This window comes from Bradyrhizobium zhengyangense (genome assembly GCF_022012435.1).
Taxonomy (GTDB): domain Bacteria; phylum Pseudomonadota; class Alphaproteobacteria; order Rhizobiales; family Xanthobacteraceae; genus Bradyrhizobium; species Bradyrhizobium zhengyangense.
On record NZ_JAKLUA010000026.1, the window covers coordinates 1 to 50,443 of the forward strand.

The following is a 50,443-nucleotide window of genomic DNA, read 5'->3' on the forward strand; positions in this document are numbered from 1 at the left end:
ATGCGTCAGTACTGGATGCCGACCCGCTACGCTCGCACAGGCTGATCACTGCAGACGTGGGAGCTCATACCGGTTACCATTGGGTTGACAGTCTACACATAGTGTGTATAAATACACACTATGAAAAGCCGGGAAATTATCTCGATCCTTCAAGGGGATGGATGGTTTGAGGTGGGCCGGAAAGGCAGCCATGTGCAGTTCAAACATCCATTCAAGAAGGGTCGCGTAATTGTTCCGCACCCCGAACGGGATGTCCCACTCGGGACACTGAAGAGTATTGAAAAGCAGTCAGGTCTCAAACTGAGGTAAGCGCCATGCGTAACTATATTGGTCTTATCCATAAGGATGCCGACAGCGATTTCGGCGTCTCATTTCCAGACTTCCCCGGAGTGATCACGGCAGGCAAAAGCCTTGATGACGCTCGTGCTATGGCAGAGGAAGCCCTCACCCTTCATATCGAGGGTCTTGCTGAAGATGGAGAAGCCATTCCGGAGCCCTCTACTCTAGAGGATGTTATGGCAGATCCTGATCATCGAACTGGGGTAGCTATTTTGGTGTCGGTCAAACCCGAACAACCAAAGGCTATACGTGTGAATGTCACCCTTCCTGAGGACGTTCTGAATCAGATCGACAAATATGCTGAAGCGCACGGCTTTACGAGATCGGGCCTCCTAACTCAGGCCGCGAAGAGACTCATAGGAGAAGCAGCCTAAATCAAGGCTCTGAGTTCATTCGAAAAAGACCGCAATACGATCAGACGGACGCATTGCGGAATGGGCACCGCTATGTGGGCCGATGCGATGTTGACGCTGTTCAAAGCGACATGCCGAGACGCAGGTTGAATTCTGCCGATCGGCACGAGCGTGGTCCCCGGCACTGTTACGTTGCACCCCCGGACTCCTCGGCACTCCGAGCCTGCGCGCCTTGATCTGCGTCGACAGCACCGTGAGCCACGTTCGATGGAACGAGGCGTGGGATTGCAGTTTGATGGCGAAAGCATTTGGACGAGGTGAATTCCGGCTCCGGCAGCAATTCGGTTGCGGGGGCCGATTTCGTTGTCAGACGGCCAGCCGTAGGCTCAACGGATAGCCAATACCGAATAAAGGCCGGCGGCGTGGACAGTGGTCGGCCAGTTGCGACGGATGCGAAGAAGGCCGCGGTTGAACATGACGCGAGCATCCATGGCCGTGGACCACCTGGACGATCCGCTTAGCTCTCGCGGCATAGTTTGCCTGCCCATAGTTCCAAATTTGCCAGTTCTAAATTTTTCATCCGCCAATACCGGCATAAGAGAACGGATTTATTTCGATGAAGCAGCCGGAGCGCCTCTTCGATTCTGAGCCGCAGCCATCTTCCGGAATTCGCTCTATGGCCCCTTGGGGCCGACCGAGATCTTGTCAGGACCGACCTCGGGACTGACGTTTGCGAGAACCGGCTCTTCGCCGAACGGGCGGTTGATGATGGCAAGCGCCTCCGAGGCGGCGTACGCGGTTGCGCGCGTAGCCGGTCCGCTCCCGTAGGATGCCCACCTCTTCCAGCTGCGCGATGCCCTGGTTGATCTGGGCGGTAGAGATGTCGAGAAGTTCGCGGAGCCGTTTCGCCGTCACGACCGGATAGTTGTGAAGCTCGTCCAGCGCCCGAAGAGCCGCAGAAACCCTTACGGAATTTCCGGCGACCCCTCCAGCGTTCGGACAACTCCGACAGCGCCTGCCGGGTGCGGATGAGCTCTTCAACGGTGGCGGTCACGGCGTCGGCCATGAACGTGATGATCGGCTCCCAGTCGAGCCGCTGCTGGGCGTTCTTGAGGGATGCGTAGTACGTGCCCTTCTTGCTTTCGATGTAGGGAGAAAGGTACAGCGGTACACGCTTCTCCGCCGCCATCATGAGCGGGAGGAGGAGACGACCCACGCGACCGTTGCCGGCGCGAAAGGGGTGTACCGCTTCGAAATGGGCGTGCGCAATGGCCATGCGCGTGATGAACCCTTGAGTCATCTGCTGCATGCCCTCGTTCCGGAGGTAGTCGACCGCCTGAGCGAGGCAATCTGGCACGTCGGGTGGGGGTGGAGGATTTATACTTGAATATGCGATGTCTTTGTTCCCGCCGATCCAGACTACGCGCGTTCGGAAGTCGCCGGGATCGTCCTGATAATCCGGGTCGTCCTTCATCACGCGCGATGGAGATCCTTGATCGATCAATAGTGAAGACGCCGTAGCCAAGCTCGGTGGCCCGCGGGACAAACCTATCGAGGGCGACGGCGTAGCTGCAGACCTGGCGTGCCTCGTTGCGGGCGCCGTCATCGCCCGTCTCTTCGACGGAAAGCAGTTCGTCGAGAGTGCTCTGGGTGCCTTCGATCGACGAGGAACTGACCGCCTCGCGCCTGGTAAGGATGGCGTTGACCGTCCCGAATGCCGCTTGTGCCGCTTCCAGGGCTTTCGCTGCACCGGGGGCGAATACGCCGTCCTCTGGAGGTGCCGGTGGAACGATCCCGTAGTGGGAATCGTAGGGTGGCGGAAGCCGTTTTAGGGTTTCCCGGATGGTGCGGCTGAGATCGCTACGCTTCATGGAACCCAAACTAAGAGGCTAATTTTGCTAGTTATATTTTGGGTTGTTGCAAAAAACCATAACACACCGCGATCGCTGAGGCTTTATTTTGGTTCGCAAGGAAGCAATTCCCTCGTGTTTATGAGTTCCGGCCTTTGCAAAGCGGGTTGATGGATCTGAGGCTCTCAAAGTCTCTTTCGTTATCGGTCCACGATGGATCCGTTCGCCTCTCGGCTATGGCAGCGATGATCGTCTAGGCAGCTAGGTTTTTCGCAGTTTCTTGCGCGGGCGGGAACGCCGCAGGGCCTGGGCCGGGCGGCCTAGTCAAGAGCCGGCCCGGCGAAGGCCGCGCGCAAGCGAAATTCGTCCGCGCTTCATCGATAATTTTACTTATCATGATGGCTGCTTGATAACAATACTGATCGGTCAGCTTGAGACATGTCGGCGTTTCGATATATAATACAGATCGAATGACTTATTTGATCAGGATAATATATTGTGACTTACCAAAGTGAAGAGCTCATCAAAGCCGCCTCCGCTCAGCGCGCAAAGGCGGGCATGAGCCAACGCGCGCTGGCGGCCCGCGCGGGTATGACCCAGGCGCACATCTCGCAAATCGAGACCAGTCGCCTCGAACCGGGCCTGTCGAGCTTCATGCAGATGGCGCGGGCGCTCGACCTGGAGCTCGTCCTTGTGCCGAAGAAACTTCTTCCCGCGATAGAGGGCTTACTGCGATCAAACGCTGCCGAATTCTCGTCCGAACAAGGATCGTCGGATGTCTTCAGCAAGGCCGAACGCATCGTCTCTGGTCAAAGGAAACGCTATGGCAGTTCAGCCACCCTCGACCGCATCGCCGAATATTTTCGCTTTCTGAAACAGGTCCATCTTTCAAAAACCGACCTGGCACTTGTCTCAGATATCGTCGAGAGCCTGCGTCCCTATAGCGTCGAACCTATACCCAGGGCTCTGCTGGAAGATTCTGCAGGCGCGTTACAGGGTGTACGCAACAGGGTCGCTCATCCCGAAGAAGCCCCTCGCCCCGCCTACGCTCTCGACGATGAGGACGACGATGCCTGACGTATCCGTTCTAAATGTCCACCTGCACGATACCCCGATCGCGACTCTCACACTCGTGCAGGGCGATCGTTCGCTGCTCGCCTTCAATCAGACCTACATCGATGACGCCCACCGTTCCACCTTGAGCCTGTCTTTCAAGGACTCGTTCGGGAATCTGCTCACCTCGTTCAAACCGTATCAACAAGTTCTCGCGCCATTCTTCTCCAATCTTCTGCCGGAAGGGCCGCTTCGTCGCTATCTTGCGGAACGGGCGGGCGTGAAGGAACGGCGCGAGTTCTTCCTCCTGTGGATGCTGGGCCGAGACCTTCCGGGTGCCCTGTCGGTCCACCCGGCCGATGGAGACGCGCTGCCCCCCCAGGTCGAGGAGAATCTTACGCCCGATAAACGGCAGAACATGATGCGCTTCTCGCTTGCGGGCGTGCAGCTGAAGTTCTCCGCGCTCAAGAATGATCCCAAGAAGGGCGGACTCACTATTCCGGTCGAAGGTGTCGGCGGTTCATGGATCGTCAAGCTACCGTCACATCAGTATATCGGCGTGCCTGAGAACGAATACTCCATGATGACCCTGGCGAAGGACATCGGCATGGATGTGCCCGAGCTTCAACTGATCGACGTCGAGGCAATCAAAGGTCTTCCGGACGGAATCGGCGAACTCGAGGGGCGGGCGTTTGCCGTGAAGCGGTTCGACCGCACGGCTGATGCTCCGGTCCACATGGAGGATTTCGCTCAGGTATTCGGCGTCTTTCCGGATGAAAAATACGACAAGGCGAATTACCGAAGCATCGCGCGTGTCCTCGGCATTGAGACTGGTGAGGCCGACCTCGCCGAGTTCGTCCGACGACTCGTATTCAGCACACTGATCGGCAACGCCGACATGCACCTGAAGAACTGGTCATTGATCTACCCTGATGGGCGGACACCCGTCCTGTCGCCCGCCTACGATCTGCTCTCGACTATTGCGTACATCCCGGACGACAAGATGGCGTTGAACTATTCGCGCACGAAGAAGATGGCCGAATTCTCAAAGGACGAGCTGGCGCATCTGGCTGCCAAGGCGAAGATGTCGGAGACGCTTGCGCTCGAAACGGCTGCGGAAACGGTGCAGCGCTTCAAGAAACTTTGGAAGGAGCGCAAGACAGAACTCCCGCTGCAACGACAAGTCATCGAAGTCATCGATGCACATACCGAGACGATCCCGATCTACAAGGAGCTCTAAGGCTTGAATAGCCGGGGTTTCTGACAGAATAGAGTGAGAGACGCTTCCTTCCCACTGGTTATTTGAATTCGATGAAGTCCCTGCGCGCGGACTGTGGGGTCAGGCGAGCCTCGCCCGGCGCTGGATATGAAATTCTTGAGTTGCGAGTAGACCGTCATTGACGGTTTCTATCAGATCTATGCGTCGATCCCAGCGAAGTTGCCTCCATCGCGTTACGCACCTACGCCGCAACGTTAGTCGCATTGATGGCGGAGCGGGAGCGAATGCATGCACTGTCCTCAATGCACAAAGAGGAGGTAGCTGCGATCAGCGTTGCGCCGATTGCTCGTCTCGTCGGTCCAGCCGACGGCACGGCGATAGCTGCCCATCACCCCGGCCTCCTTGACGGTGACAAGATCGACCCGCTCTGTCTCATCGGCAAAAGGGGAGACGTAGAGCGCGTCCTCAGGACAATAGAGCTCGCAGAGGAAGCAGGTCTGGCAATCGCTCTGCCGCGCGATCACCGGAAGCCCGTCCGTTTTGTCGAATACGTTGGTCGGACATACCGCGACACAAATGTCGCAAGAGGTGCAGCGCTCGCTATCGATGACCTCGATCATTCCGCAGCCTCCGCGTAAGCCGCCTCGGCATGGGGCCGGACGGCGGTCCAGACTTCGTCAAGGCCGCCCGATGTCAGGTAGTGGCGCTGCCGATGGTCCTGCTCGGGGAAATCGTCACGACGATGCATGCCGCGGCTTTCCTGACGCGCCAGTGCGCTGCGGTACATCCATCGCGCTGTGGCCAGCATCGCCGCGCTTTCACGCGTGCGGAGCAATTCGGCCGCGCCGGCAGCGCCTGCTTCCGAGACATCGCGCCAGGCGGCATCGAGGCGCGCCAGCGCACCACCGAGCCGTGAGGCCTCGCGGAAATAATTCAGCTCATAGGGGAAGACCTCGTCCTGGACGGCTCGCGCCAGCGCGGCCGGCTCGAATGCGCGCCGCGACCGGCTCCGGAGGCCGACCGTTCCAGCCGAGGACAGCTCTCGACCGTCAGCGGCTTGCCGCGCGTAGTCCGCGGCGCCCTGCCCGGCCAGCGTCCCCGACGTCATCGCCCAGGCGGCGTTGTGGCTGCCGCCGCCGGTGAAGCCACCGCAGATCAATTCGCGCGTCGCCGCATCTCCGGCGGCATAGAGCCCGGGGACGGTGGTTGCGCAGGTCTCGTCGACGATGCGAAGGCCGCCGGTGCCACGCACGGTGCCTTCCAGTCGCAGCGTAACCGGAAAACGATCCTTGAACGGATCGATTCCGGTGCGGTCGAAGGGCAGGAAGAAATTCGGTTGCGAGGCCCGCATGTGCAGCTGGACGTCCGCGTCGGCCTTGTCGAGCCGCGCATAGACCGGCCCCCCGAAGCAGGGCTCGGGCAATCGCGGAACGACCGCCTTTGGATGCAGCACCAGCTGCCGTCTTCATAGGTGAAGTTGGCCCAGCCATAGAACAGCGTCTTGGTGACCGAGCCGAACGCCGGCGAGATCGCGTAGGGATTGGAAAACTCCATGCTGCTGAATTCGGCGCCGGCTTCGGCGGCCATGAGATAGCCGTCACCGGTGAGCACGTTCGAACCTAGCGTCTTGCTCAGAAACGCACAGCCGCCGGTCGCAATCACCACCGCTTTGGCGCGCACGGTCCAGCGATCCTGCTTCTGGCGACGCAGGCCGCTCGCGCCCGCAACCGCCCCGGCCTCGTCGAGCAATAATTCCAGCGCCGGGCTGTGATCGAGGACGGTGACGCCGGCCTGCTTGGTCCGCTTGCGCATCAAGCGCATATATTCGGGGCCTTGCAGCGAGTTGCGCTGCGACTTGCCGTGGTCATCCACGGGATAGGGATAGCCCCATTCGGCGAGGCGATTGCTCTGCTGAAAAGTGAGATCGAGCGTGCGGACCATCCAGCGGCGGTCCTGAAGATATCCGCCGAGCTTCTCGCGGCTCGCCATCGACGCCTCGCGGTCAGTCGGCGTGGGATCGACGTACCAGACGCCGGTTCCCGCCGCCGCGGTCGAGCCCGAGGTGCCGCAAAAGCCCTTATCGGCGAGAACAACACGCGCGCCGCGTTCGGCCGCGCTTACCGCTGCCCAGGTGCCCGCGGGCCCGCCACCCAGCACCAGCACGTCTGCATCATATTCGACCGATCCTGAAGGTGCGGACCTACGCTCGGCGCGATGGATTTGGTTGGTCATTGAACACGTCCCCAAGTTCGAACCATTACAATTGGCGCGCTCACGCCGAAACCGGCGCCTTCCAGCGCATGAAGCGCCGCTCGATCACCTCGAGCACAGCGTTGAACGCCAGCCCGATCACAGTGATGCCCAGGATGCCGAAATACATCTGCGGGATCAGGAAGCTGTACTGGCTGTTGATGATGAGATAGCCGAGCCCCGCCTTCGCCCCGACCATCTCGGAGGCGACCAGCACCAGCATGGCAGAGGCGCTGGCGAGGCGAATGCCGACGAAGATGGTCGGAAGCGCTGCCGGAAGAATGACCTTGCGGAACAATTGCTGCGGGCTCGCGCCCATGGTGCGCGCCGACTTGATCAGGAGCGGATCGACCTGCTTGACGGCGGCGATCGTGTTGAGCAGCAGCGGCCAGGCGCAACTGTAGATTACCATCGTGATCTTCGACATCTCGCCGATGCCGAGCAGCAGGATGAAGACCGGCAGCAGCGCCAGCGGCGCGGTGTTACGGCAGATTTCGATGAACTGGTTCAGGAGATTGCCGAGCCGCGCGTACCAGCCGACGAGAAGGCCAAGCGGAACGATCAAGGCAACCGAGATCAGAAACCCGCTCAAGGCACGCAGCAGGCTTGCTGACACGTCGTCATAGAGCTCGCCGCTCTGTGCGAGCTGCCAGCCGGCGGCAATCACCTCGGAGAACGGCGGCAGGAATACCGGATCGACCACCCCAAGTCGCGGGGCAACCTCCCACACCGACAGCAGCACGATGAGCAGCAGCGAGCGATGCCCCAATGCGCCGAGCGCGCGCAGGGCAGCATGAAGCCGGCCGGCGATCCGTGGGGATGCGCGATCTCCGCCTGACAACGCGTTCGGACGCCCATGCGCGAGCTCCAGCAGCGTCAGCGTTTCAAGGCTAGACATGCGCGATCTCCTTCACGTCACTGTTGCCGCGACGGACATCGGCGGGGCGGCTCGATTGTCCCTGCTGCGCCTTCTGCACCTCTTCCCGGAGCAGGCTCCATATCTCGTGCCTGACCTGACCGAACTCCGGCAGCGAACGCACGTCCTCATCTTCGCTGCGCAGCGAGGCCGGAATGTCGAAGATTTGCTTGATCCGGCCCGGGCGCGAGGTCATCACGGCCACGCGTTGGCCAAGCGCTACGGCCTCGTCTATGCCATGGGTGATAAAGACGATGGTCTTGCCGGTGGCGCGCCAGATCCGCAGCAGCTCGGTCTGGAGCGTCTCGCGCGTCTGGGCATCCAACGCGGCAAACGGCTCGTCCATCAGCAGCACCTCGGGATCGTAAGCAAGACTGCGGGCAATCGCGACGCGCTGCTTCATGCCGCCGGAGAGCTCGTGCGGATAGCGGCTGGCAAATCCGGACAGGCCAACGAGGTCGAGGAAATGCCGCGCGATCTCGCGTCGCTGCGCGGCCTTCAGCCCGGCGATGTCGAGCCCGAACTCGACATTCTCCAGGGCGGTGCGCCAGGGAAACAGCGCGTATTGCTGGAACACGATGCCGCGGTCGCGGCCGGGCCCTTTGATCTGCCGCCCGTCGAGCAGGATGCGGCCGCTGGTCGGCGTCGTCAGCCCACCCAACAGATCGAGCAGGGTCGATTTCCCGCAGCCGCTGGGACCGACCAGGGCCAGGAACTCACCAGTGCGAACATCGAGCGTGATGTCCTCGAGGGCGGTGAAACGGCCCAACGGGCCGCCTCCCTCGCCGCGCGTCACGAATTCCTTGCGGACGTGTTCGAAGCTGATTTTGATCGGGCTCGCTTGGGTCACTGGGCCTCCGCCGTCTTGCCGGGACGGAAATAGTTGAAGGCGTTGGTGTAGGTCTCGGAGGCCTTGACCTGGCCCGGCTTGAACAGACCGTCCTTCTCCAGCCAGTCGATCCACACCTGGATCTCGGCATCCGAGATCACCCCGCCTTTGCTCGCGACGCCCGTGCTCTTCCAGTATTTGATCGGCGTCGCGTCCTCATTACGTTTGCGCTCCGCGATGATGCGCCCGAAGCGCGCGCGCACCTCCTCGGGCGGCGTCGACTGCGCCCAAGCGATGGCGCGCGAAATGCCCTCGATCAGCTTGCGTGAGGCCTCCGGATTGTCCTTGATGAACTTGTCGCGCAGGACGTAGGAGCCGCCGGTGAAATTGCCGAACAGACCGGTGTCGTTGAACAGCGAGTGGATGCCGCCACGCTCCAGTGCCTTGTCGCGCAGCACGCCGCTAAGGGTGCTCACTTCGACCTGGCCCTGGCGTAAGGCCTGTTCACCGCTGACCGGCGGGATCGCGACCAGCGTCACCTGCTTGGCTTCCGCTGATGTCAAGCCGTTGCGGGCGAGATATTCGCGGAGCACAAATTCCAGATGGGCACCGAGCGTATTGACGGCGACCTTCTTGCCGATCAGGTCGCGCGCGGTCTTGATTGGGCTGTCGTCCCTGACGAAGTAGCCGTTATAGGTGTTGGCGTCCGAGCCGTAATAGCCGACCACGGCCTTGATGGGCGCCTTTGCCGCGATCAGCTTGAGGATCGCGCCGTAGAAAGCCCCGCCGATGTCGATATCCCCGGTCACCACGGTCTGGATGTCCTGTGGGCCGCTGATGGTGTTGCCGACCCATTTCAGCTTCAGGGGCGCCAGATAGCCGAGGTCGTCGGCGAGCTCGATGAAGGTCACCTGCCCCGCCCAGCCCTGATACCGGATCTCGCTCTTGTCGAGCGGCGGCTCGGCGAAGGCGGGAGCGGCAAGGCCCAATGCCAGCGCGCTGACAAGCAGCCGCCGTGCGGCGCTCCGTGCAGCACGATGCCGCGCTTGAAAAAATTGAAACAGAGAGTTCATGTGTCAAACCCGGTCAAGTGTTGGAGATCAAGCGGCCTTGGGCGCCTGCGCCTTCGGCGCCTTGACGCGCGTCACGCTGTGACGACCGTCGACGCTGACAGGCACTTCCCCATCGATGGTGGCGCGGCGGACGACGCGGTGCTGATCGCCATAATCGTTGACGGCGTAGTGCTGGGTTGCCCGGTTGTCCCAGATCGCGAGGTCACCGGCCTGCCAGGTCCAGCGTACGGTGTTCTCGGGCGCGGTGATGTGGGACTGGAAAAGCTCGAACAGCTTCTGGCCATCATATTTCGGCAAGCCGACGAAGCGCTGCACGAAGTTGCCGAGCACCAGGGTGCGTTCGCCGGTTTCGGGATGAACCCGCACGACCGGATGCTCCGTCTCATAGATCGTGCCGGTAAAAACCTCGTCGAAATGCTTGCGATCCGCTTCGCTCGCGGGCGTCTTCACCGCGTAGTCGTAAGCGTTGCTGTGGACCGCCCAGAGCTCGTCGGCAAGCTTGCGCAGCGGCGCCGGCAGGTCGAGATAGGCCGCCGCCGTGTTCGACCACACGGTATCGCCGCCGTATGGCGGGATCACAACGCCACGCAGCACCGAGATTTTCGGATAGGCATCGACGAAGGTGACGTCCGTGTGCCACTGGTCTGCACGACCGCCGCCACGACCTGAATCGAGCTCCAGGATCGATGAAGTGCCCTTGGTCGCACCGACCGTCGGATGCGGCACGAGCTTACCGAGCCTGATAGCAAAGCGCTCCTGCTCGGCATCGTCGAGATGCCCCTGGTTGCGGAAGAAGGTGACCTTGTGCTCCAGCAGCACATGATTGATGGCGCGAATGACGTCGTCGGACAAATCGCCTGATAATTTGACGTTCCGGATTTCGGCACCGAGCCGGGCCGCACGTTTGACGATATCGGCGCGCGGAATGACGTTGTCGATGGTGATCGGGTTGCTCATGATCGTATCTCTCATTGAATTCGTGGACAAAGCTCCGCCATACGCCGGTCATGCCGGCGGCGGCGGACAGTGACGGGTGGTTTCCTGGTTGGCCCTAGGGGATCACGTCGGCGGCTAGACAGTCGGCAGCAGGCGGATCCCGGCGGTACAGCTCTCCGCCATCGCCGCAGTGCGAAGCGATGCGCACAGCACCATTAGCCGGGCCACATTGCGAACGATGTTTGGATCGGATTGCCGCATGGTGAACGACCTCGCTTGGACGTTGCCGATGGTAAAAGCGATGGCGCTCCAGTCAATGAAACGAAACCAGCGTTGTTTTCGGCGCCGCGCAATGATCGCTTCGTTGGGACGGCGAGCACGGAAAGATTTGCGATCATGACGGCCCATGCGAGCGCCTCACATGCGCGAAGACGAGCAAAATCGAGCCAACGGACGCACGAAACGACGCGGTTCATTTGCCTTGATCACCAGCACGAACGCACTCATCTCCCGCTAGCGACGCGCTCGTATCGTTCATGCTCGCTTCGCCGACAACAACGCAAATTCATTACATCGACAGCTTTGCGAGCATCGACATAGAGTCAACTGCAACGCGCGCGGTGACGCCGCGATCCGGAGATAACCAACCATTGCGAGCCAGATGATGAGCAAACGCCAGCTTTCCCTCAACTTCTTCATCTATCCGGACGGTCATCACGAGGCCGCGTGGCGGCACAAGGCCTCGACGACGGACCGCATTCTCGACGTCACCTACTATCAGGAACTGGCGCAACGCGCCGAAGCGCACAAGTTCGACGCGGTCTTCTTCGCCGACGGGCCGGTGCTCTCGGATAACGTCCGCTACGCGCAGCGCTTCCGGCTCGAGCCGATCACGCTTCTCGCCGCGATCGCGTCGGCTACCACGCACATCGGCCTGATCGCGACCGCTTCAACCACCTACACCGAACCCTACAATCTCGCTCGGCTGTTCGCGTCGCTCGATCACCTCAGCCGCGGGCGTGCAGGATGGAACATCGTGACGACAAGCTCGCCACAGGCAGCGCAGAACTTCGGCCTGCCTGAGCATCCTCCGCATCACGAGCGGTACGAGCGGGCGCGCGAATATCTCGATGTCGTCACCGCGCTATGGGACAGCTGGGAGGACGATGCGCTCGTCAATGACCCCGTCTCCGGCATTTTCGCTGATACCAGCAAGATCCACGCGATCGACCATATAGGGAAATACTTCCGCGTGCGCGGCCCGCTCAACGTCTCACGGACGCCGCAGGGCCGGCCCGTCTATGTCCAGGCCGGCTCTTCCGAGGACGGACGCGCCTTCGCAGCGCGCTTTGCCGAGGCCATCTTCACGGCGCACCAGACGTTGGCGAGCGCGCAGGAGTTCTATGCCGACATCAAACGGCAGGCGCGTGCGTTCGATCGCAGCCCTGACCAGATCAAGATCCTGCCCGGCATCTCGCCGTTCATCGCCAGCACACAAGCGGAGGCCGACCGGCTTCAGGACGAGTTCAACGCGCTGATCCAGCCGGAGTTCTCGCTCGCCCAGCTCCGCCAGATGACCGGGCTCGACCTCGCCGGCTTTGATCTCGATGGCCCCTTCCCACGTCACCTGATCGATACCGACGGTGCGCATGGCGTTGCCAGCCGCTTCAAGCTGATCGTCGACATCATCGATCGCGAAAAGCCCACGATCCGCCAGCTGGTGCAGCGCCTCGCCGGTGCGCGCGGGCATTGGGTCATCGCCGGCCCCCCGGAAAAGATCGCCGACAACATCCAGACCTGGTTCGAGAACGGCGCAGCCGACGGTTTCAACGTCATGCCTCCGTGGCTGCCGGGCGGGTTCGACCTGTTCGCCGAACAGGTCGTGCCGATCTTGCGCAAGCGCGGCCTCTTCCGCCGTGATTATGCGGGCAGCAGTCTGCGCGATCACTACGGTTTGAGCCGCCCGGCCAGCCTGTTCTCGGGCGCCGTGCGGGCCATTGCGTGAGGGTGGAAAACCAGTCGGGCCGTGCGCACGTCGTCTCTTCAGCAAGGTGCGTTGCCGGTTTTGAACAGAATGTCCGCCTCAGAACCGTCCAGCCTGACCAATTCGCAGCGCCGAAACGCCAAGCCAGTCGTTGAAAGCAGCAAGAAAAAATGCCGTGATCGCAGCACGTCTGGCGATCCGTCGATAAGAACGCGGGCGCCAGTTTCGGACGCCTCGATTAGTATACAGTTGCGCCACCATCGCCCGTCCGCTGCCAGGAGGGTCATCCGATGTTCATGTTCAAAACGGACGAATCGGGTTCCTCTCTTGGTCGGGAGCATCAAGACTCCGCCTGACGGCGCCTTCAAACAAAATCATTGCAATTAGAAGTCGAAGAGCAGAAGGCCAGCGCACGTCTCTGCCCAGACCGAAACATCAAAGTAACTGTGGCTTGATCCGCGCCGGCTCCGATCTAGCGGTTCTCTATAAAAAGGTGAATGCAAACAGGCTTGCGCACAGGAGGACAAATCCCGCTCCAGTCAGGCCCAGGAAGCTTCCTGAGATGAGATCATGTTCGCGCATGAGTGCCTCAGCTGTCTCTGCCAGCTTCGAATCAGAGCAGGTTTGGAGCGGCTGTTGTTAGCCCGCTTGCTCGCACTTTTTCGGCTATTGCGCGTTGAAAATGCATTTTTTGGACACTGCTCGAGACGACTGAGGCGTGTTGCAGCAGCAGGCCTCGTTTAAGGCTTGGCATACGACTTAAGCTGCTTGGACGTTGGCCGTACAAGATGGTCCAGAACCTCCGTCCAGGTAGATGTGAGCGGCTTCATAATTGCGATAAGAGTTCGGGAGTATCCTTTCGACATGCGTGGGTCTCTGATTGTCCTTGCCATCTTTGCAATTATCTTGGCCGTGCGCGGACACCAGCGTGAGAGTGTCGCGTTGCGTCCGACGGAAGCCATGCCGCCTGTCAACGTACCTTAAGGCTTGGCGGGAGCAAGGAATGCGTTGGCAAGATGCTGATCATTTGGGGCGTTTATCTCGTCAGTCAGATTCGAAGAACTATCCGCCGGCGCCGGTCGAGGGCAGAGCGCGGTGAGCAGCGCTATCGGAAGCGTTGAGACAGCCCAATCCGCGGAAACGTTCCGCCGTGCCCGCGAGATGCGGCGAGAGCCGACACAACCATCTGTTTGACATGCGATGCGTTTTTTGGAGGTTGCCGTGACAAAGCTTAGAGTTCTACTTCCCGCCTGCATTACCATCCTGGCGGGCAGCACGTCGACTGCGCTCGCGTGGGGACAGCTCGGGCATTCCGTGATTGCTGAGCTCGCGCAGCGACATCTCACCCCGGCTGCCACGACCAAGCTCAAGGACCTGATCGGAGAGACCTCGTTGGCGTCGATCTCGAACTGGGCTGACGACTACAAGTTCACGGCAGAAGGGAAGAACACGTATCGCTGGCACTTCGTCGACATCGATGTCGCCCGCGCCACTTATGATTCCGCGCTGGACTGCAATGAGGCAAACAATCAGGGCACTTGCATCGTGCGGGGCCTGCCTGAGGCGATTGCGGTGTTAAAGGACACTTCGCGCAGTAAGGACGACAGGCTGCGTGCGCTCAAGCTGGTGGTTCATCTTGCGGGTGATCTTGAGCAACCGCTTCACGCAAGTGAACGGGATGGCGACCAGGGTGGTAACAAGTTGCACGTCATATTGCGTGCCAAACGCTCGGATGGAACGTCATACACGCGCGCATCGACGTTTCACAGCATGTGGGATGATTCTCTGATCGACCTTCAGGCCTATTCGTGGGGAAGCTATGCGGACGCAATCGACGGTGCATCGTTGCCGGCGGTTGAGCCCGCTCCCTATGATGAGGCACGCATCGCTGCTTGGGCCAATGACACCCATGCGCTCGGGATAAGGGCCTATCAGCTTCTGCCTCAAGGTGCGCCGGAGCAGAACGACGCTGGTCATCCCATTGAGCTCGGAGCGGAGTATGCCGCTGCCGTCAAATCAGATCTTGATGGCGAGCTGGCAAAGGGAGCTGCGCGATTGAAAGCCATCCTTGAGGATGCACTTGGAGATTCGTGATGTGAGGCGAGCGTTGACCAACAGACGCGTCCGATCACAACTTTGTTCATCTCTCGAAGGCAACGCGAAACGCCGCCGTTGATTTGATATTTCTGCGCCCTTATTTGCGTCCTAGAGGTGGCGTCGGCTGCTACAGCACCGCCAGCTCGTTTGATGAAACCAAGGCTGGAAATGCAGTCGACGACGAAGCATTTGGACGAGATGAGAGGACCGTCGGCTCCAGCTCTCGGGGACGGTTTCGTTGTTGCGCTATTTGGACGGCGGCCACAGCGGGCTATCCGCCCACTTCCGCGCAGCTGGATCGTGCAGGGGATCGCCTCCGCAGGCGAGGCAGACGTAGCCCGGCCGGCCGGGCGCCTCGTCGTCAGGCACGGCCGTCATCGGCTTGCCGCAGGTCGGGCACAGGGTTTCGGCTTGCGTAGAGCCTTGTGATCGGATTTCCCCCCGTGTCGCGCGGCGATCAGGATGGAAGGCGCTTCCTACCCAGATTGCCGCGCTACACCTCCGCTGTGAGCTTAGTTTCTCTGGCGCCGTGAGCTCAAGCAGATCCTTTAAATCCGTCCGACGCATCAGCAGGCCCTTGACGGAACGCGCATCCGGCAATGATATTCGGGTTATCAGTGATGTTGCGGGGGGGCGTCGTGGAAGAGTTCTATAGTGGCTTTGCGCAGCGGGCGCGCGATCTAGCAGAGAAAGCCGACCCATTCACCAAGCGGCGGCTTCTCGACCTCGCCCAGCGTTACGATCTGAAGAGCAGACCGGGATCGCCAGGCGTTCGGTCCCTCCCGCCGCCCCGCGCAACGCCGCCGACGGTGCTCTTCTCCGGCGCTGGCGAAGTGTGATCCAACCCTTCGAAGCGATTACCGCCCGCCCGAGACGGTTATCTTCTCCGGACTCTCATTACGCAGGTCCCCGAATTCTCTTGCTGAGATTATGGCAATTTTCTCATCATTTGTTGCAGAGAATAGCTTGTCAGCGCAATGATTAGCTTGCATAATCTCTGCAAGAGATGATGAGATTATGGCCTACATTCATGAACTGCCTGCTTGGCCCACATTCACTTGGGATATGCAGCGGATTGCAGACCGATTGGCGGCGGTCCGTCATAAGCAGGGCCGCCTGCTCGGCCGGATGGAGCGGCTCGGATTCCCCCTCAAAACTGAGGCTACTCTTCAGACCCTCACTGAAGAAGTGGTGAAGTCGAGTGAGATCGAGGGTGAGATCCTCGATCATGCGCAGGTTCGGTCCTCCATCGCTCGTCATCTTGGTATGGACATTGGGGGCCTTATCCCTGCCGACCGGTACGTCGAAGGCGTGGTCGAGATGATCCTCGACGCCACCGAACACTATGCCGAGGAGCTAACTGCCGAACGCCTCTTCGGCTGGCATGCCGCGCTCTTCCCCACTGGGCGCAGCGGTATGACCAAGATAGTCGTCGGCGCGTGGCGGACGGTCGAGACTGGACCCATGCAAGTTGTCTCGGGCCCGATGGGTCGCGAGCGCGTACACTATGAAGCTCCATCGGCCGAGCGTCTCGATGCGCAGATGCAGACCTTCTTGGAGTGGTTTAACCGTAATATCGTTAGCATCGATCCCGTGTTGAAGGCCGCTCTCGCTCATCTTTGGTTCGTGACCATCCATCCATTTGAAGACGGCAACGGTCGTATTGCGCGTGCGATCGCTGACCTTGCGCTGGCAAGATCAGAGCGGAGCCCGCAAAGGTTTTACAGTATGTCCGCGCAGATTCGGCGCGAGCGGAACGACTACTACTCAATTCTCGAGCGGATCCAGAAAGGAAACCTCGACATCACCGATTGGATGGCGTGGTTCCTGGATTGCTTAGATCGCGCCTTTGACAACGCGGATGCCATTCTCGGGAGAATTCTCCAGAAAGCGGACTTCTGGGATCGTCATGCGGCTCGCCAGCTCAATGAACGTCAACGAACTGTGCTTAATTGCCTGTTCGATGGATTTGAGGGCAAGCTAACGTCCTCAAAGTGGGCAAAGCTAACGAAGGTCTCCCAGGCGACGGCGGCAAGGGACATTGAGGAATTGATCGAACATGGCATCCTTAAGAAAGATGCCGCCGGGGGCAGAAGCACCAGCTACTCGCTCGTTGACACACACAGCTGATGGCGGAACGGGAAGGATGAGGAGGAAGAAGCATTTGAGAAGATCCTCTCAACGCAACTTAACCGCAACATCGACGTCGTTAATTCGTCGAGACAAGAACTCTCGTTGCTGAGGCTTCCTCAACACGGGTGATCGGCTCTATCAACCTGCTGATCGAGTAGGCCGGCTTGCCTGCTTACGCTGTGATGACCTATTGTGCAGATGTCCATCGATGTGCGGATGCCAAGCGCAAGTTCGTGTTCACGGCAATCTTGATCCTTCGCCGCCGCCGATCTCCTAGGGTGCTCGCCATTTACTGCGTTAACCTCGGACTCGTTCATCCTCGTCCTTAAGAGAGACTGTCGTTCTAGAACGCCGAAGTAGGGCAATTTGAAAGGCGTTGAATGCGATGATTGGCACCGAGACACGAACTGCAGCCGGCATTCTCACACTCACCGCTTTGCGCGGTATCGGCCCTGCTACGGCCGAGCGTCTCGCTGAACGATTCTCGCTTCTTGAAGCGATTTTGGGCGCCGAGCCTGCGAAGCTTCGATCGGTCGTTTCGGCCGCGGTGGCTGAATGCCTTCAGGAGCCCGCCGCCATTGTTAAAGCCAGCGAGAAGGCACAGCGAGTGCTCGACGAGGCGGATCGGCGTGGGGTGCGTGTTCTGTCGATCTTCGATACGGATTATCCAGTGGCTCTGCGCTCTCTTGCCGATCGCCCGCCCATCCTGTTTGTGAAGGGCCAGCTTCCGCCGCGCCGCAGCGTCGCTTGCATCGGCACGCGCGAGCCGTCCGAATTCGGCGAAATCGTCAGCGATAGGATCGTGGAGACACTGGTCGGCGCCAATTGGGCGATCGTGAGTGGCCTTGCGATCGGCGTCGATACGTTGAGCCACCAAAGCGCATTGCATCACGGCGGGCGGACCGTCGCTGTGATGGCGGGTGGTCTTGAGGGCATTTACCCGAAGCAGAATAGCAAGCTCGCCGAAGAGATTCTGGAAAAGGATGGCGCGCTGATCAGCGAGCAGCCTTTCGGCGTGCCGCCATCCCCGCGCAATCTTGTGCAGCGCGATCGCCTGCAAAGCGGGCTTTCGATAGCAACCTTTGTCATGCAGACAGACATCAAGGGCGGCTCGATGCACACGGTGCGCTTCACGATCCAACAGGACCGCGTGCTGTTTGCGCCAGTGCCGCAGGGCCGTCATGCCACAGAGCCTAAGAGCCAGGGCATCTTGGCCATGACGCAGTTGCCCGCGAGCCGCTTCGCCGAAGCTGTGCGGGCTGAAGGTGACTACCGACGCATACTCGCCGAGAGGTATGGCAACCGCCCGGTGGCTGTGCCGCTAGCCAGCAAGGAAGACTACGCCTCCATGCTTGGCTTATTGGAAAGCCGCTTGGCTGGTGGCGAAACCCAAACAGTCGCTCCGCCGTCGTCACCCACGCAGATGTCGATGCTCTAACGGCTGGGATGTTCCTGTTTGACCTCGACATGACGCTTTTCGATAGCTCGGCCATTGCGCAGCAACGTCGCTTTCAGATGTGGGACAATGTCCGGCAGAATATGCATCTGATCCGGCCGTTCCCCGCGCAAGGCCGCGCGGCGCCTCATGAGCTTCCCGCCCTTCTCAGGGCGGACGGACAGAGGATCGGCATCGTCACCTCTTCGCCTGAATGGTACGCGACTTCAGTCCTCCAGCAATTCCGCATCCCTTACGACGTGCTGGTCAGCTACGGCAATACCCAGAACCACAAACCCGACCCCGAGCCGATCCTGGAAGCGCTACGTCGTGTCGGCGTGGCTGCGACGACGGAAACGCTCTACATCGGTGATGATGTCGGTGACATCGAAGCCAGTTACCATGCCGGGGTGACTTCTGTTGCGGTCCGATGGGGGCCTACGTCAATCTTCGAGCTTTCCTCCAGTGCACCGGACGTCTTCATGTCGAAGGCATCCACCTTGCTGAGACGCGAACATTCCTGGCCGCGGCTATATTGGCGAAGCGTGAGCGCAGCCGTGTTGTCGCTGAAGAGTGATGATACCCACGCCAAGATTCTCGGTGAGGCCGTAGGTCGAGCCATCGCAACCCTCGACTGGGCACCGGACTATGTTGTGCCGGTTCCGATGAAGCCTTCTCAACAGCGCAATCGCTTTGAATTGCTGCTCAATGAGGCAGCAGATCATTTCGATGAGGACATCGAACTGGAGCTGAAGGGCCTGCGTGTCGTCAAGGAAATCGAGGGCTACAAGCAGATGAATTCGCTGGAGCGCGCCGAAGCAATCAAAGGCGCTTTCCATTCTAATTTCAGATGGAACAATAACAAGATCTTGCTGATCGACGATGTCTACACGACCGGGGAGACCACCGGGGAATGTGTCCGGACACTCGCCGCCAGCGGCGCCGGCGAAGTCAGGATCATGACGCTGGCGAAGGACCAGCGGGTATTTGCTCGCAAGACCTGCCCCGCCTGCGGTCGCTCTATGAAAATCCGGGAGAATCACACAACCCATTTCAAATTCTGGGGCTGCTCGGGTTATCCTCACCACTGCCAAAACACTGAAAACTTCTAGAGCATGATCCCGAGAAGTGTGCAGCGGTTTTCGGAGGCTCAAACAATAACCTAAAGCGCGACGAGGATTCATCTCATTCTCATCGCGCTTTAATGTGCGCGTGAGCGATTGATCCGCGCTCCAAGCCAGAAAACATGCCGAGCGAGCGCGGAACGAACGACGCCATCGACAACGACCGGCATTGAAGAAGAGGAAGACGGACGTGGATCTGAATGGCCAGCGGTTTGAGGCCCGTCCAATCAGACGTGCAGAGCTCACGCGAGATGAGAGTTGACGTTGACGAATAACCCGGCCGAACCGTTTCCACCCGTCTGCTCGTCGCTCACTCCGCTCGGGCGGTCTTGCGGGCACGCACAACATGATCCCGTGTAGAGAGTGCCAAACGGCGGCGGCTAAATCGCGTCAGGCGAGCCATTTTCCGGAGCGCCGCGCTCTGCCTGCTCCTGCAGCTCGCGTTCGGCTTGATGCCAGAATTCGAGTTCGCGCCCTTCCGGCCTGCCTGCTTTCTCCCAGAGCTCGTGGGCCTTGTTTTTGATCTGCTCTTCGGTCGGGAATGCCATGGCGGACTCCGCGGGGGCACGGTCCCGCCTTTGGGGGGCTTTGGGGGTATGCGGCAGGACCGTGGGGGCACAAGGGCCCTTTCATTGAACCGCCCAGAAGCCAGCATGTTCCAATAACCAGGGCGAGGCATGAGATGCGCCCGAGCAAAATTAGCGCGCTCCAACCTCAGAAGGCCGGAAGGCCTAGCTAAATTTCCCCTCAGCACGATCTTACCTTCACGAGCGTATGATGCGTTTAGATGCAGACGTGCGGGCCGCTGCCGGCCGCCTTGGCGACCGGCTCCATCCGCGTGCAGCCAAAGGCGTCGCTAGAACACCGGCTTGCTTGTTGTCATGCGCTGCGGCTCGCCAGCTACAATCGCATCGAGAAAAGCGCTGTTGATATTGGTGCCCTCGCTGACAGCAGGCGACTTTACTTCCATCGCCTCCAGGGCACGGGGCTCTGTTCGGTGACGCGCTATCTCGATCGATGCGCTCGATCAACTTCTGAGAAAAGGCTAGCTCAAGTATGCGATCATTCTTCTCGAGCGCTTGGCCTAATCGGATCCACCGTAGCTAAACCTGGTATATTTGCTTGAGATCCGGCATCTGTGCGAGGCCGTCTTTGCCGGTGGCCAGGATGTTCAACACGAACCTTGAAAGTCACAGCCACGCCCTTCCCTAGCGCCACATCGTCGGCGTCGAGCGAAGTGCCTCAAGCGCGACCTGCCTTAGGCGCTCCGCTGTTGTCTCACCCTTGGTTGCGGCTTCGATCAACTTGGAGGCGACATGGGCACGAAGGCCAGTTTCACTGCGGGAGATCTCCTGGCAGACCTCATCAAGCACGGCGCGGAGAAGGACACTCGTCGCTGGGTCCAACACGGGCGACTCCGAAAACGTGAAGGAAAATAAGGGCACGAGCAGGCACGTTGCAAATTTGATCTTTCGTCTGAAAGTAGGACAATATAAACTGTTAGCCCGGATGACGCACCCAGGCCGGGTGTCAACGAACACGGACGACATTGCGCAACTAGGGGCAAGAACGGACCCGGCTGTCCTGGCGGAATTCGGCGTTGAACTGGGATTTGTTGATGATTTTCACCGCAGCGGGATTGCAACAGGCCGATCCAGCTGTTCAGCACGCCCCCCAACGGTTGGATGTGAACCCATCCGCTAGGCAGGCGCGGCCGAGCGGGTGGTCCGGAACTCGCCGCGCGCAGACGAACAATGGATTCGATGTCCGACCGTTTTCCCTATTATGAGATTTTGCTCACTCGCCGTGGCCGCGGCTGGTTCTGGTCGCTCTCGACGGATGAAGGGATGCTGGTCATGGCAGGTTCAAAACGTAGCCGGCTGGCCGCCCGGTATGAGGCTAACAGGGCTTTGTTTTTGCTGCTCAGCGCGCCAGGCGGCGCGCGACATCCAGCTTCACCGCCGCGAGCTGGCGAGCGGCCAGGTGTGCGGCGTTAGCTGCTGCGGCGCCGTCCCGAAATCAACCAGATATGTTCGGAGAATGATGATGACGAAGCGCGGACCGAAGGAGCTATCTCAAGCCGGCATCGTTTTTCCAAAGAAACCTCGCCCGGCAAAAGCAAAAAAGCTGACGGCGACAATGAAGCGTCGTGCACTCAAGGTGCAAAAGGTCGAACGAGCTGCAACATCATCGCAGTGAGCGCGGCTGGGATCAGCACGCGCGCTGGAGCACCGCCCTGCCTCCTGGCGCGACGGAGATCGTGCTCGCTTATCACCGCGCGGTCAGCCTGCGAGCCTCCGTGGTATCGAGCAGGATGTTGTCGATCAGCCGGGTTGAGCCAACATAACCTGCGACACAAATCGCAGCAGGACGCGTCAGCTCGCTTGTAGCTGGCGTGAGCGTTTCGGCATCGACGATTTCCAGGTATTGCAGCTCGTCGATCTCTATAGTCTGCCTGGCGAGTGACAACAGCCGGATGGAATCGCGCTCGCCTGCCTGAAAGACAGCCTTTGCTGCGAAAAGGCCGCGGCTGATGGAAAGGGCGCTGCTGCGTTCAGGAGCGCTGAGATAGCGGTTCCGGCTGCTCATGGCGAGCCCGTCCGGATCGCGAACCGTCGGGACGGTGACGATTTCGATCGGGAGATTGAGATCGGTGACCATCCGCCGCACTACGGCACATTGCTGAAAGTCCTTTTGTCCGAAGAACGCCAGATCAGGCTGCACCATGTTGAACAGCTTGCAGACGACGGTCGTAACACCCCGAAAGTGGCCGGGCCTGAACGGGCCACAGAGGGGCTGTGCCGGTGCACCCGGTTCGACAAAGGTGTCGAACCCCGACCGATACACTTCCTCCGCCCCGGGAGCAAAGATAATATCGACGTCAGCCTCGCGGCACAGTCGTTCGTCTCGGGGGAAGTCCCGTGGATACACGCTGAGATCTTCCTTCGGGCCAAACTGGGCCGGGTTGACGAAGATGCTGACGACCGTGGTGTTGCAGCGTGCCCGGCTCGCTTTAACAAGCGCGAGATGACCATCGTGCAGGTATCCCATTGTGGGCACAAATCCGACGCGACCATTCGGTTTGTGACCAGCGAGGGCGCGGCGCAGCTCGCGGACGGTTTTTATGGTGCGCACGACGCTAAATTCCGTCCCGCTCGCCTGGCGTCCAGTTTGCGACGACCTCCGCCAGGGATTCCGGCAAACGGTAGGACTCCTGAGCGTCCGGAAATGTGCCCTCCCGGACATCGGTCGCCCAGCTTGCGAGGGCATCCTGCAAGACCTGAAATCCGTTCGAATAGGGGCGCACGAATTTCGGCCGGTGCCCCTCCGTCAATCCGACCACGTCGTGGAACACGAGTACCTGGCCCGAACATTTCGCTCCCGCGCCGATCCCAATGGTCGGAATCTTCAGGATCTCGGTCACACGCGCTGCAAGCTCGGCCGGAATGCCCTCGAGCACGAGCGCAAAGCATCCCGCTTGCTCTAACCGGTGCGCGTCCTCGAGCAGTTGCAATGCAGCCTCGCTCGTGCGACCCTGCACCCTGAAGCCGCCCATGACGTTGACGCTTTGCGGGGTGAGGCCGAGGTGTCCCATCACCGGGATTTCGCATTGGACCAGCGCGCGTATCATGTCGATGCGCTTGGCGCCCCCTTCCAGCTTGACGGCATCTGCTCCCCGTTGCAGGAAGCCACCTGCGTTGCGGATAGTTTCCTGCGGGCTGACATGGAAGCTGAGAAACGGCATATCAGCCACGAGCAGCGCACGAGGTCTTGTGCGCGCGACAGCCTCCAGATGATAGTTCATCATCGGCATGCTGACCGGAAGGGTATTGTCGTAGCCGAGACAGACATTGCCGACGCTGTCGCCCACGAGGAGGATATCGACGATGGAATCGGCAATCCGCGCTGTCACGGCGTCATAGGCGGTGGTCATCGTTATGCGCCGCCGTTCCTCCTTCCATTGTTGAAGGAGCGGAATCGTCACTCGCGCACTGGGCGCTTGAGATATGTGGCTCATCTGCGATCCCCGGTTGTGTTCAATCCGCATTCGTTGCAGCTGCGCTTCTTAGGGGAGACGACAGAAATGGGTCAATGGTCAATTTAAGAAAGAGAAAATGTCTCTCTGAATGGCAACATCAGCAGGCCGGAGGTTTTGATGATTGCGCGATCATGGTGTGAGTACTTCTTCGCGTAACCAAATCCCGCGGCGTTGAGCACGTGGAGGGGCGCAACTGTTCCGGTGATGGACGGCTTGCGGCGCGCGGCCGGGGACATTGCAGACGAGGTTAGGCAACAGAAACACGTCTATTGCACGCCGAACCAAAAATGCCGCGCGGGTCTTAGGGACGTCCGAAAGGCAGCAGCGTCCCTTGGGCGCCAATGGCTTGATCTCGGAAAAGGCGACACGGGAGTGGTCGTCAATGTAGACGGGCTGGGAGCGCCGGGTAATGCCGTCTCCGATCCCTCCAAAAACGCCACAGCGTTATGATGTCGATGTGAATGATCTCGCCTGGGCTTTCACGCTCATATCGGCCTTCCCCGCTCAGTCAGCTCCTCGCGATCCGGTTCAATTCTAAGCGACGAGGATGGCTGACGGCGGCCGTCGACACTTCGACCTGGTCGGCGATCTGCGTGCCGGTGTAGATGTCGGCGCAATGCGTCGAAGCCTGCACATGTGGCTGGCGGGACTTGGCGACGAAAGGGTCTGGAGGAGCGATTGCGCAACCAAGCAACACCTTCCGCGCGGAACCGCTTGACCTATTTTCAATCGTCTTCGGCAAGATGTTTCACAGGTCAGCCATCGGCTTGCGGCAGCCTACTCCTCCGCAGCATCGCCTATCGACCTTTGGGCATCAACGGCGCATTCTTGTGGGTGTTCATCCGGTCTCTCCCAGAACACTGCAGCTTCGGAAACTCAGCTTTCTCGGTTCAGAACGGATGGGCACTTCCTGAAAGATCACAGCTACGTTGAGCCGAATTATTAGCCAAACTTGAACAGTACGCCGTAACCACCTCGCGGATAGCTCCACTCGATGTCACCTCTCTCCTCGCAGATCACGCGGCAAGTGCCGCACTCGATGCAGCCGTCCACGGCGACTTCTATCTGGTGCTTGTCGTTAGCTACATAGCAGTGAGCCGGGCAGGTTGTCAGCATGCTCACGAGCTCCGAGGATGGCATCGTGTGTGGCCGCACCTTGATGTGAGGGTGCCCAGGATCAAGCAGGTAGCGGTTGTAGAATAGCCTGTCCTCGACGCGCGCGGATCGGTCGGTCGACATGGTTAGCCCTCATGGGGGTGTGAGAGAAGCGTTACCGCCAAGCGCGCGCGAGGCGAACGGCATCACCGAGCAGGCCGCTCCACGAACGGCTCTTGACGAAGGAGTTTAGTGATTGCTTTTCCTTTTCGGCCTTTGGTGTCCCGTCGACCCGCAAGAAATTCTGCATCGATTCCGAGACGAGCTCCGGATATGTCAGAAAAAAGTTCCGGGAGTAGGTGTGCATCAGCGCGGGCATGTCTTTGTACTTCCTTAGGTCCCTAATGACAAACGAATGGTCCAACATCGTCTTGTAAATTGACAGATTCGTCGCTGTCATTGGGGCGCCGCGCGACTTGACTTGGATGATCGCTTCGGCCGCGAGTCGCCCCGATGTCATTGCGAGGTTTGAGCCCTCGCGATGCATAGCGTTGTTGAGTTGAGCGGCGTCGCCTACGACGACCCAGCCCTCGCCATATAGCTGCGGAATGGCCTTGAAGCCACCCTCGGGAATGAGGTGAGCGGCATATTCCTTGACTTCCGATCCCTCGATCAGCGGAGCGACCGAAGGATGCCGCTTGAAGCGATCGAGCAGACCATACGGTGTTTCCCCGGTGCTTGTGAAGTGCGCGACCAGGCATCCGATGCCAAGGGAGATGCATTCCTTATTGGTGTAGATGAAGCCCATGCCTGTCATGCCGCGGGAGATGGTGCCCGCAGCCTCAATGACGAGCCCTTCATCGCCCTTAAGATTGAAGCGGGCCTCGATAACTTCGCGCGGTAGGAAGTGCATCTCCTTCACGGCGAGTGCGACCGTGTCCGGCGTAGGCCGCTTGCGTACGCCGGCCCGCGTGCCAAGAAGGCCGTTGACGCCTTCCGCGAGGACCACCGCGCCAGCATGGATCTCGCCATCGGCGCGGTCAGTCCGCACACCCACCACCTTGCCGTTAGCATCTTGCATTAGTTCGGTTGCCGTTGTCTCGCATAGCACCGTGGCGCCAGCTTCGCGAACTTTCTGCGAGAACCACCTATCGAACTGAGCGCGGATGATAGTATAGCGGTTCGGCCTTTCTTCGTTGAAGTCGTCGGAGCGGTAGTGCAGGCCGGTGTGAGAGCGGTCATCCATCATCCAGAAGCGCTGTTCGACCAGATGCCGCTCAAGCGGCGCGTCTTGTCGAAAGTTAGCGACAAGCGCCTCCAGCATATCGGCATAGAGGATCGCACCCTGCACGTTCTTCGACCCGGGATATTCGCCACGCTCGAGCTGAAGAACCTTCAGGCCGTGCTTGGCAAGCGTGAGCGCCGCTGCATTGCCGGCCATACCTGCCCCGACGACGATGATGTCAAATGTTTCCGCGGTCACGAGGTCTCTCCTTGTCCTATCCTGCGATCCGGTCGCGCGAATGCGGCGACAGCCGGGCGCGAAACGCCTCGGTCAGGATTGGCAGCAACCGGATCGCGTCCTCGACAATGCCTAAATGCGAGAACTCGAAGATAGGCGCGTTCCTTTCGGTGTTGATGGCGACGATAAGGTCGGCGCCGTCGACACCGACGCGGTGCTGAATGGCTCCGGAGATTCCGGCGGCGATGTAGAGCTTTGGCCTGATGGTTTTGCCGGTTTGGCCAATTTGCCGGTCGGATGTGACCCAACCCTTTTGCACCAGGGGGCGCGAGCAGCCAAACTCGGCACCTAGCACGTCGGCGAGCCGGCGCACGAGCCGGAAGTTTTCAGACGAACCAAGGCCGAGGCCTCCGGCAACGACAACATCGGCATAAGCGAGATTGGATCGTGCGGAATCGCGATCCGGTAGGAACGACAGCACCTTCGTTACGATATCGTCCTCGACAAGTCCAAGCGGGAGGGTGATGATGCGGCCGATCGGGCGCGCGCAGCGTTCTGGCACAGGCATCACGCGCGGCCGGACTGTAGCCATCTGCGGACGGTAGTTCAGCGTATAGATCGTGCATAGCAGCGAGCCGCCAAAGGTCGGACGCGTCGCGGCGAGGGAACCGTCGGCATCGACGTCGAGCTCTGTGCAATCGGCAGTCAGACCAGTGCGCAATGTCGTTGCGACTGAACCTGCTAGGTCGCGGCCTAGAGTGGTCGCGCCTAGGAGCAAGATCTCGGGCTTGTAGCTATTGACGAGCTTGGTGAGCGCCTTGATATAGGATTCGTTGCGATAGTCCTTGAGCAGATCATCGGCGACCATATAGACAAGGTCGGCTCCGTAGCAGAACGACTCGGTAGCGGCGGCCTGCGATGCCTCGCCCTCTTGCCCGATCACCACTGCGGCGAGATCAACTTTGAGCTTGTCAGCAAGCTTGCGGCCAACGCCCATTAGCTCCCAGGATACAGAGTGGACCTGGCCGCGTTCTTGCTCGATGAAGACCCACACATGTTTGTAGGTCTTGAAGCGGTCAGACAGCTGCTTCTTAGCCGCGGCGCGACTCGAAGGGGAAGCGCCGATTTCAGATGCGGTATTCATGTTGCGCCTTTCTTTAGCTCAATAGCCGCGCGCCAGTGCCGCGAGCTCGATCTCGAGGGCCGGCCGGCACCTGAAAATAGCGTTGATCAATGCCTCCGCGGGCTGCTCGTCAGGCTCTATCATCGTGGCCTTCTCGTTGCGGGCGGCTGGTGCGAAAACGCGCTTGACGACGGTGGGCGAGCCCCGCAAGCCGCATTGTGAAATGTCATCAACCCCCGCCTGTTGCGCGCTCCATTTCAGGATCGTCGCGCGGGCAGCGCGCAGCGCATCAGCCATCGCACCGCGGCGGATCTGGTTCGTCGCTTCGAGCATCGTGACCAGGCAGGGGAGCCGTGTCCGAAGCAACTGGACGCCACCCTCAGAGCGTCGCTCGACGTCGATGGTGCGGGCATGCAAGTCCAGTGCGCTGATCTTGCCAACATAGGTGAGCTGAAACAGGCCAAGCCGTTTTGCGATGCCAGGGCCGACCTGTGCGGTGTCTCCATCGATGGTCTGCTTTCCTGTGAAGACAATGTCAGGGGCGCCGAACTCGCTCGAGATCCTACGGATCGCTGTCGCCAAAGCGTAGGTTGTGGCTAGGGTGTCCGCGCCCGCGAAAAAGCGATCGGTCAGGAGCACCGCACGATCCGCGCCGAAGGTGAGCGCCTTGCGAAGACTGTCCTCGGCAGAAGGGGGGCCCATAGTCAACACCGTGACTTCGCCGCCGAACTGATCGCGTAGCTCAAGGGCAGCTTCCAATGCAAAGAGATCGTACGGGTTGATGATGGTCGGCACGCCCTGACGCATGATGGTATTTGTCACGGGATGCACGCGGATCTGTCCGGAGTCTGGAACCTGCTTGATGCAAACGAGCAAGTGCATGATCTTCTCCAAGACTAATCTCCCCAAAACAGTTCAGAGTGGAATGGCAATCACACCAACGAGAACGAGAACGTTTCAGTCGGCGGAGGTTTCGGGTGTAACCGCTAGGCGCCCGGAGGGCAGTACGCCGCTGCGACTAGGCGTAGCCAGTCCGACAGAGGGCAGTTCAATTTCGTTACCAATCTGCACTAGTACGGGTACAGGCTTGGTGTCGGGCGCGGCGTCCTTTAAGACCTTGAACACGCGCTGTTCAATCGGCGGTGACGTGACGAAATCTGAATATGCGCGCTCAAGCACGAGTTTGCACCGTTTAGCAACGCTGTCGTCCGCCAGATCGCTAAGGCTCTCCTTAGCAAGATATTCGCCCATGCGCCTGAGAATGTGCAGCCGCGCAACGTTGACCACTTTAGGATCGTAGTCGACGCCTAACAGAGCGAAGAACTCTTCGGCAGAAGCGGCTTTGCTGAGGCGCGCGATAATTCCATCAGACATTCAAGTTCCTTCATACTCTGCGGTCTCTACCGGCCGGGTCTGCTTCGCGGGTGCGCTGATATGCCGAGCGAGCGTTGCGCCTCAACGTCCGGCCCGGTGCGATCTAATTGGTGGCGATCTGCACGCCGCGAGTCCGCATCGGCGCGCTCACTCCGGGCGTCGGCAACAGTGGCCGATGCTGGTAGTCCGGAGCCGACCGTCGTCGGACGAGTTGGCTGGCACGACGGACCGGTGTTCGCGCAAGGCCGTCACTTCCCCATGAAGCTGTGGCGTTGTTGATGCTTGCGGAAATTAGCGCTGATGCGATCGGCACCGTCTTGCTTTCTGGAGGTTGGCGCTTGGTGTGCCATCGGTCGAGATGATGTTGTTGGTCGACGAGAGATCGGGACTGATCAAGGTCTGATGGTGTCGGGCGGGGTGCCGTCATCTGGGTCTTTCCATATTCATTCCAATCATCGAAGTGAGCAATGCACGTGCCACCTCAGCTACAGCTTGCGTTCGACCAGGCGGCTCTCACCGCTCTCTTCGCCAAAGCAACGACCAAAATCGGCGCATTGGGTGCAGACTGGCGCCCTGCACATACCTAAACTATCGCGTTCGCAGAGCACGCGATAGAAGAAGCGCTTCCAACGCATATTCCCGGTGTTCCGGCGGGCCAGTGGCGCGAAATGGCGCGTCAGGAGACGGGACAGCTCCGTACGCCCGCGCAGCCCGAGATCCTGCCAGAGGTGGTGAGGCTCCATTGCACGTCGCGCTACCATTGCCGCGAGCCAATGGCCGACGTCGCCGGCAGTCGAACGCTGCGCGAGCAGGAGCTCGCGCAGGACAGCGGTTTCGTCATGGACGTCGGAGGATGAGTTTGGTATCCATGTGAAGGCGCGGGCCGCGGCCGCCGGGAAAAAGCCGGCGAGCAGTTTTCTCAGGGCATGCTCTGGAATTCCAACGCGTTCTACGATCGAGCCGCCATCCAACGCGGCAGCGACCAGGATTGAGGCCAGTGCATGACGATCGAAATCATCGTCGGCGCTGATTTCGGCTTCCGCTGGGTTGCTGCCCGTGAGCAGTCGATAGAGCGCGATTCCGACCTGTTGCACAACGGCGCTCGGCTCAGCCGATCGAGAGTTCGACACTTCCATGTTACTCGCTTGCACCTCAGCCAAGAAATGCCCCGCCGCTATTGGAAAGACCGCTGGATAGCCGGCCCCATGAGACGAGGAGACCGGCAGGATCCTTATGGCGTCGCGGGCTGGGCCGCGGTTTTGCCGATCTGGCTCTCGTCTACCGCCTTCATGATCCCGTGTTCCATCAGCATATCCTCCAGCTCGTCCATGCTGATCGGGGTCGGAACAACGCCCTTCCCGCCGTTGTTGTGTATCTTGGATGCAAGGTTGCGATAATGATCCGCCTGCTTGGAGTCCGGCGCATACTCCAGCACCGTCATGCGGCGCAGCTCAGCATGCTGCACGATGTTGTCTCGCGGCACGAAGTAGATGAGCTGAGTTCCCAGCTTCTTCGCCAGCGCGTCCGCTAGCTCCAGCTCCTTGTCGGTCTGACGCTCGTTGCAGACAAGCCCCCCAAGACGGACGCCGCCTGAATGGGCGTATTTCAGAATGCCTTTGGAGATGTTATTGGCGGCGTACATGGCCATCATCTCGCCGGACATCACAATGTAGATTTCCTGCGCCTTGTTCTCGCGGATCGGCATTGCGAAGCCGCCGCAGACGACGTCGCCGAGCACGTCGTAGGATACGTAGTCGATGTCCTCATAGGCACCGTTGTGTTCTAGAAAATTGATGGAGGTGATGACCCCCCGCCCAGCACAACCGACGCCAGGCTCTGGACCACCGGACTCCACGCAGCGGATGTCCTTATATCCGATTTTCATGACGTCCTCGATCTCAAGGTCTTCGACGCTGCCGACACTGGCGGCGAGGCTGAGAATGGTGTCTTGCGCCTTAGCGTGCAGGATCAAGCGCGTAGAGTCCGCCTTAGGATCGCATCCCACGATAAGGATTCTGTGGCCCATCTCAGCAAGCGCTGCGAGCGTGTTCTGGGACGTAGTCGACTTTCCGATACCACCTTTGCCGTAAAATGCGATTTGCCTCAGTGACGACATGTTCATCTCCATTAAGCGGGTGCCAAAAGCACCGCGCAGTCTCGCGTCGCATTGAGCCACCGTCAGAAGCGGCGACCCGAGGATTCGGTAGGGAGAGTTTGGAGCCGCCAGCCGAGCTCTCAGCTCCCACCGTGTTGCTGTATGCGAAGTGCAACTGGTGTGCCGTTGGCTCCGCGCGGACTAAGGCGCTGAGTACGCTCGCAAAGTGGTTCGCCCGGAGCCGAAGTTGGAAGGGATGTCGCCTCTACGAAAGTCAGGCCAGTGTGAGGATCCAGACAAAGGAGCGCCGCCATGGTAAGATCACAGCGTATCTGCGCCGCCATAGGCGGGGGAAAGGTTGCTTCAGGTTGGGCGCTAGCGTTTAGACGCGTCGGTGCAGATCGGTATTGCGACAGTTAAGGAGCCATTGTCCAATGTCTGTGACGGACGAAAGTGGATCAGCTATGCCGCCCAGAGCCTGTCGCATGCGGGAATCGAGAGCGACAGCCTCGCCTCGGGCGGAGGCCGACTCTCCCGAAAGGGGCGTGGGCTGGCTGAACCCTGCTCGGCTGCTGTTCGGCGCCTTCTTGATGGAGCGCAGCGTTAAACCGATCGCCTAAGGCAGGAAGCGCGCTCCCGGCGCGAACATCTCGCTGTCGTCGACAAGTGCGACGAAGCCACGGATAAGCGATGAATACTGGCGCTAACGGCTGTTGCAATCATGCAGGTGCTTGAAGACGTTCGGGCAACCTGAACTGCAGGCGCCTCGCCAAAGCGCGATAAGAAGGAGCTTCTGGCGCGAGCAATGGACCGCACAGCGATGGTGCGGCTTCCTTAGGAAGACGCCTGTCACGTTATGGCTGGACTGGCCGCGGCAGGGAAACCCGAGAGCCGAGATAGAGCGAGCCGGGTCGGATGCGGCGGCGCCTAGTTACGCCAATGCTCTGGGATATTCTGGTCTTACCCCTGGCTGACGAGCGCTGAAGCGAGCGTCGATCGCGAGGCCTCAGGCCGGCCATTGGCCAGCGAAGAGCCGGAAGTGTGCACCGGCCGCCGTTGTCCTGCCGTGCAGAAGCACCGCCGTGTGTGCGATCTTCCATAAAAGCACGTTCTCACTGGAATAATCGTACGTAGATGCGTCGCTCGTGTGCCCTCTCATGTTTCGATGTGCATCCGGTGATGCCTTCGTGCCGCAAGCGCATGCGTACCGCCCGCTTTCTCGCCTGGGAGGCGACCGACCGCCACCCGCGGAATCAACGATTTGGATCGACAGGTCTGCATAGTGTCGGTCAGCAACATAATGCGCCTAGTTGGTCGGCGCGCGCCTAGACATCGTCGGTCGATTCTTGGAAAAGACGCGGTCGTGGTGCCGATCGACTGCCCCTTACGTGCCGGCGACTAACAATTGTCAATCCAGCGCGACTATCAGCACTCGTCCGGTAACTGGACGTGCCTGATGCCGTCGCGCGGCGCAACGCGATCAAGCTCCTTGCGCTTCATCCCGACGCGGCGACCGCTTTCGATGAAATCGACGCCATAAATGTAGAATCGCTGGAGGAAGGTGCCAATCGAGACGACATAGCCGATCTCGCCCTTCACAGCGAGAACCTCGCCGATCTCCTTGCCAGCATACGTCCCATCATTTCGAATGGTGCGCGTTGCCCGCACTTTCTCTCCATAGCTGAAAAACGGCTGGGCCGTTAGCTCGATAAAGTCGTCGTCGTTCACGTGGTCGCTCATACTCGCATTTCCTCGCTCCAGCGGAGGGGTGGCCGGCGGCCGCGCGCGTTTTGCACGAGGCTATCATGGCTTTCGCCCCGCACCATGAGCTCGCCAGCCACGGCACGAGCCGTAACGCTGAAATGGATGTCGGATGGCGGGCCGTCAAGTGCACTGCAGCGTGGCGTTAGGTAAGCATGCCGGGTAGCCATGCGTAAAATGCCTTGGGCCACGACCGGGTGGACATTGGCCTCGTCTTGATTATCCCTCCAGGGAGCTCCGGTGTTAGCCGGTACATGCTAGCATCTGAGTTTTCGCCGGCCTCGCCGGCAACGATCGGCTGCAGGCTGCCATTCTCGATCGGCTTTCGAACTCGCATCTTCGTCGCGCGATGCGGAGCGTTTCGCGACGGCACACCAAATTGCTCGGCCAGGCGTTGAGGGGATGCCCGCGGATCTGTTGACGAGATCGCCCAGCAGAGGTGACGCAAGACCAGAATGAGAGCCCTACTGCGATTGCGCAGCGACGATACGCGAATATGGCGGGTGGGCCTCGTCGAGGCGCTGGGCGAGGAAAAGGCGGTGCGGTGCTAGCAATGGTACACCTAAGCGCGACTGATCTGGTAGGCGCCCGCGCCATGGACCGCCAATTCAGACAACGATTGCGTCGACCTGGCGTTCCGGTCGAGAGCCTCGACGCCGCCATAACTCATCATAGTGTCTGTCCTCTCGAACACGTTCAGCAAAACCTTGGCGTCGATTGTATCGCTGGGGTCGAGCTCCAGTAGCTCCTGGATCTCGAGCCGCCGCTCGGCGACCCGGCCCGCCGGTCGGGGCTCAGCGGTTACGCTCGGGCGGCTGCCAGGCTGGGAGCAGTCGCCCGAGCAGAAAGCTGCCTCCAATGCCGCGGTCGCTGCGGGGCATTCTTGACGTCGATTGGCGCGTTGTCGGTATGACCATGAAGGTCATGCTGTTTCCCCTCTAGCAGGCGCTTGGTAGCGCGGTAGCGAGGTATCGATGACGCAGGTTCTGTCCACAGGACAAACGGCCACACATTGCGGCTCGTCGAAGTGCCCGATGCACTCAGTGCACTTCTTTGAATCGATTACGAAAGAGCCATCCCTCTCAAAGATTGCTGCATTCGGACATTCCAGCTCGCAGGCGGAGCAGCCCGTACATTGCGAAGAAACGATCTTGAATGGCATTGATGTCTCCTCAAGCTGCAGAAATAACCGTGGCGTTGCGACTGCCGGCCTGAATGCGCTGCACGTGTGCAATCTCGCCGCTGTTGACTTTCTTCAGATAGGCTGTGAACCACACGATCGCCGACTTGACGATGAAGTCATGGGCGAATTGATCGACTGGCGTGATGCCTGCCTTGATCAGGGCCTCCCTCGGGCAGGCGCCGATCTTAGCCACGAACACTGCGTGGCAATCATTGATTGCGCTGATAATCGAAGCCAAGCTGCCCTCCTCGCCGTAGCCGCCCTGGCAATAGACATCGACGCGGCGGTGGCCTACGAATTTCGCCCCTGCCTTCGAGAGCTCGTAAACCTGGAACTCCGCAGCGTGGCCAAAGTGCTCATTGATCAGACCAGAGCCCTTAGTCGCGACCGCAGCCAGCACCTTGATGTCGCTTGACACATCCGCCAGTCCGACAAGCGCGTCATGCCCTGCCACAATCATAGCGGCGCGCTCCTTCTCGACCTTGGCTCGGTAAGCCTTACGGGTGTCCATATCGTAGTTCAGCTCCATTGACATGATCCTCTCGATGGTGAACTCGGCGGTGCGGCTCTCGCCAAGCAGACCGACAGCGTCAGCGCGGCACTGACGGCAGTGCCGCATCATAATCATCTCGCCTTCGCAGGAGTCTTGAACGGCTTTCAACTCCTGAGGGCTCGGGCCACGCTGACCGCTGGCGCCGAAAGCAGTGCCGTGCTCCGGTGAGGAGATAAGCGGCATGATGTTGTGCAAAAAACCGCCGCGCGATTTCACTACCTTGTTGACCTCCGCAAGGTGATGGTCGTTAATCCCCGGTATCATTACAGAGTTGACTTTGGTGAGGACACCGCGCTCGGTGAGCATCTGAAGCCCCTGAAGCTGGCGTTCAGTCAAAATCTTAGCCGCTTCATGGCCGGTGTAACGCTTGTGCTTATAGAAGATCCAAGGATAGATCCGAGTGCCGATCTCAGGATCGACCGTGTTGATGGTGATCGTGACATGGTCGACGTTGAAATTGGAAATGGCGTCGATGTAATCCGGCAGCATAAGCCCATTTGTGGACAGGCACAGCTTTATGTCGGGGGCCGCGGTCTTGACTAGCTCGAAGGTTTTGAACGTCCTTTTGGGGTTCGCCAGCGGATCGCCCGGGCCAGCAATGCCGAGCACCGTCATCTGCGGGACGGCCGAGGCGACCGCCAGTACTTTCTTGACAGCTTGTTCGGGCGACAGCCTCTCGCTGACCACGCCAGGGCGCGACTCGTTTGCGCAGTCGTATTTGCGATTACAGTAGTTACACTGAATATTGCAAGCGGGTGCCACCGCGACATGCATGCGCGCGTAGTGATGATGCGCCTCCTCGCTATAGCATGGATGGGTCTTCACTTTGTCCCAGAGTCCGGACGGCAGATCTCCCTGCCCTTTTTGCGATCCGCACTTTCCTTGACCGCAACAACCTGAGGTGCTGCAGCTCTTGCGCCCGACCTGCTTGGTATCGCCGAGAGCGGTGAGGATATCGCTCCTGCTAGCGCCGTGTTGAGCTGAAGCGTACATTTGGTCATTCTCCCTGGAGACCGAATAGATTGGAAGCTCGGATCTTGCCAAGCGTCTGATGCGTCGTTCTAGAACGGCCTTCAGCAACCTCTATGCCAGCGTTGGGTCCATGCGCTGGTTTGCGCCTGCAAGATTGGTCGTTACAGAAGTCGAGTATGTCGGGTAGCCGACGCACGTTGGAAAATGGACGAATTTGGCGTTACCAGAGAGCGCTTTTACGAAAATGGTCTGCGCATCCCCGGTTCGACCGATCGTATCTGGCTATCATGAGCCAGAGCGTCAGCCCGAACCTGGCCGCGCGCGCAAATTAAAATGAATCGAATTGAAGCCCAGGGCGCAAAGAGGAGTTCGCTCTAAAGACAGCGTTTGGTCGCGCGCCGAAGGGGGACGCCCGCCAAGCGTAGGGGCGTCCGTCGCGTTCTAGCAGGCCGTTGAAAAAAAGTCGCTCGCCGCTGATGGTGGTACCGTGATCCATTGGCGGCTCCGACAAACTTCGGAGATGGTGCCTGGGTCGCGGCGATAATCGAATGGGCGAGCTGTATAGCTAGCTTGATCTGGAGACGCGGGTGCGGCGTGATCATCCGCCGCGATTCTAACGATTGTGAACGAGGCGCTGTCGGCGTTGGAGCGGGACTGCGCTGCGCTCTATTCGACGATTGGACGGGCTGCGATCTCGCAGAGTGAAGCTGCTGCGGGCGACGCTGTTGCAGGCGTTTTATTTGATCCGCGCGGAACGGCTTGTGAAGAGCGGCTGGAATACCCGCCCGCTGTCCGCTGGTTTGTCGCAATCGGGGGTGACGACGTGGTCCGGGATGTTCGATGTTCTCGAAAAACGGCGGCCGGGTGCTCAATCGGCAGTCCGAAGGACGACTCTGGCGAGCCGCCGGCCCGACTTCCATAGCCAAAACACGCTGGAAGGACCTCCATGCGTCGACCACCAGTCCCGATGCTAGGCGCTACCGCGCTGCAGGAAGGGCAAAGGCAAGAGGACGCCACTGTGGACACGGGCTGATGCAGAACCGCCACGACCGGCTGGCCGACGCCTGCCTCATGCTGGCGGGCATGCCGAATGCATCGCAGCGCTGCACATGATGGAGCCGCGTGCTGAATGGCCGGCCCACGATGCGGAAGAGTTCGTCAATGAGCCGCGCTCGATGAACGTGACGCGCATGTTTCACAGAATACCAGCGGCCGTAGCTCTGAGTTTGGGTCGGTCACTAGCCGTAAGCCAGCGCATCTGCAAGCGGGTCGGGAGGCATTCGGCGGGATCAATACGGTTGCCGGGCAAGAGACAGGTTTCATGGTGGTGAGCGCGCCAAATGGGCCTCTATCTTCGTTGCCACCGCCTACAAGCTGGTGCGATTGCCGAATCTTATCGCGGGACCGGGCTGAAGGCTAAGGTGCACGGCTTCGGCTGGGGCTTGGCCGGTCGCTGACGAACATTGTCAAGATGGACAACCGGGACAGAGAGTTTCTCGATCTTGTCGAAGAGGCGCATCTCACCTTCGAGGACAAGCCCGACAACAAATGTGCCTTCGCTGCCCTGAAGGGCTTCCTTGATGGCTGCCAAGTCACCCGCCACGGATCGCCCCGCACCGAGTTGTCATGTGTCGGCGATGAGCCACTTCTAGATCCACATTGGCGACGACTTTGCGTTCGCTGTAGACGCGGCTGAGTTCTTCAACAGCCCGGTAGGTGCGCAGGAGTTGCCCGTTTTCTGCTGCAGGCGAAAAACGTGAAGACCGTAGCCGATGCAGCACGCCTTATGACTGTGGTCCATCCTTCTTTCGCGGCTTGCCATAAAAAAAACCGTACCAGCGATCATCGCCGAGATCGGTGCGGGCTACGCCAGGTGGGCGGGGTCAAATGGCAGCGCCCGGCGAAGAGGGCTTCCCGTTGCGCAATTTTACTAGCCTCTTCTGATTGGCGGCAACTTAAGCGGCGAAAACGAATGTGGCTTGGCGAAGGCGCTTGCAGGGGTGCCTTCTCACGGGGCATGGGCGGACTTGGTGAGGTCTTCTGATGTGCTTCAGCGCCGGGGTGGGGCCGGCGAATTCGTGTATGGGGCGAGCGCATTCATCACTCCTATCCCTCTCCGCCCCGCTTCCTGGCGCTGATCGTGATGGGCAACTGGGTGTCGGAGGCCATGTGCGGCAGGTCGAGCACCCAGCCATTGGCGATCTTGATCCACCCGCCCCACAGCGTCTCGTGCTCGGCTTCGACGATTGGCTCCTCGAGATCCTTCTTCGGCACGTAAATCGACAGACCGGTCTCCGTTGAGCGGCGGATCGTGACTTTCATGATCTGAACTTCTGGTTGCGGGAGCCGCTGCTCGTGCGCTCTTCGCACGGCGGATGCGATGCTCTCTGATTCCATAGGGACTCGGGCAGTGCGTGCATCACATCGCTACTTCGTTAGTCGTTGTGTGAGTTCACATTGGGGTTATCAAACGTGAAACCGGAGCCATCTAGACCCACGACGAAGTCCATGGTGGTGCCGTTGAGGTGCGTCAGGCTCTTGCGATCGACGAACAGCTTGACGCCGTGACGCTCGATAACAGTATCGTCCGGATTGGCTTCCACGGCGAGGGCCATCACGTACTTGAACCCGGCGCAGCCGCCGGTTTCGACTATGATGCGCAAACCGCTCGTTTGTTGCGGCGCCATCGAGATCGCTGCCTTCACCGCATTCACCGCGCTCTCCGTCAAATCAATCATCGCACGTCCCGCTGTTATGGATCGTTCAACAGATCGCAACTCTCGTGCCAGAGCACACAGAAGACGGAAATCACTGGCATTTCGCCGCCACCGCCCGTTGCTCCGCCTCGCGTGTCGGATCTGCGACAACCGGCCTCGGTGGCGCACGAGAAGCGGAATGGCACAGCTGTACCGGGCGTACCGCACACAGCAGTCCGGAATCCCATGTATGGAAACGTTCGTCGACGCCGGCGGACTAAGGCGGCCGAAAACCATCGCGCCTGTGACAGGTCGGCGGCGCTAACTCTGGCGCTGTCGGCGGACTCGTCCATAGATGTGTACTATCATCCCATCCCGCGTCGCCTTCTTGGAGGTCGATCGGACCAGACACGAACGGCTCTTTTTCGTTGTCTCAACGCTGCCGTGGCGTACCCCAAAGCTAGGGCGTCACGGTCAGGGCGTCGTAAGCGATGATCGGCGTGGTGACGAATAGTTCGCTGTCGGCGATGCGTTTGCCGAGCCTTAGGCATTAAGCACATCCGCGCTAACCTAAGCTCCATAGCACTAAGAACAACGTGCTCAGGAGCTGCCCACTGGTTGCGGCAAAACAACTTGCACCGGAGCATGGTGGTACAGGCGCACAACGCCGGCTAGCGGGTTCGGTCTGTTCAAGGACAAGCCCTCGAGGCTCAGAGCACGGTCGCACGAGAGAGCAGACCGTCGTCAGGTTCACCGGGCTCGGTGTGTTCACAGTTCCAAGTAGAAAAGTTACGCGGGGGAACGGGTGCGATCGGGTTCGTCGCAGTGATGTCCGGCGCCGAGCCGCCCACGGGCCGACAGATGGCTTGCGGAGGCCAAGAACGCTGCCTAAAACGGCGGCGGATCGACTTGCGGGTTCGTCCACTCCGGCCCGAGTTCAAGCGGCCGGGTGTGAGTCTGGCAGTTCGCAGGACAGATCCGCGAACAGGCGCCGCAGCCGATGCATGCACCGGCGTCTTGCATCACCATGGCCTTCCTCTCTAAGTCACCATCATCATCATCGAGGCCGATGACCTCGCCATCCTCGTTGATGCCCTTCAGCGTCATGACTTGCCGGCCGCAAACCTTATAGCAGCGGCCGCAGCCGATGCACTTCTGGGTATCGATTGATACCAGATAGTCCGGTATCCAGGCGCGTCCGTCGCGGGTTACGTAGGACATGATTGCGATCATTTTGCGCTGTTTTCTGTCTCTTCTGTTTGCGCTTGCGATCAAGCTTGGTGAAGGCATCATGAGCCTTCTGCGCGACGCTCAGGATCGAGGCCAAGTTCGGCGTAAGCGCCGTCGATAGATCGTGCAGGTCCGATTGGCCTACGCCGCTCGGCCGACAGACATATTAACCGTGGCTGCGAGCGTGCCGAAATCGTCGAAGTCTAAGCGGTTCACGTCGCGCGGTTGTTTGTTGATGACGATGAACCGGCCGCCGAGCAGGTCCATGCGCTCAAATTCTTCGAGGTGCATCTCTAAGTATCGTCAAGATCATGACGCCAGTCGCTTTCTCGATTGCGAGCGCGGCCGACTCGAGTCGCAGTGCGGGAGAAAGCGGGTTAAGCAGCGTCTGTCATGGAAGCGTCCTGCAGTCGTCAAAATGGAGGGGGGCTTTGCTCGTACCTCCGAGCGCCTTGCGCAACCAGGGTGGTGGGGAGCCCTTCAGCGCATCTTCGAGCTTGATGCAGAGGGTCTCGATCGCCTCGCGCTTGATCACCGTTAACGGATGGATTTTGTTGGCAACGACGCGTGCCGCGGCCGAGCCGCCGATCGCAGCGACATAAAGGATCGTGCAGTCCTTGATGGCGTCGATTTTCCGCGTCAGCTTATCCTTGCGGCCATCTTCCGTGAGATCGTCACCGAACTCGATGACCTGAAGGATGCGGTGAGCGTCCGGAGTGACGTCGTAGATAGCGATGTTCTTGGCCCAACCGAAATGCGCATCCACGCACTTCAGATCCTGGGTGGCAAAAGCGACTTTCAAGATCTATTCTCCTTATTGGGTTATTGCGGGTAGGACGGGACGGTCTTGAAGTCGCGGTCAACGCTTCGCCAAGTATCGGGCGTCGGCTGGTGCTTCGCCTCGCGATCGGCAATGACAAGATTGGCGAGGCCGAAGATGAGATCGCGCGTGCCGCGGTAGCCGACTGAGAGCTGGTGGCCGGCGCCAAGACGATCGAACATCGGGAAGCCAGCGCGAAAAAACGGGATGTTAAGGCGCGAGGCCGCCTGGCGGCCGTGCGAATGGGTGATGAGGAGATTGCAGCCGTGGGTCTTGGCAAGTTCCTCGAGATCTTCGAGATCTCCGATCAGGACCTCCTCCGTCCTGATACGCTGCAACACGGGGGAGGCTGTTGTGGTCACGGCGACTGCGATATTGGCACCCATGTCGTACAGCATGCTGGAGAGATCGAAGAGCAAGTCCGGCTCGGCGCCGATCGCCAGCTTACGGCCCCCGATGTAGAAATGCGCATCCAACATAGCATCCGCGAGTTGGCCGCGCTGCCGGCGGTACTTTAGCGGAACTGGCCGGTCACTGATCTTGCTCAGAAACGCGATGAACTCGTCGTTGGGAACGAGGCCGCAGAGGCGTTCGAACAAGCGAAATCGTACGCCTGTTTTCGCATACATGGCCTCCGCCGCACGTTGCATCTGCGCGCCGATCGCGATCGTCCATGCCGCCTGCCCCATTGTCGCAATCTCGTCGACCCCGATGCCGCCGATCGTGGTGGGCGTGAACTCATCGGGAATTTGACCGTCGAGCGAACCGGCCAGGTCCGGCAGGAAGGATGGTTTCAGTCCGAAATCCTCCAGGATCGTCCGCAGCTCATTGAGATCGCCTGGCGTGAGGTGGCAGCCCGGCAGAACATTGATGCGAGCGGGATCCCGCGCCCGACCCGTCTCGACGGGATGGACCAGGACTTCCACCATTCGTGCGACCGTCTTGTCCCAGCCGTCCTGGAACGCGCCCTTGAAATCCGGGGTCGAGACGTAAACCAGCGGAAGCCTTTCGAGCTGTGGGTGCTTTTGCTGAATCAGGTAAATGAATCGTTCGACGTCCTCTCCCTTTATCTCGGTCAGGCCGGTCGAATTGATCCCGATGATTTCCGGTTTCGCACCATTGTAGATGTTAAGTATCGCCTGTTCGACATTTTCCTGACCGCCGAACACGGCCTCGACTTCACTCATTGCGGTGGTCTGCATCGGCACTGCCTCCCTGAAGTGCCGCACGAACAGGGTCAGGCCGAACGAGGTGCAGCCCTGGGAGCCGTGTAGCAGCGGCATCGCGCCGCGAAGGCCCATAAAGGCGAAAGAGCCGCCGATCGGCTGGCTCATCTTGAGCGGATTGACCGTGCAGGATTTCTCGGAGGTGGAGACGATGGCCATTGGCAGACGCCCTATTCCGACGCCTGGACGGCGCATGTTGCCTGCGCAGCGGAAATGTGCCCAACGACCCACCTGCCCGAGGCATTGGCGCGTTCCTTGAATCCGGCGGCGCTGGAATGACCTCGCACGGCGGTGGAATTCTCTGCGGCGTGCGAATCCGTGTGCGGGATGTTGGTCTGCCGATTGACCTCCGCTTCGTCCCAAGGCGCGGGACGGCGTAGTTGGGTCCATATTGGATTGTAGAGCGCCTTATCAATCTCCTCCATCAGCTTGACCATGCCAATATACCCCATGTACGCCTGAGAACGCTCCTGGTTGATGTCAAGCCAAGGTATCATCGCCTTCAGCGCGACGAACTGCGACTTGCCGCCGGAGAGCATCATATCAGCCCGGGAGTTCATCAACATTTTGTAGATGTCGCGCGGCGCCGCTTCCTCGATCATAAGGGCGTGCCGGCCCATCAGCTCCTTGATGCGGTCTTTGTCCTCTTTGGTGGACTTCTTCACGGAGGTGCCGGCGATCTCTAGACCGGCCTCCTGCAGCGCCGCGACCACCGACCACGACTTAACACCGCCGGTGATCAACAGAACCTTCTTACCCTTGAATCGTGGTTTGAAGCGCTCGATCGCCGCGCGTACCCTTGCTTCCTCACGCATGATGACAGCCTCGGTACGCCCTCCAAGCTCCAGCGGCGCGCCGCGCTCGATCAGCATGCGCGCGATCGTCCGCAAGGAGTTGCTGGAATCCTGCACGCCGTAGAACGAGCCCTCGAAGTAGGGAATGCCGTAGCGTTCCTCCATCTTACGGGCGACGTTTATCATCGCCTTGGAACACACTAGCATCGCAGCCTTTGCGCGATGCGAACAGGCCAGCTCGTGATATTTCCCATCGCCGGAGATACAAGAAAGGATGCGGATGCCAAGTTCATCGAGCAGCGGTTTGATCTGCCAGAACTCGCCGGACAAGTTGTATTCGCCGATGATATTGATGTCGTAGGGAGTGGTATAGTCCGGTTCCTCAGTGCCGATCACATGCTCAAGCAGCGCCTCGCCGGCAAGCTTGTTTCCGAGGTTCTTGGACCCGACGAACCCCGGCGAATTTACAGGAATGATAGGCTTACCGAACTTGGCCACGGCAGCCTTGCACACGGCCTTGATGTCGTCGCCAATCGCGGCTGGCACGCAGGTTTGGTAAACAAAGACAGCCGGCGGATCGAACTTGCCGATCACCTCCCCGATCGCTTGATAAAGGCGCTTTTCGCCGCCAAAGATTACATCGGTTTCGTTCATGTCGGTCGTGAAGCTTCGGCGCCAGAGATCGGAGCCTGAGGAGGCGCTGCCTCGGTTGTCCCAGGAATTGCCCTCGCAGGCGATTGGGCCGTGGACCAGATGCGCAACGTCGGTGAACGGCTGTAGCGCGATTTTGGCGCCGTCGAATGCGCATCCGCCGCCCGCCTCTCCTGGCTTCAACTGCCTAGTGCACCCCATAGTACGTTCGGCCGCCGTCTTGTTGTCGTTTCTGCCACAACCCGGCTCGTTGAAGACGTCCTCGATGGCGGACGTGTCGACGCTCATACGTATCTCCTATTTTCTTCGACCCGCCGCGCGAGCCTTGTGCCGCGACGTGGATCTTTCTGGCTAGACACCGGCCGTCGACCCTGCTCTGGCCGGCGCTAGACCAAATCATTTACGTCAGCGGATGATATCAAAGCTATAGTCCGCTCCAGTCCTGTCCATCTGGTCCAGGACCTTGTCCAGTATCTTGACAAGAACGTTTATGCCGCCCTGATAACCCCAGACGGGATACCGATGTTGATGGTGCCGATCGAACACAGGGAAACCGATGCGGATCAGTGGCGTCCCGGTATCGCGCTCGAGGTACTTCCCGTAGGTGTTGCCAATCAGGTAATCGACCGGCTCAGTGCATAATAGGGAGCGCATGTGCCAGAGATCTTTGCCGGGATATGCAGAGCAGTTCTTGCCAAACAGTGAACTAACAAACAGTTCCTCCATTTTCTCTGCCCAAGCCTTGCCACCATTCGTAGACAGCACATGAGCCGGCTCTGCACCGAGCTCCAGGAGGAATGAAGAGAGCCCGTAGCAGAGATCCGGATCGCCGTAGATCGCGAACTTCTTGCCGTGCAGATACGCACTGGAGTCTGCCATGGCGTCCACGAGACGGCCGCGCTCCCGCTCCAATGCCTTCGCGATCGGCTTGCCGGTCATGCGGGACACAGTCATTAGGAATTCGTCCGTCGCGCTGACACCGATGGGGTAGTTGAAGGCGGCAACCTCATGACCGTGCCCCTCGACGAAGGACAGTGTCTTCTCGGTGCAGTGTTGCTGCATGGAGATCGTGGCTTTGGCATGGATCGCGTTAGCCGCGTCCTCCAGCGTGGTGCCGCCATCATACATGCGGAACTCGCCGTCGGTCGGAGTATCGAAGACATCGCTGTTGTCGGCGAGTATAGTATATTCGATTCCCATCAACTCGAAGACGCGCTTAATTTCCCGGATGTTCCCGACCGTGTACCCGTCGAACCCACCGATGAAATTAATCTTGCCGTTCACCTTGCGCTCTAGTTTGGAGGCGGTGCCTGCCTTGCCATCCCAGAAGTGCTCAAGGATGCTCTTCAGCGCATTGTCATACCCGGTCACGTGGCTGCCGACAAAGGCAGGTGTATGAGCGAAGGGAACATCATATTGTGCCGGGACTGACCCCTTCTCCTTCGCTGTCTTGATGAAGGCGTTCAGGTCATCCCCGATCACTTCGGCCATGCACGTGGTGGAAACCGCGATCATCTTGGGCTTGTATATGTTGTAAGCGTTAGCGAGCCCGTCAATCATGTTGTTTAGACCACCGAACACCCCGGCGTCCTCAGTCATCGAGGAAGAGACGCAGGAGCTTGGCTCCTTAAAGTGTCTCGAAAGATGACTTCGGTAGTATGCGACGCAACCCTGTGAGCCGTGAACGAAGGGCAGCGTGCCCTCAAAACCGGAGGCAGCGAACACCGCACCGAGTGGCTGGCAGGCCTTGGCGGGGTTCACAGTCAATGCTTCACGCGCGAAGTTCTTCTCGCGGTATTCTCGCGTCTTTGACCATTCGCTGATCCGCTCGACTTCCCTTTGGTCATGCGGGTTCTCGAACAGCGCCTTCTTTTTGGCGAGCATTTGCTGATATTCCGGACCTCGGAATAGATCCAAGTGATCGAGGACGTGTTCGGCATTCTGTGTCAACGCGGCACTCTCCTTTTCGGCGATTGGTTTATCGACTAGGTTGGCCCGCCTTCTCGCATAGGCGGAGCCAGATCTGTGCATTCCTTTATTCCGCGGCCATTAGGCCTGGCGCTGGAGTATCCTTCCAAGGTGCCTTGAGTTTCTTCCAGACGGGCGAGTTTATTGCCATGTCCATGTCACGAGCGAAGATCGCGAAGCCGTCATAGCCGTGATAAGGACCGGAATAGTCCCAGGAGTGCATTTGACGGAATGGAATGCCCATTTTCTGGAAGACGTACTTCTCCTTTATGCCGGAGCCGACGAGATCTGGCTGAATGGTCTCGACGAAACGCTCAAACTCGTAGCCCGTGACGTCGTCATAGATCAGTGTGCCGTCCTTTAAGTAGTGCTGAGCAGTGCGCTGGTAGTCGTCATGATGGCCGAATTCGTAGCCCGTTCCTACGACCTCCATACCAAGGTCCTCATAGGCGCCGATTACGTGGCGGGGACGCAAGCCGCCGACGAACAGCATCACTGTCTTGCCCTGGAGGCGGGGGCGGTACTTCTCAATTACCGAGGCCATCAGCGGCTGGTACTTGGCGATCACACGCTCGGCACCTTCCTTGATGCGTTCGTCGAAGAAGCTGGCAATTTTGCGCAGCGAATCGGCGATCTTGGAAGGGCCAAAGAAGTTGTACTCGCACCATGGAATGCCGAACTTTTCCTCCATGTGTCGGGAGATGTAGTTCATCGAACGGTAGCAGTGCAATAGGTTGAGCTTCGCCCTGGGCGTTGCTTCCAGTTCGGCGAGGCTGCCGTCGCCGGACCATTGCGCAATCACACGCAGGCCCATCTCTTCGAGCAGGATACGCGATGACCAAGCGTCCCCACCGATATTGTAGTCGCCGATGATCGTGACATCGTAGGGCGTTGACTCGAACGCGGGTGTCGCTTCCGGCGACACTCTGTCCAGGATCCAGTCCCGCAGCGCATCGTTGGCGATGTGGTGGCCAAGCGACTGCGAGACGCCGCGAAACCCTTCGCAGCGAACCGGTACAATGGTCTTGCCATTGTGTTCCTTTGACTTCGCCTTCGACACAGCCTCGATGTCGTCGCCGATAAGGCCGATCGGGCACTCGGACTGAATCGTAATGCCGTGGTTGAGCGGAAAGAGCTCCTGAAGTTCGTCAATGACCTTACCGAGCTTCTTGTCGCCGCCAAACACGATGTCTTTCTCCTGGAAGTCGGAGGTGAACTGCATGGTGACGAAGCTGTCGATTCCGGTCTTGCCTATGTAGTAATTGCGGCGTGCAGCCCAGGAATATTGGCCGCAGCCGACCGGACCGTGGCTGATGTTAATCATGTCCTTGATCGGGCCCCACACGACCCCCTTGGAGCCAGCGTATGCACAGCCGCGAGTCGTCATTACTCCGGGGATCGACTTCAGGTTCGACTTAACCCCGCAATCGTGCTTACCCGCCTCGTGTACGTTCAGGTGTTTGGCGCGGCGCTTGGCGGTCTTTTCCGGGTAGATTTTTAAGGCCTCATCGATCAGTTGCTTGTTGCGGGCCTTCATCTCCGCGGCGCTCTGGGTAGTGACTATGCTCATACGAATTCCTCGGATGCGGTGCTTGAACGATCGGGCGCCTTGCGCGGCGCGCGCTTCTGGCGATCTATTAACGCGAGGCTGCATTAGAAGGCGTTTGCAACAAGTGTGCCGACGGATAGGAAGGAAAAAGGTCGGAGGCAGACAGCGTCGATGCACCCGATTGTCGCAAAGTGGACGTAGCCGCGTGCTGATATGTTCTTACTCGTAGCATTGTTCGAAATGTGACATGCCCCGTCGAGCCATATTAGCGGGACTTGTTTTATAAAGGCCGCGCTTAATAAATTTCACCTTCTGGCCGCCGCCCCTTGGGCATCGGGGCTAGCGTCTATGTGGCAGCTCATAAAAAATGTTCCTGCGGCCGGAATGGAACGTGGGCCAAAACGTGGTATCTCTCAGGCGAGAGGCGTGCCATCGCGGTCGCGCCGCGGCGTGCGAGCAACGGCGCTATCCTGGCTCGTACGGCGTGGCCGTTGGATCGAAACTGCGGAATCAGGAATTGCTAGTCGGGAGTAACGCGAGCGCTCAACGCTCCATGCGGGAGCTGCCAATTAATCGATCGCGCGTGAGTAACTCTTCTTGGTGTCTGATCACACATGCTGCCCTCCATTTGCAGGCACTTCGGCACCTGTGACATAGCTGGCAGCCTCCGAGCAAAGGAAGAAGATAACCTTCGCGACCTCGTCCGGTGTTCCGACCCGGTGCATCGGGATAGTTGGGATCAAATTGGTTTCTGTCTCCGGCGACAGAATGTCTGTCTTGATCTCGCCTGGTGCAATAGCATTGACGCGAATCCCGTAAGGCGCATAGTCATGCGCCATCTCGCGGGTCAAGCACGAAAGTGCCGCCTTTGATGTCGCATAGGCAGTACCGGCATACGGATGCACTCTCGATCCGGCGATCGAGGTGACGTTCACGATTGCACCAGAAGCGAGCGTTAGCTGATGGAAGAGCCCCTGCGAGAACATGATGGGTGCGAGCAAATTGACATGGAACACGCTCTTCCAGGTGTCGACCGGAGTGTTCAGCGAATTTAATCGGGTGCCGTCAGCGGCCTTCGGGGAAATGCCCGCATTGTTGATAAGCGCATGCAGAGGGCCGCCATTGAGCCGCTCCTTGATCTCCGCGATCGCGTGCTGCAACGCTCGAGAGTCGCTAAGTTCGGCTTGAATATGGTTGTCCAATCCTGCTTCCCAAGGACAACGGCTACCCTCGAATGGCTGCCGAGAACACGTGATGATCCGCCATCCAGCTGCCGAAAACAATTTGCCGGTCGCGTGGCCTATACCGCGGGAAGCACCAGTCAATACGAGCGTCTTCCCCTCGGCATTTTGAGTGCGCCGCTTATTGCTAGATGGGCACGCGGCGGGCGCTGGCGCGCCATCTGTTACATTTTGGCGGTCCAGCAGATTGAGGGTCACGCGAAGCTCCTGATAGCGCCTCGGCGGGCGCACTCTAATGATGCTAGCAGGTGGCCCTGCAGGACCCGGGCCACGCGTCTCCTGGCCGGTAGTCGCGATGTGCGCGGCTCGATGTCGCTTACGCGACATGTAGAGTGTAGGACGAGGCGGGCCGCTTTGATTCGGAGCGTGGCGTGCCGCGTCATCACACTCCAACAAGCGAGGCTCGTCGACAGATCCCGCTTGAACAGAACGGCGTCTAGACGGCACGGCACGGCCGCTACATGAAACTGAAAACCGGCGCTCATTGGGTATGATCCTGTCAGCTTACTGGTAAGCGCCGATTCGGGTCACGCTGGCGTACCCGGCGCCGCAGCGGTCGCTACAGGACGCCCGAGGACACGAGCGAGAGAGTTTCTCCGCAGCGTCCCGACGCACCGTCATCGATGCCATCGGGTGTCCGCCTTCGTTCCTGGTAGTTGTGTATGTCTTGGCATCACGGCCGTCTCCTGCTGCACAAAGATGTTGTTGCCGCTGACTTGCGGACAAGCCGGCCGACCGCTATGGCCTTGTGCTTTTGAAGCGCAATCATTGAGAGCTCGGCTGGAGGCGAAGTTCATGTGCAAGTGACGGCTAGATAGGCTCGACGCGTGGGCGTGGAATGGCCAATCGGCGTTTTGATCATAAGTGAGAAGGTCTCACAGTTGTCTATTAAAAAAGCTGCTTTGGGCCGGAGGCCAGCGAGCGGAAAGAGTGGCGCTAGTAGTACAGATGTCAAGCCGTGGGTTCGTCGAGCCAGGAGCTGCCATTTTGCTATTGCGCCGATCAAGCCACCGATTGTGTCTTGCAATCGGCAATCTGAAGGTCCCCGGCGCGCGAACATCGTGATCGTCGCGCCGGCAAAATCCGCCGAACGTCTCTGAGCAGTCTTCAAAGGCGCATCGATCCTGCAGTGATGATCGCTGCTTCCCAGGGAGTTCGGCGGGCTTGAGCTCTCATGCGGCATACAACATAGGTGCCTCGCTAAGGCCGGCCCGGCGCCCGGCAGTTCTCGGGAACTGAATGAATGCCGAGGATCTTCAGACATTGTGGTGGCCGCAGAAAATGGCTCGAGTTCTTTTGGTTCCGACATTCTTCCGTAAGGTAGCTGTTGGGCGTAGGCCACAGCGAACGGCTCAGCGCCGATCGCCAAACCTTCGCACGCTCGGCTGCCAGCGCCGCTTTCGGGGTGGGAACGGGATCCCGAACAGCGTCGCGATCTACATTTGTGCGACGCAGTGAATAAGCAATTGGACGCGGTGGGATTCACCAAAATGCAAGAAGCGACAGAGTCCGCGCTCAGCCTGCGCTCTGCGGCTGCTAACTCAATGTGGAACTCCGCCAGCCGATGCCTGCTAGCATGTAAGTCATTTGCGCCGTCCTGATCGATAGGGCGTTATCCGACACCATGTGAACAGAACCTATGAGCCATCCCAGCCGCATGATGCCGCAGACCCTCTCCCCGGCCTGCAAGATTTCCTCGACCGGGCAGACCTACTCGAAGTAACTCTATCCCGCCGACGTTCGGCGCCCAACACATTGACCTGGATCTGATCTTCCCCCGATAAAGTGGACGGGTTAAGCGGCTTTTAGCTCCATCTCGATCGGGGGGATATATCCGAGTGCGGAATGGAGCCTTGTCCGGTTATAGAATCCCTCGATGAAGGCGAAGATATCGCGTTGAGCTTCGGCGCGGGTCTTGTAGTTGCGATGATGGACGAGCTCGGTCTTCAGGGTATGGAAGAAGCTTTCCATCGGGGCGTTGTCGTAGCAATCGGCCCTGCGGCTCATTGATGCCGTCATGCCGGCCTCCATAAGGGTGCTGCGATAAGCGTGCGAAGCGTACTGCACACCCCGGTCGGTGTGGCAGATCAATCCGGCCTGCGGCCGCCGCTCCCGGATTGCCATCGTCAGGGCTGCGGAGGCGAGCTCGACGTGCATGTGATCGCGCATGGCCCAGCGGACGATCTTTCGGCTGAACAGATCCATGACGGCGGCCAGATAAAGCCATCCCTCGGCGGTCGGGATGTAGGTGATGTCGCCGAGCCAGACCCGGTTCGGGGCTTCCGCCGTGAAGTCGCGCGCGATCAGGTTCGGTGCGACCGGCAGGTCGTGATGGCTGTCGGTGGTGCGCACACGGCGTGGCTTTGCGGTGATGGCGCGGATGCCATGCCGGCGCATCGTCCGCTCGATCCGGCCGCGGCTGGCGCTGCGTCCCTGCCTGCGCAGGGCGGCATGGACGCGCGGACTGCCGTAGCGGCCGCTGCTGTCCTGATGGACCTGCCGTATCTCGGCCAGCAGCGCGGCATGGGATTTTGTCCGCTCACTCACGGGGCGGTCGCGCCAAGCGTAGTAGCCGGCCGGCGAGACCTCGAGCACGGCGCACATCAGCCGCACCGGATAGGTGTCGCGATGGTCCTCGATGAAGCGAAAGCTCATGTCCGGGTTCCGGCAAAGATCGCGATCGACTTCCTAAGAAACAGCCGGATTGGCGTCGCCCGGGAGGGCCTGCAACACGAAGCCTAGCGATTTCGCCCGGCGCTGTAGGTTGGCGAGGACGCGGCTACGATATTGCTGCTCATATTGGTCGGCGCCAGGATCCTTGTAGCTCATGCCGTGCCGGAGTGTGTTGTAGAATAAAACCGCAATCTTGCGAGCCGTCGCCGTCACCGCCTCAATCGACGCCCAGCACTCCGTACAGTGCGGTCCTGACATCGAAGGTGGGGATGTTGACCTGCTTGGTCTTTACGCGCGGCTTGGCTAGGTTTCCGACCGGTCTTGCTCCTTTGGTGTTCAATGCACTG

Annotated in this window: 43 protein-coding genes and 6 pseudogenes; 12 read left to right on the forward strand and 37 right to left on the reverse strand. The window is 59.6% G+C overall.

Annotated features, from left to right (window positions below):
• Window positions 1-120: 120 nt before the first annotated feature.
• On the forward strand, window positions 121-309 hold the full coding sequence (locus tag L6637_RS38480; protein WP_128929956.1) for a type II toxin-antitoxin system HicA family toxin: 189 nt from the start codon (window positions 121-123) through the stop codon (window positions 307-309).
• 5 nt (window positions 310-314) lie between these two features.
• Window positions 315-713, forward strand: a complete 399-nt coding sequence (locus L6637_RS38485) for a type II toxin-antitoxin system HicB family antitoxin (protein WP_128929955.1) — start codon at window positions 315-317, stop codon at window positions 711-713.
• A gap of 496 nt (window positions 714-1,209) precedes the next feature.
• Here the strand turns inward: L6637_RS38485 and L6637_RS38490 are convergent, their stop codons facing one another.
• Together L6637_RS38490 and L6637_RS38495 are read right to left on the reverse strand one after the other, a co-directional pair.
• Window positions 1,210-2,298 carry a Fic family protein gene (locus L6637_RS38490; protein ID WP_308421745.1) on the reverse strand — a complete coding sequence of 363 codons (1,089 nt, stop codon included), beginning with the start codon at window positions 2,296-2,298 and terminating at the stop codon, window positions 1,210-1,212.
• Window positions 2,255-2,563: pseudogene (locus tag L6637_RS38495) on the reverse strand (Fic/DOC family N-terminal domain-containing protein); the annotation flags it as partial. The pseudogene L6637_RS38495 and the gene L6637_RS38490, both read right to left, overlap by 44 nt.
• 537 nt (window positions 2,564-3,100) lie before the next feature.
• On the opposite strand from L6637_RS38495, the gene L6637_RS38500 reads away from it, so the two are divergent.
• Window positions 3,101-3,619 (forward strand): helix-turn-helix domain-containing protein, encoded by a 519-nt coding sequence (locus L6637_RS38500; RefSeq protein ID WP_249798546.1) that lies wholly within the window; start codon window positions 3,101-3,103, stop codon window positions 3,617-3,619.
• A complete protein-coding gene (locus L6637_RS38505; protein ID WP_128929953.1) occupies window positions 3,612-4,835 on the forward strand; it encodes a type II toxin-antitoxin system HipA family toxin in 1,224 nt (407 codons plus the stop codon). Before L6637_RS38500 ends, L6637_RS38505 begins: the two co-directional genes overlap by 8 nt.
• A gap of 278 nt (window positions 4,836-5,113) precedes the next feature.
• Here the strand turns inward: L6637_RS38505 and L6637_RS38510 are convergent, their stop codons facing one another.
• The 7 genes and pseudogenes from L6637_RS38510 to L6637_RS38545 all read right to left on the reverse strand — a co-directional run bounded on the left by L6637_RS38510 (window position 5,114) and on the right by L6637_RS38545 (window position 11,226).
• The gene (locus L6637_RS38510; RefSeq protein WP_128929952.1) at window positions 5,114-5,434 is read right to left on the reverse strand and encodes a 4Fe-4S dicluster domain-containing protein; all 321 of its coding nucleotides are present in this window, start codon (window positions 5,432-5,434) and stop codon (window positions 5,114-5,116) included.
• Window positions 5,431-7,046 (reverse strand): annotated as a pseudogene (locus tag L6637_RS38520) (FAD-dependent oxidoreductase). Before L6637_RS38520 ends, L6637_RS38510 begins: the two are co-directional and overlap by 4 nt.
• Before the next feature lie 40 nt (window positions 7,047-7,086).
• Complete coding sequence (locus tag L6637_RS38525) at window positions 7,087-7,962, reverse strand: ABC transporter permease (RefSeq protein ID WP_128929951.1); 876 nt, start codon at window positions 7,960-7,962, stop codon at window positions 7,087-7,089.
• The gene (locus tag L6637_RS38530) at window positions 7,955-8,830 is read right to left on the reverse strand and encodes an ABC transporter ATP-binding protein (RefSeq protein WP_206733218.1); all 876 of its coding nucleotides are present in this window, start codon (window positions 8,828-8,830) and stop codon (window positions 7,955-7,957) included. The genes L6637_RS38525 and L6637_RS38530 overlap by 8 nt, the downstream gene beginning before the upstream one ends.
• Window positions 8,827-9,882 (reverse strand): ABC transporter substrate-binding protein, encoded by a 1,056-nt coding sequence (locus tag L6637_RS38535; RefSeq protein WP_128929950.1) that lies wholly within the window; start codon window positions 9,880-9,882, stop codon window positions 8,827-8,829. Before L6637_RS38535 ends, L6637_RS38530 begins: the two co-directional genes overlap by 4 nt.
• Window positions 9,883-9,909: 27 nt before the next feature.
• Window positions 9,910-10,839 (reverse strand): TauD/TfdA dioxygenase family protein, encoded by a 930-nt coding sequence (locus L6637_RS38540; protein ID WP_128929949.1) that lies wholly within the window; start codon window positions 10,837-10,839, stop codon window positions 9,910-9,912.
• 114 nt (window positions 10,840-10,953) lie between these two features.
• A complete protein-coding gene (locus L6637_RS38545) occupies window positions 10,954-11,226 on the reverse strand; it encodes a hypothetical protein (RefSeq protein WP_128929948.1) in 273 nt (90 codons plus the stop codon).
• Window positions 11,227-11,479: 253 nt separating this feature from the next.
• Between L6637_RS38545 and L6637_RS38550 the strand changes: the two genes are divergently transcribed.
• From L6637_RS38550 to L6637_RS38575, 6 genes are all read left to right on the forward strand, one after another.
• Window positions 11,480-12,823: an LLM class flavin-dependent oxidoreductase gene (locus L6637_RS38550; RefSeq protein WP_128929947.1), complete on the forward strand. Its 1,344-nt coding sequence runs from the start codon at window positions 11,480-11,482 to the stop codon at window positions 12,821-12,823.
• Between the two features lie 1,200 nt (window positions 12,824-14,023).
• A complete protein-coding gene (locus L6637_RS38555) occupies window positions 14,024-14,896 on the forward strand; it encodes a S1/P1 nuclease (protein WP_164934264.1) in 873 nt (290 codons plus the stop codon).
• Between the two features lie 641 nt (window positions 14,897-15,537).
• On the forward strand, window positions 15,538-15,738 hold the full coding sequence (locus tag L6637_RS38560) for a hypothetical protein (RefSeq protein ID WP_128929944.1): 201 nt from the start codon (window positions 15,538-15,540) through the stop codon (window positions 15,736-15,738).
• A gap of 178 nt (window positions 15,739-15,916) precedes the next feature.
• Entirely contained in the window at window positions 15,917-17,029 is a 1,113-nt protein-coding gene (locus L6637_RS38565) for a Fic family protein (protein ID WP_128929943.1), read from the forward strand.
• Between the two features lie 388 nt (window positions 17,030-17,417).
• Window positions 17,418-18,470 (forward strand): DNA-processing protein DprA, encoded by a 1,053-nt coding sequence (locus L6637_RS38570; RefSeq protein ID WP_128929942.1) that lies wholly within the window; start codon window positions 17,418-17,420, stop codon window positions 18,468-18,470.
• A gap of 8 nt (window positions 18,471-18,478) precedes the next feature.
• Complete coding sequence (locus tag L6637_RS38575) at window positions 18,479-19,579, forward strand: HAD-IA family hydrolase (RefSeq protein WP_128929941.1); 1,101 nt, start codon at window positions 18,479-18,481, stop codon at window positions 19,577-19,579.
• A 392-nt stretch (window positions 19,580-19,971) separates the two neighbouring features.
• On the opposite strand, the gene L6637_RS38580 is transcribed toward L6637_RS38575, so the two are convergent.
• Window positions 19,972-20,139, reverse strand: a complete 168-nt coding sequence (locus tag L6637_RS38580) for a DUF2934 domain-containing protein (protein ID WP_128929940.1) — start codon at window positions 20,137-20,139, stop codon at window positions 19,972-19,974.
• 1,498 nt (window positions 20,140-21,637) lie between these two features.
• Here L6637_RS38580 and L6637_RS38590 point away from each other — a divergent pair.
• Window positions 21,638-21,790 carry a hypothetical protein gene (locus L6637_RS38590; protein WP_164934263.1) on the forward strand — a complete coding sequence of 51 codons (153 nt, stop codon included), beginning with the start codon at window positions 21,638-21,640 and terminating at the stop codon, window positions 21,788-21,790.
• Between the two features lie 72 nt (window positions 21,791-21,862).
• Here the strand turns inward: L6637_RS38590 and panC are convergent, their stop codons facing one another.
• The 13 genes and pseudogenes from panC to nifB form a co-directional block, all read right to left on the reverse strand.
• Entirely contained in the window at window positions 21,863-22,726 is an 864-nt protein-coding gene (gene panC / locus L6637_RS38595) for a pantoate--beta-alanine ligase (RefSeq protein ID WP_164934262.1), read from the reverse strand.
• Window positions 22,727-22,730: 4 nt separating this feature from the next.
• Window positions 22,731-23,609 (reverse strand): 3-methyl-2-oxobutanoate hydroxymethyltransferase, encoded by an 879-nt coding sequence (panB, locus tag L6637_RS38600; RefSeq protein ID WP_128929937.1) that lies wholly within the window; start codon window positions 23,607-23,609, stop codon window positions 22,731-22,733.
• A gap of 529 nt (window positions 23,610-24,138) precedes the next feature.
• Window positions 24,139-24,372 carry a hypothetical protein gene (locus L6637_RS38605; protein ID WP_128929936.1) on the reverse strand — a complete coding sequence of 78 codons (234 nt, stop codon included), beginning with the start codon at window positions 24,370-24,372 and terminating at the stop codon, window positions 24,139-24,141.
• 200 nt (window positions 24,373-24,572) lie between these two features.
• Window positions 24,573-24,869 carry a ferredoxin family protein gene (locus L6637_RS38610; protein ID WP_128929935.1) on the reverse strand — a complete coding sequence of 99 codons (297 nt, stop codon included), beginning with the start codon at window positions 24,867-24,869 and terminating at the stop codon, window positions 24,573-24,575.
• A 31-nt stretch (window positions 24,870-24,900) separates the two neighbouring features.
• Entirely contained in the window at window positions 24,901-26,250 is a 1,350-nt protein-coding gene (locus tag L6637_RS38615; protein WP_283810024.1) for an FAD-dependent oxidoreductase, read from the reverse strand.
• Window positions 26,225-27,331, reverse strand: a complete 1,107-nt coding sequence (locus L6637_RS38620) for an electron transfer flavoprotein subunit alpha/FixB family protein (protein ID WP_128929933.1) — start codon at window positions 27,329-27,331, stop codon at window positions 26,225-26,227. Before L6637_RS38620 ends, L6637_RS38615 begins: the two co-directional genes overlap by 26 nt.
• Window positions 27,332-27,349: 18 nt before the next feature.
• Window positions 27,350-28,192: an electron transfer flavoprotein subunit beta/FixA family protein gene (locus L6637_RS38625; protein ID WP_128955188.1), complete on the reverse strand. Its 843-nt coding sequence runs from the start codon at window positions 28,190-28,192 to the stop codon at window positions 27,350-27,352.
• Window positions 28,193-28,372: 180 nt separating this feature from the next.
• Window positions 28,373-28,684: pseudogene (gene nifW, locus L6637_RS38630) on the reverse strand (nitrogenase stabilizing/protective protein NifW); the annotation flags it as partial.
• A gap of 485 nt (window positions 28,685-29,169) precedes the next feature.
• Window positions 29,170-29,820: a nitrogen fixation protein NifQ gene (locus L6637_RS38635; RefSeq protein ID WP_128929931.1), complete on the reverse strand. Its 651-nt coding sequence runs from the start codon at window positions 29,818-29,820 to the stop codon at window positions 29,170-29,172.
• Between the two features lie 95 nt (window positions 29,821-29,915).
• Complete coding sequence (nifH, locus tag L6637_RS38640; RefSeq protein ID WP_128929930.1) at window positions 29,916-30,800, reverse strand: nitrogenase iron protein; 885 nt, start codon at window positions 30,798-30,800, stop codon at window positions 29,916-29,918.
• A gap of 1,404 nt (window positions 30,801-32,204) precedes the next feature.
• On the reverse strand, window positions 32,205-32,519 hold the full coding sequence (locus L6637_RS38645) for a nitrogen fixation protein NifZ (protein ID WP_128929929.1): 315 nt from the start codon (window positions 32,517-32,519) through the stop codon (window positions 32,205-32,207).
• Window positions 32,520-33,462: 943 nt separating this feature from the next.
• Entirely contained in the window at window positions 33,463-33,702 is a 240-nt protein-coding gene (locus tag L6637_RS38650) for a 4Fe-4S binding protein (protein ID WP_128929928.1), read from the reverse strand.
• Between the two features lie 10 nt (window positions 33,703-33,712).
• Window positions 33,713-35,269: a nitrogenase cofactor biosynthesis protein NifB gene (gene nifB / locus L6637_RS38655; protein WP_128929927.1), complete on the reverse strand. Its 1,557-nt coding sequence runs from the start codon at window positions 35,267-35,269 to the stop codon at window positions 33,713-33,715.
• 554 nt (window positions 35,270-35,823) lie between these two features.
• Between nifB and L6637_RS38660 the strand changes: the two are divergent.
• Window positions 35,824-36,519 (forward strand): annotated as a pseudogene (locus L6637_RS38660) (transposase); the annotation flags it as partial.
• Window positions 36,520-36,641: 122 nt separating this feature from the next.
• Here the strand turns inward: L6637_RS38660 and L6637_RS38665 are convergent.
• From L6637_RS38665 to L6637_RS43060, 14 genes and pseudogenes are all read right to left on the reverse strand, one after another.
• Window positions 36,642-36,839 (reverse strand): hypothetical protein, encoded by a 198-nt coding sequence (locus tag L6637_RS38665; protein ID WP_164934261.1) that lies wholly within the window; start codon window positions 36,837-36,839, stop codon window positions 36,642-36,644.
• Window positions 36,840-37,354: 515 nt separating this feature from the next.
• Window positions 37,355-37,570 carry a putative nitrogen fixation protein NifT gene (gene nifT / locus L6637_RS38670; protein ID WP_128929926.1) on the reverse strand — a complete coding sequence of 72 codons (216 nt, stop codon included), beginning with the start codon at window positions 37,568-37,570 and terminating at the stop codon, window positions 37,355-37,357.
• A gap of 113 nt (window positions 37,571-37,683) precedes the next feature.
• Complete coding sequence (locus tag L6637_RS38675; protein ID WP_128929925.1) at window positions 37,684-37,986, reverse strand: HesB/IscA family protein; 303 nt, start codon at window positions 37,984-37,986, stop codon at window positions 37,684-37,686.
• 846 nt (window positions 37,987-38,832) lie between these two features.
• Window positions 38,833-39,165: a ferredoxin III, nif-specific gene (gene fdxB / locus L6637_RS38680; RefSeq protein ID WP_128929924.1), complete on the reverse strand. Its 333-nt coding sequence runs from the start codon at window positions 39,163-39,165 to the stop codon at window positions 38,833-38,835.
• Complete coding sequence (locus L6637_RS38685) at window positions 39,071-39,304, reverse strand: CCE_0567 family metalloprotein (protein ID WP_128930194.1); 234 nt, start codon at window positions 39,302-39,304, stop codon at window positions 39,071-39,073. Before L6637_RS38685 ends, fdxB begins: the two co-directional genes overlap by 95 nt.
• 11 nt (window positions 39,305-39,315) lie before the next feature.
• Complete coding sequence (locus L6637_RS38690; protein WP_232995640.1) at window positions 39,316-39,465, reverse strand: DUF269 domain-containing protein; 150 nt, start codon at window positions 39,463-39,465, stop codon at window positions 39,316-39,318.
• A gap of 100 nt (window positions 39,466-39,565) precedes the next feature.
• Window positions 39,566-39,976 (reverse strand): nitrogen fixation protein NifX, encoded by a 411-nt coding sequence (gene nifX, locus L6637_RS38695; RefSeq protein WP_128929923.1) that lies wholly within the window; start codon window positions 39,974-39,976, stop codon window positions 39,566-39,568.
• 20 nt (window positions 39,977-39,996) lie between these two features.
• Window positions 39,997-41,379, reverse strand: coding sequence for a nitrogenase iron-molybdenum cofactor biosynthesis protein NifN (gene nifN / locus L6637_RS38700; protein ID WP_128929922.1), 1,383 nt, complete (start codon window positions 41,377-41,379; stop codon window positions 39,997-39,999).
• 11 nt (window positions 41,380-41,390) lie between these two features.
• Entirely contained in the window at window positions 41,391-42,953 is a 1,563-nt protein-coding gene (gene nifE / locus L6637_RS38705) for a nitrogenase iron-molybdenum cofactor biosynthesis protein NifE (RefSeq protein ID WP_128929921.1), read from the reverse strand.
• Between the two features lie 117 nt (window positions 42,954-43,070).
• On the reverse strand, window positions 43,071-44,615 hold the full coding sequence (nifK, locus tag L6637_RS38710) for a nitrogenase molybdenum-iron protein subunit beta (protein ID WP_128929920.1): 1,545 nt from the start codon (window positions 44,613-44,615) through the stop codon (window positions 43,071-43,073).
• An 85-nt stretch (window positions 44,616-44,700) separates the two neighbouring features.
• The gene (gene nifD / locus L6637_RS38715) at window positions 44,701-46,203 is read right to left on the reverse strand and encodes a nitrogenase molybdenum-iron protein alpha chain (RefSeq protein ID WP_128929919.1); all 1,503 of its coding nucleotides are present in this window, start codon (window positions 46,201-46,203) and stop codon (window positions 44,701-44,703) included.
• Window positions 46,204-46,790: 587 nt separating this feature from the next.
• Window positions 46,791-47,621, reverse strand: coding sequence for an SDR family NAD(P)-dependent oxidoreductase (locus tag L6637_RS38720; RefSeq protein ID WP_232995639.1), 831 nt, complete (start codon window positions 47,619-47,621; stop codon window positions 46,791-46,793).
• Between the two features lie 1,596 nt (window positions 47,622-49,217).
• Window positions 49,218-50,102 (reverse strand): annotated as a pseudogene (locus tag L6637_RS38725) (IS3 family transposase); the annotation flags it as partial.
• Between the two features lie 9 nt (window positions 50,103-50,111).
• A pseudogene (locus L6637_RS43060) lies at window positions 50,112-50,443 on the reverse strand (IS110 family transposase); the annotation flags it as partial.

Bases quoted from the DNA above. Each gene is read 5' to 3' on its own strand.
- L6637_RS38580 (WP_128929940.1), bottom strand. From the start codon at position 20,139: ATGGCATTCCCGACCGAAGAGCAGATCAAAAACAAGGCCCACGAGCTC.
- L6637_RS38540 (WP_128929949.1), bottom strand. From the start codon at position 10,839: ATGAGCAACCCGATCACCATCGACAACGTCATTCCGCGCGCCGATATC.
- L6637_RS38490 (WP_308421745.1), bottom strand. From the start codon at position 2,298: ATGACGGCGCCCGCAACGAGGCACGCCAGGTCTGCAGCTACGCCGTCG.
- L6637_RS38485 (WP_128929955.1), top strand. From the start codon at position 315: ATGCGTAACTATATTGGTCTTATCCATAAGGATGCCGACAGCGATTTC.
- nifH (WP_128929930.1), bottom strand. From the start codon at position 30,800: ATGTCGTCACTGAGGCAAATCGCATTTTACGGCAAAGGTGGTATCGGA.
- nifE (WP_128929921.1), bottom strand. From the start codon at position 42,953: ATGAGCGTCGACACGTCCGCCATCGAGGACGTCTTCAACGAGCCGGGT.
- L6637_RS38505 (WP_128929953.1), top strand. From the start codon at position 3,612: ATGCCTGACGTATCCGTTCTAAATGTCCACCTGCACGATACCCCGATC.
- nifD (WP_128929919.1), bottom strand. From the start codon at position 46,203: ATGAGCATAGTCACTACCCAGAGCGCCGCGGAGATGAAGGCCCGCAAC.
- L6637_RS38575 (WP_128929941.1), top strand. From the start codon at position 18,479: ATGTTCCTGTTTGACCTCGACATGACGCTTTTCGATAGCTCGGCCATT.
- L6637_RS38590 (WP_164934263.1), top strand. From the start codon at position 21,638: ATGACGAAGCGCGGACCGAAGGAGCTATCTCAAGCCGGCATCGTTTTT.
- L6637_RS38625 (WP_128955188.1), bottom strand. From the start codon at position 28,192: ATGCACTTGCTCGTTTGCATCAAGCAGGTTCCAGACTCCGGACAGATC.
- L6637_RS38550 (WP_128929947.1), top strand. From the start codon at position 11,480: ATGATGAGCAAACGCCAGCTTTCCCTCAACTTCTTCATCTATCCGGAC.
- L6637_RS38525 (WP_128929951.1), bottom strand. From the start codon at position 7,962: ATGTCTAGCCTTGAAACGCTGACGCTGCTGGAGCTCGCGCATGGGCGT.
- nifT (WP_128929926.1), bottom strand. From the start codon at position 37,570: ATGAAAGTCACGATCCGCCGCTCAACGGAGACCGGTCTGTCGATTTAC.
- L6637_RS38620 (WP_128929933.1), bottom strand. From the start codon at position 27,331: ATGAATACCGCATCTGAAATCGGCGCTTCCCCTTCGAGTCGCGCCGCG.
- L6637_RS38675 (WP_128929925.1), bottom strand. From the start codon at position 37,986: ATGATTGATTTGACGGAGAGCGCGGTGAATGCGGTGAAGGCAGCGATC.
- L6637_RS38545 (WP_128929948.1), bottom strand. From the start codon at position 11,226: ATGGGCCGTCATGATCGCAAATCTTTCCGTGCTCGCCGTCCCAACGAA.
- L6637_RS38650 (WP_128929928.1), bottom strand. From the start codon at position 33,702: ATGCCATTCAAGATCGTTTCTTCGCAATGTACGGGCTGCTCCGCCTGC.
- L6637_RS38535 (WP_128929950.1), bottom strand. From the start codon at position 9,882: ATGAACTCTCTGTTTCAATTTTTTCAAGCGCGGCATCGTGCTGCACGG.
- L6637_RS38480 (WP_128929956.1), top strand. From the start codon at position 121: ATGAAAAGCCGGGAAATTATCTCGATCCTTCAAGGGGATGGATGGTTT.
- L6637_RS38645 (WP_128929929.1), bottom strand. From the start codon at position 32,519: ATGAGCGACCACGTGAACGACGACGACTTTATCGAGCTAACGGCCCAG.
- L6637_RS38500 (WP_249798546.1), top strand. From the start codon at position 3,101: ATGAGCCAACGCGCGCTGGCGGCCCGCGCGGGTATGACCCAGGCGCAC.
- L6637_RS38570 (WP_128929942.1), top strand. From the start codon at position 17,418: ATGATTGGCACCGAGACACGAACTGCAGCCGGCATTCTCACACTCACC.
- L6637_RS38610 (WP_128929935.1), bottom strand. From the start codon at position 24,869: ATGTCGACCGACCGATCCGCGCGCGTCGAGGACAGGCTATTCTACAAC.
- fdxB (WP_128929924.1), bottom strand. From the start codon at position 39,165: ATGTCCTACGTAACCCGCGACGGACGCGCCTGGATACCGGACTATCTG.
- nifN (WP_128929922.1), bottom strand. From the start codon at position 41,379: ATGGCCATCGTCTCCACCTCCGAGAAATCCTGCACGGTCAATCCGCTC.
- L6637_RS38635 (WP_128929931.1), bottom strand. From the start codon at position 29,820: ATGGAAGTGTCGAACTCTCGATCGGCTGAGCCGAGCGCCGTTGTGCAA.
- panB (WP_128929937.1), bottom strand. From the start codon at position 23,609: ATGAGCCACATATCTCAAGCGCCCAGTGCGCGAGTGACGATTCCGCTC.
- L6637_RS38510 (WP_128929952.1), bottom strand. From the start codon at position 5,434: ATGATCGAGGTCATCGATAGCGAGCGCTGCACCTCTTGCGACATTTGT.
- L6637_RS38565 (WP_128929943.1), top strand. From the start codon at position 15,917: ATGGCCTACATTCATGAACTGCCTGCTTGGCCCACATTCACTTGGGAT.
- nifB (WP_128929927.1), bottom strand. From the start codon at position 35,269: ATGTACGCTTCAGCTCAACACGGCGCTAGCAGGAGCGATATCCTCACC.
- L6637_RS38690 (WP_232995640.1), bottom strand. From the start codon at position 39,465: ATGCACCTCGAAGAATTTGAGCGCATGGACCTGCTCGGCGGCCGGTTC.